Raw genomic sequence first — 57528 nt, 5'->3', positions numbered from 1 at the left:
ATTCCGGGGATCGCCATCAGCCCGTCCATGATCCGCATCAACAGCGCGTCCAGGCCGCGGAAATAACCGGCGATCAGCCCCAGCGGCAGGCCGATAAGGATGCTCAGCACGGTGACGCCGACGCCCACGGTGAGCGAGATGCGCGCGCCATAGACGATGCGCGAAAACAGATCGCGGCCATAGGCGTCGGTACCCAGCCAGAACTCGGCACTGGGCGGCTTGAGGCGCATGGCCGGCGCCAAGGCGATGGGGTCGTGGTTGGCGATCCAGGGCGCAAAGACCGCCATGGCGATGATCAGCACCAGCACCACCAAGGCCAGCGCAGAAGTCCACGGCATGCGCGGCAAGGTGATCAGGCGACGCCTGGGTGCTGGCAGGCTCAGGGAAACGGGTTTGCTCATGACCTTGTCCTCAGTAACGGATGCGCGGATCGCTGACCGCGTACGACAGGTCGATCAGCAGATTGATGACGACATACACACCGCTGGTCAGCAGGATCATGCCTTGAATCACGGGATAGTCGCGGGCCAGCACGGCGTCGACGATCAGCCGGCCCAAGCCTGGAATGTTGAACACGCTTTCGGTGACCACCACCCCGGAAATCATCAGCGCAAAGCCGGTGCCGATGACCGTGAGGATCGGGATCATCGCGTTGCGCAGCGCGTGGCGAAACAACACGTGCACCTCGCTCAGGCCCTTGGCGCGGGCGGTGCGGATGTAATCTTCACCGAGCACTTCGAGCATGCTCGCGCGGGTCATGCGCGCCACCAGCGCCACGTAGACCGAGGACAGCGTCAGGGCCGGCAACACGATCCGTTGCGCGAACGGCCCCAGGCCATCGCCCAGGCTGCGAAAGCCTTGTACCGGCAACCACTTGAGGTCCAGGGCGAACACTGTGATCAGCCCGTAGCCGATCACGAACACCGGAATCGAAAAGCCCAGCACCGAGGTCGACATCACCAGGTTGTCGATCCAGCTGCCGTGTTTCCACGCCGCCAGCACGCCCAGCGGCACCGAAATGAGAATGGTGAACAGGATCGACACCAACGCCAGGCTCAGCGTCGGCTCCAGGCGCTGACCGATCATGTTCAGCACTGGTGTATGGGCCATCAGCGAGGTGCTGAAATCACCGTGCAGTAGCTGCCAGATCCACACGAAAAACTGCCGGTACAGCGGCTGGTCGAGGCCGAGGTTCTGGCGGATGGCCGCCAGTTGCTCGGGGCTGGCCATGTCACCGGCGATGATCGCCGCAGGATCACCGGGCGACAGGCGCAGCAGCAGGAACACGAACAGTGCGACCACCAGCATCACCGGGACTGCCGCCAGCACACGTCGCAAAAAATAACCCAGCATCGAAGCCTCCGAACGCAACAAGCGTGATGCAGCAATCAGTCGGTTTTCTCGACGTTCCAGAACACCGTGGACGGCCCCGCCACCCATTGGCTGACGTGGTTGTTCCAGGCGGCGACATCGTTGTACTGACCCAGCGGGATATAGCTCACCTGATCCATGGCGCGCTGCTGGATTTCGACGGCGATGGCCTTCTGTTTGGCCGGGTCGGTAGCGGTCACGAAATCGACCCGCAGCTGGTTCATCTGCGCATCGGTCGGCCAGCCGAACCACGCGCCCTTCTGCCCGCCACCGTCGAGCATTGGATTGACCACCGGGTTCCAGATGGTCTCGGCGTTCCAATAGGTGAAGAACAGGTTCCAGCCACCCTGGGCGGGCGGATTCTGGTTGGCGCGACGCGAGATCAACGTCTGCCAGTCCATGGGTTGCAGATCGACCACGAAGCCGGCCTTGCGCAACGCCTGGGCCGCGACCACCGGTTGTGGCGCCTGGCTCGGCACATCGGTGGGCTGCATGATCACCACGGGAGTGCCGTCGTAGCCGGCCTTTTTCAGCAGTGCGCGGGCCGCCTCAAGGTTGCCGCCGCTGGTCAGCGATTCGCCGCCCACCTGGGTTTCCAGCGGGGTGCCGCAACCGAACACCGACGCGCACTGGCGGTAATACTCGGGGTTGCCGACCAGCGCATCGAGGACGTCCTTCTGGTTCAGCGCCAGCAAGGCCGCGCGCCGAATATCGGGGTTGTTGAACGGTGGATACAGGAAGTTCATCCGCCCGCCGGTCATGTTGCCCAACTTGCTCAGTACGCCGGTCTTGAGGTTCGGATCGGCCTGCACCATCGGCAGCAGATCGATGGGCAGCTGCTCGATGAAATCCACATCGCCGGACGACAGCGCGTTGATCGCGGTCATGCGGTCGGGCATGTTGATCCACTCGACGCGATCGACCTTGACCACCTTGCCGCCCGCCGTACCGCTGGCCGGTTCCTTGCGCGGCACGTACTGCTTGAATTTTTCGTAGACGACGCGGTTGCCGGGGTCGAACTCCTTGGCCACGAACTTATAGGGACCCGAGCCGGTGTAGTCGGTGATGGTCTGGCCATCCGGGATGTTGGCGACGCGCTCGGGCATCATGAACGCCGCCACGGACGATGGTTTGGCGAGCAACTGCAAGACATAACCGAAGGGTTTGGCGAGGGTCAGCGTAATGGTCTTGTCGTTGGTGGCGACGATGCTTGAGGTGTACTTCATCATCAATTGACCACCGACATCGAAGTGCGCCCAGCGCTTGAGCGAGGCCACGCAATCAGTGGCGGTCACCGCTTTGCCGTCGTGCCACAGCAGACCGTCGCGCAGTGTGAAGGTGTACGTCAGGCCATCCGCCGAGACAGTCCAGTCGGCCATCTGCGGCTGCGGGGTGAAATGCTCGTCCATGCCGATCAAGGTGTCGTAGATCATGTAGGCGTGGTTGCGGGTGATCTGCGCCGTGGTGGCGATGGGATCGAGTACGCGCAAGGAGGAGGACATCACCACGTGCAGGGTTTTTTCTGCGGCCAGGGCGAACGGCGCAGTGAGGGCGGCGGCCAGGCCGAGGGGTAACAACAGCTTGGCGATCAGGGGACGGGATTGACGTGCTTGCATGCTCAACATTCCTTGCAAAGGGCTAGGGTCGGTGTCGGCAGTCTTGCTGTGTGATGTACAAATCGCTGTTAAGGCCCGGCGTCTCTGTGCACGCCTGGGCGGTGGCGAACGATGATCAGGCGATCACCGCAAGCGCATGGTCGATGTACAGCTGGCGCAGGCGTTGCGTGAGCACGCCGGGTTTGCCATCGCCCACGGCGTGACCGTCGATGGTGACCACTGGGTAGACGAATGACGTGCTCGAGGTGATGAACGCCTCGGCGGCGTTTTGCGCCTCTTCAAGGGTGTAGGCGCGCTCTTCAAGGCGCAAATCGTGCTCCTTGACCAGCGCAATCAGCGCGCCACGGGTGATGCCGGGCAACAAGGCGTTGGACAGCTCGCGCGTCACGACCCCGCCGTCGTGAGTAATGATAAAGGCGTTGTTGGAAGTGCCCTCCGTGACGAAGCCGTCTTTCACCAACCATGCATCGTCCGCGCCCTGGGCCTTGGCCTGCTCCTTGGCCATGCAGGCGTAGAGCAACTGCGTGGTCTTGATATCGCTGCGGCCCCAGCGCAAGTCAGGCAGGCCGATGATGTTCATGCCACGTTTGGCCAAAGGGCTTTCGAGCACTACTTTGGCCTGGGTATAGAGCACCACCGTCGGCGGGCTACCGGCCGGCGGATAAAGAAAGTTGCGGTCTTCGGTGCCACGGCTGACCTGCAGGTACACCAGGCCTTCGTGCAGGGCGTTGCGTTCGATCAGCTCGCGATGAATCGCCAGCAACTGCGCATTGTCGAGCGGCAACACCAGCGCCATCTCTGCCAGTGACCGCGCCAGGCGCGCCAGATGCAGATCGAAGTCCACCAGCTTGCCGTGCAGCACTGCGGTCACTTCATAGATCGCATCGGCGAACATGAAGCCGCGGTCGAAGACCGAAATCTTCGCTTCGTCTTCGGGGACGAACGCCCCATTCAAGTACAGGCTGCGCATAGCGGGGATTCTCCGGTTCAGGGGCGTTGCACGCCCGTCTGACGGGTAATGATGCCGTAGTGTTCGATGCGACGGTGGCGGGCGAAATCGAAGATCGTGGTTTTGCCGAAGTTGCACAGGTCCATGTCACAGGCATGCACGATCAGTTCATCGCCCTGCCCTTGCGCTCTGGCCACCACGAAACCATTGGGGTCGACAATCACGCTGCCGCCCATCAACGGAAAACCGTCCTCGACCCCGGCCTTGGCCACGCCGACCACCCAGGTCGCATTCTGATAAGCCCCGGCCTGCATGCACAGCTCGGAATGGAACAGCCGGTGCTCTTCACCTTCGCCACGCTTTTGCGAATTGATCGACGGCGTGTTGTAGCCCAAAGTGATCAGCTCGACGCCTTGCAGGCCCATGACCCGATAGGTCTCCGGCCAGCGGCGGTCGTTGCAGATGCACATGCCCATCACGGCGCCTTGGCTTTCCCAGGTCGGGAAGCCCAGGTCGCCGGGCAGAAAATAGCGTTTTTCCAGATGCTGAAAATCCCGCGTGGTGTCGAATTCGACATGCCCAGGCAGGTGCACCTTGCGGTATTTGCCGACGATGTTGCCTTGCCGGTCGGTGATGATGGAGGTGTTGAAGTGCTGCCCTTCGGGGGTCAGCTCGGCATAGCCGAAGGAGATGGCGATGCCATGCTCACGGGAAAAATCGAACAGCGGGCGAGTCGTGTCGCTGGGCATCTGGGCTTCGAACCAGGTGTCGACTTGCGCCTGATCAGGCATGAACCAGCGCGGGAAAAACGTCGTCAGCGCCAGCTCCGGAAACACCACCAGTTCGCAGCCTTGTTGGCGCGCCTGCTCCAGCAGCACCAGCATACGCTGGACCACTGAGGCCCTGGAATCGGCCTTCTGGATGGCGCCCAGTTGAGCGCCGCCGATGATGATTTCGCGCATGTGGTGTTTCCTCCCCCAAGACCGGCGCGGTGCCGGCGAACCGTGTTGCGATACGAGGGGCCCAGTGTGGGAGGATCGGTGCACGCTGTCGCATGCCAATACGTAGGCCGTGATTAACCTGTTGTTAATCACTGTTGTTAATAGCGGAGCTTCGCCGCCGACCCCGCAAGCCCGGGAGTCTGTGCCTGGGCTCAAAACAGTTCGAACCCGCTGTCGCTCAGGGTGCCGCGCAGCTGCTCCACGAAGGTCTGGGCCAGCTGCGCGAGGGGTTCGCGACGCAGATGCACCAGGCTGACCGTCAAGCGCTCGTCGATCAAAATGGGCAGCACGGCCATGCGCTCGGTGCCCGAGGCGCGCCAGGAAATCTCGTCGACCACCGCGAAACCGGCGCCGTTCTTGACCAGTGCGCAGGCGTGATGCGGGGAGTCGACATCGATGTCCGGTCGGTAAGCCAGGCCCACACGCTCGAACGCCGGCTTGACGAAACTGAAGAATGGCGTGTCCGATGGATAGCCGACAAAGGGCGCGGCGGCCAGGGCCTGGGGCAGTTCGTCGGCCGGCACACGCGTCAGCTCATGGCCCGCCGGACAGACCATCAGCACGCGAATATCGCTCAGCGGCACAGCACGCAGATTCGGATGATCGATGGGGAATAACGAGATGCCCAGGTCGGCCTGCTGATCGAGCAAGCGATCGCGCAGCAGCACGTGGCGCAGGCATTCGAGGCTGACGCGGATATCGGTAGTGCACCGGCGGAAGGCGGCGATGGCATCCGGGACCATTTGATGCCCCAGGCTGGGGCTGCTGGCGATACGCAGTACGCCATGGCGTTGCTGGACCAGATCATGCAGCGTGGTGTTGACCCGCTGGATGTCGCGGTACACCGATTCGACGTCGGTGAACAACCGCCGCGCCTCGGGCGATGGGTACAGCCGCCCCTTGACCCGCTCGAACAACTGAAAGCCGATGCGCGCCTCGGTGTGCGAGAGCATGCGGCTGACCGCAGGTTGCGAGACCAGCAATAATTGCGCGGCGCCGTTGATGGAACCGGTGATCATCACCGCGCGGAACACTTCGATCTGGCGCAGGTTGAGCGACTGCATTGACCTCCCTCGATGACCTGACTGGCGCCTGGGGAATGGCTGACGCTTAACAGCAGGTTATGGGGTGGTTAGCAATTAGCAGGCCAGTGGACAGATCGGCATGATTCGCGGTCTTGCTGACGCTGCAGATGATCTCGCGGACGCTCGGCCTGATGGCCTGGTCGCTACGTATGCGTTGAGGGTCGATACGCGGCTGCTAGCGCGCTGGCGCTGCGGTCGCCCGCGTAAAGAACAAACTGATCTGCCCCACCTCCACCCCGAACTTCGACATATACGAACGGTTGACCAGTGTGTTGTCATCCATCAAGAACATCCAGTCATCCAGCTGCACTGGGTGCCGGGTGCCGTCGACTTCCAGGTCCAGGGTGTACTTCCAATGCAGGGTATTGCCGGACACCTGCCCTTCGGCGACACCGATCACATCGCCCGCTGTGCCCGGCCAGTGGCCATTACCGGTAGGCACCAGGGTCCAGGTGCGTTGCTGTCTGGTGCCGTCGCTGTAGACGAAGCGCTCGTCGAGGATCAGGTTGAGGCCTTGCATGTGGCCGTTGATATCGACCCTGAAGCGCTTGGCCACCTCGCCGGAGCGTTTCTGGAAGATCCCGCTGGCTTGCACCTGGCCGGTGAAGAAGTGCGGTAGGTCGAGGCGTGGGGTTTCGTCGCGGTAGTGCTCAACCGGGACGTTGCCGCATGCGGATAACAGCAAAACGACGACTGAAAGCAGTAATGGGCGCATGGAAGGTAGTCTCGGCATCGCGCCGCGGCGGCGCTGTTCGGGTTGGGTAGCGGGAATCGGCACAGAGTCGTGGGAGCACGGGGGTTGTACGTCGGCTTACGCAAATCGGATGACAGACGGGAGGCCCTCTCATCTGAAAGCTGATAAAAGCCCCCCGACAGTGATTCTAAAACGCTATCATCGCAACCCCACAGGACCTTCGCGAACGTACCTTTCAATGAACACATACGACCAAAAGCATTTGGAACTGCTAGAGCTGATCCATTCTGGTCAATGGCAGAACATTCCCGACAAGGACGCGAACGAACTGCAGGTCCTGGTCGCGTGCAAATACGTGATCATCAACAGCAGCGCCCCCGGGCTGGCCCAGCTCACCCTCAACCCTGAGGGCCAGCGGTACCTGGAGCGTCTGAGCGGGATCAAGGCAATGAAGTTCCAATCCTCCAGGCCGGCCGAAGCGGTAGCGCACGTCAGGGCCTGAGAGCGACGATCCGCTCGGCCACCAGCGGCGTGCTGATTTGCGCCGCCGCGCCGATACGATAGGCCGCTTGCAGCGCTAGCGTGGCCCGCTCCACGGCGTCCGCTGTTTGTCCGTGGACCCAGCCCAGCGGCTGAGTGTCATCGACCTGTTCACCGATAAAACGCAGCTCGCTGAAACCCACCGCAGGGTCGACCTGGTCCTGCGGGCGACGCCGTCCGCCACCCAGTTCGACCACCGCCATGCCGACCGCGCGAGTATCGACAGCGCTCACCGTGCCGCTGTGCTCGGCCCACACCGGCCTGCTGAAGGCCGCCGCTGGCAGGTAGTGCTGGGGTGAGTGGATGAAGTCCTGCGGCCCGCCCAGTGCCGCGATCATTTGCCCAAAGCGCTGCAGCGCCGCGCCGCTGCGCCACACCTCTAGCAACTGTGCCCGCGCCTGCGCCTCGGTGGCCGCCAGCCCGGCCAGCATCAATGCCTGCTCGGCCAGGCTGAGGGTCAGCTCCCACAGCCGCGGGCTGCGCACCTCCCCTTGCAGCAACGCCACCGCCTCGGCGACTTCCAGGCCGTTACCGGCACTGCGCGCCAGCGGTTGGTTCATGTCGGTCACCAGCGCCGTGGTGCGCACGCCCGCGCCATTGGCCACGTCGGCAATGCTGCGAGCCAGCTCGGCAGCTTCCTCGGCCTGGGCCATGAACGCGCCGTTGCCGGTCTTGACGTCCATCACCAGCACGTCGAGGCCGGCGGCGAGTTTTTTCGAGAGGATCGACGCGGTGATCAAGTCCAGCGACTCGACCGTGCCGGTCATGTCGCGAATGGCGTACAGGCGCTTGTCGGCCGGTGCCAGGTCGGCGGTCTGGCCGATGATCGCGCAGCCCACCTCGGCAACGATCTGGCGAAAGCGCTCCAGGCTCGGCTGGCAGTCGTAACCGGGAATGCTCTCCAGTTTGTCGAGGGTGCCGCCGGTGTGCCCAAGCCCGCGTCCGGAAATCATCGGCACAAAACAGCCGCAGGCCGCCAGCAATGGCGCGAGCGGCAAGCTGATCATGTCGCCCACGCCGCCGGTGGAATGCTTGTCCACCACCGGCCCTGGCAGGTCCCAGTGCAGCACCTGGCCGGAGTCGCGCATTGCCGCGGTCAGGGCGATGCGCTCTTCGATGTTCATGCCTTTGAGCAGTACCGCCATGGCGAACGCAGCGACCTGGCCTTCGCTGAGGCTCGAGTCGCTGATGCCGGCGACGAAACGACGGATATCGTCGGCGTCGAGCACGCCCCCATCACGTTTGCGGCGAATCACTTCCTGAGCAAGCCACATGGCTGTCGACCTCCTGTCTTACAACGAAATGAAAAAGCCGACGATGGCCGCGCTCATCAAATTCGACAAGGTACCGCCGATCATCGCCCGCAACCCCAGGCGTGCCAGCTCGTGACGGCGCTGCGGGGCGATACCACTGAGGCCGGCCAGTTGAATGGCGATCGACGACAGATTGGCAAACCCGCACAGGGCAAAGGTGACGATGACCTGGGTGTGTACCGACAACACCGAGACACCGGCAGCGCTGGCCTTTTCGGGGGTGAGGTAATTGGCCAGATCCGCGTAGGCGACGAATTCGTTGAGGGTCAGCTTCTCGCCGATGAATCCACCCGCCAGTACCGCTTCGTGCCAGGGCACACCGATCAGAAAAGCCACCGGCGCGAGCAGGTAGCCGAGGATCAACTGCAAGGTCAATTGCGGGTAGCCCAACCAGCCGCCGGCCCAGCCCAGCAAGCCGTTGAGCAATGCGATCAAGCCGATGAAGGCGATCAGCATCGCTCCCACCGCCATGGCCAGGCGCAAGCCGACCTGTGCCCCTTCGGCGGCGGCGTCGACGATGTTGGCCGGGCGGTTTTCCGGGTCCTTGAGCTCTTCGAGCATCATGTCGTCGTTGACCACTTCGGTCTCCGGCTCCATCAGCTTGGCCATCAGCAAGGCCCCCGGTGCGGACATGAAGCACGCGGCGATCAGGTATTTGAGTTCGACCCCCATGCCCGCATAGCCCAACAGCACGGAGCCGGCCACGGCAGCAAAACCACCGACCATCACCGCGAACAATTCGGAGCGCGTCATCCTCGCGATAAAGGGCCGTACCACCAGCGGTACTTCGGACTGGCCGACGAAAATCGCCGAGGTCACCACCATCGATTCAACGCGGCTGGTGCCCAGCAACCAGCGCAGCGCGCCACCCAACAGGCGGATTACCCAGCCCATCACGCCGATGTAGTACAGCACCGAGATGAAGCTGCCGAAGAACACCAGCATCGGCAGCACGCGGATGGCAAAGACGAAACCGCCGCTGCCGAACAGCTCGAACATGTGCGGCGAACCGAGGCCGCCGAACATGAAGGCGATGCCTTTGTCGGCGTACAGCTGCAAGGACGCCACCGCGCCCGACAACGAACCGAGCGCCTCTTGCCCCCAGGGCACGTACAGGGCAAAGGCGCCGATGAGTACCTGCAAGGCCAGGGCGACAGACACCGTGCGCCACTTGATGGCGCGACGCTGGGTGGACAACAGGATGGCGACGAGCACAAGGACCGCCATGCCGACAAGACTGATCATGCAGTTATCTCCGAACCCCCGAGGGGCGATTGCGTGGCGTGGCTCAGAAGGCGTCGAATGCGCCGGGCAGCAGTTGGTCGAGCGTCCAGACGCGGGTAGCCGCCGGATCACTGCCCGCGCAGATGATCACGGCGTCAGGCGCCATCAGCTCCAGCAACACCTGACGACAGGCACCGCAAGGGCTGATCAGCGCCACGTTGGGCGCATACACCGCCATCGCCTTGAAGCTGCGCGGCGGCAAACCATGGCTGATGGCCGCGAACAGCGCCGAGCGCTCGGCGCAGTTGGTCAGCCCGTAGGAGATGTTTTCGACGTTGCAGCCATGAATGATCGCGCCCTCGGCGGTCAGCAGCGCGGCGCCCACGGGGAACTTCGAATAGGGCGAATAGGTGTGTTGCGCGGCGGCCTTGGCCTCGGCCAACAGGTCGTCATGATCACAGGTTTCAGTCATCGGATTTATCATGTGCTCGTTAATAAGGGAGTGCTGCCAGTTCAGAACTGATAGCCAACGCCGAAATAGTAACCCCAACCGTTGGAACGTGCCTCAAACGGCCCATCACCAAAATCAAGTTGGCTGCCGTCTTTCCAGTTACCCCCATTATGGAAGTAGCGGCCAACTGCCATGAAGCGCAGATGGGTAAATGAATAAAGCAGAACGTTAGTGGCCACTGTTGCATTGGCGGTGCGCGGCGAACCGGGCTCGTCGTGCAGGTCCGAACCGAAATCGAAGTTGGTGAAGCCTACATAGGTGAGCGACGCGCCGTTGGAATATTTGCCCAGAGGCAATATGTATTTCAGTTGCGCCCGATAGCCATCCCAGGAGTTTTCGTTGGACGCACCGTAGTTCTCCCACTGACGACGGGCATAGAAGTTGGCCGACAGATTGACCGGGCTGTGGGTGTCGATATCGGTACCCAGGCCGGTATACAGGGTGTTTGCCCGCCCGGCCTTGTTGTGGCCCATGTCGTAGATCCAGTCGAAGGCGATGTAGAACTCCTTGAACAGGCCGAAACCGAGCTTGCGACCGACCAACTCGTCGATGGAAATACGCGGCTCGTGCTCCATGAAGATCGGCGAGCCCTTGTCCCAAGCGCCGCTGTCGTTGCTGTTGCCAATGCCGAGGATCTTTGGCGCGTCGATGTAGCCGTACAGTTCGAACGGGCCCTTGCGGCCGAAATACTCGTATTCAAGGTAGATGTCATCGGACGGTCGCGGGCCGAAACTGATGTCCTTGCTGCCGATCAGGGTGAAGTTCTGGTTATACCAAGGGGCTGCTTTCTGATTGGTATTGGCCGGCGCGACTTCATAACTCAAGTCTTCGCCCTGAGCACTGTCGACGCCCTTTGCCGGCGCCGTGGCGGCCCAGCAGGAAACGCTGCCGGTCAGGCCCAAGGCAGCGATACCGAGGGTATTCGACACTATTGTTCGCCGACGTGAAACTGCATGACGCACTGTTCTGGTATTCACTATGAAGCTCCTTGGCACGCACTTGCCCGACCGCCTGCAGCGCCCGGGCACAGTTGTACCCTGACCTGTCTGGCCCGTCGGCGGATTGATCTATCGATTGCTCATTGTTCGAAGAGCAGCAGGGAGATATTCGACGTTGCGTCGAACTAATACATTATTCGCGGCATCAATCCGATCCTTTTCAGAAACTTCCTACAGATATTCACTCATTGAATACCGGCCCATTTAGCGGATGTCTCTAAAGCAGAATGCATGCCATTCATGGCTTGCCCAGTATTTACGGGAGCTTGAGTGATCGGTCAGGTTTTTTCTGACCATTTGATCTACTTCGGAGCACCTGGTTTGTGCGGGGTGCGCGGTTTTGGCGCAATCGCAGGCATGGCACAATGCCGCTTCTGTAACCGGGTGTTGCAGATTCGCCAGCGTGGCCAATACTTGACGGCTCGGACAACTTGTTGGCCTGCATCCTGCTAAGTCCGTAAGCCCTGCTAGCGACTGCGCTTTGCCCTTGTGCAGTCAGCATGCAGGTCATCCCATCATCTGGCATGGAGCTTCTATGTTCGTTTGTTCTCGTCTCGCGGCCACTATCGGCCTCACCGTCGCCGCCCTCGGCGCCAGCACCGCCTGGGCCGCCACAGCGCCCGCAGCCCCGGTAACCCCGAAAGTCATGTTGATCACCATGTTCGCCCCCGAGGCACAGAACTGGATCGATCGCCTCAAACTCACTCAGGAGATCAAGGTGCCGGGCCTGTCGGCCGAATATCCGGCGGTGCGCTGCAACGCGCAACAGGTGTGCCTGATGGTCACCGGCATGGGTCAGACCAACGCTGCGGCCTCCACCTTGGCGCTCGGCCTGTCCAGCCAATTCGACCTGCGCAAGACCTACTTCGTGGTCGCCGGCATCGCTGGCATCAACCCGCACCACGGCACGATCGGTACTGCGGCCTGGGCGCACTATCTGGTGGAATTCGGCACGCAGTGGGAAATCGATTCACGCGACGCGCCCAAGAACTGGCCGACCGGCTATATCGGCATCAACACCAAAGGCCCCAACGAGAAACCGCCGCTGGACTACAAGACCGAAGTCTTCGAGCTCAACCCGGTGCTGCAGGCCAAGGCCCTGGCGCTGTCCAAGGACGTGGTGCTGAGCGAGAGCAAGGAATCCAGCGCCTGGCGCCAGCACTACCCCTATGCACCGGCCAATCAGGCACCCAAGGTCACTCAGTGCGACACCCTGGCGGGCAACACCTGGTTTTCAGGCACGCGGCTGAGCGAGCGGGCCGAGGTGTGGACCAAGTTGCTGACCGATAACAAGGGCACGTACTGCACCACCCAGCAGGAAGACAACTCCACCTACGAGGCCCTGCTGCGCGCCAGTAGCGCCGGCAAGGTCGACATCTCGCGCTTGGCGGTGGTGCGCGCGGGCTCGGATTTCGATCGGCCATATCCTGGGTACAGCGAAGTAGACAACCTGCTCAAGTACGCCGATCAGGGCGGCTTCGTGCCGGCGCTCGAGAACCTGTACCGCGCCGGCAATCCGCTGGTGCAGAACATCGTCGAGCACTGGGGCGAGTGGGAGAAAGGCGTGCCGGCCAGCTGAGTGCGACGCCGCAGCTTGTGATCGAGATCAACCGCTAAACCACCGTTGATCGACCATCCGGGCCCGATCAATCAGCAGACGCCGGGAGTGAAGCGTCTGCTGTTGGAGGGCGCGCTGTAGCGGTCATTTACGGGCGGCGCGGACAGCGTTGCGCTCCTGCTCCAGCGCATACCGACGGCAATGCTCTAGATAGCCCTTCTCGTGATCACCGACCAACTGCACCACGCTGGACCACAGCCATGAAGGTGCATCGAGTGTATGCGAACGGTTGAGCTGCAGGTCTTTTATCCATGACGAACGCGTGGCCAGGTCCATTTGCCGCGCGTGTGCCAGGCCGACCACGCGGGCGAGGTAGCCGGCAGCGGACATTGCCTCGCGCTGGCTCAGTTGATCGAGTTCAAGCTTCAAGTCCTGAGGCAACAATTCGCGAATGAAAAAGCCGTGGTCGAGCATGCGCGCGGCAATCATCCGGTCACCCAGCCCCGGCGATAAAGCGCGAGCGCCCTCCACCACCCGCTGACCATTGTCACGTGGCATTTTCGCCCTCGGCACCCGTGGCGCTGCAGCGCGCACAGCTTCCTTGATATCGACCAGGCAGTAATCCACGTCGTCCCCCTTGCCCACAGCGAGCAGCGCCGCATACCGGAGCAGCCCCAGTGAACTGCAACCTTTGACCCAATACGCAGCGTCGAGCAACTCGACGTCGTCATCCCGCGAGCGGCCCTTGAGGGCGGTCACCAGGCTGTGCATTTCAGACGTATCGCACAGCGTAGCCACGGCACTGCGCTCGGCCTTTGACAACGACCAGAAATGCTTGCCTAACGGAATCGTGGGCCGCGTGTCCTCGATACGTTCCTGGGCCAGGTGCTTCCAGGTCCGCGCCACTGCGCTACGCATGCCGGCCTTTACCTGGGCAGGTCTGGGCGGCTCGTCATCGCTATCGCCCTCGAAGGCCTGCTCGTAGCCGCGCATCATTTCTTCGAGCATCTGCGCGGTGGCGACGCCAGGGAGGTCCGATCCGCGGGCTGCGGTGGCGAGGGACAAGGCCAAGCGCACCAAGTCGTGGGCCGGGTTGCCGATGACCGTCTGATCGAGGTCGCGAATGTGAATGTCGGTTTTGCCTTTCAAGTCGCCGGTAGGGCCGAGGTTGCCGGCATGGCAGTCGCCACAGATCCACACGGCAGGGCCGCTGGGTAGACGACGCCCGACTTGAGTGTGCAGCCACTCGTAGAACTGCACGGTGCTGCCGCGCACGTACGCATGTGCGGAACGAGCCATTTTGAGGTTACGCAGATTGTTGAGTACATCGAGACGCGCGACGGGACGGGGCGTTTTCATTCAGGCAGTCTTAAAAGTGTGAGCGGTTGACCCACCGCCACGCGAATGTTTCAAAACATTTCAGATATCCTCAAATATCTGAAGGTGTAACCCCCATGAACGCCCCGAGGTTGCCCATTTGCGCGCGCGCCATCTGCGGGCCGGTCTGGATCAGCGCGCCACGTGCCTGCGCCTGCTGCAAGAATGGCGTGACGGCAGGTGAGGTCACCACATCGGCCACCAGGCACCCGGGCGTCAGCGTCTCGAGCATGGCGTCAGGCAGCGGCAGTTCGTCGGTGGCCCGCATGCCGAGCGGCGAGGCATTGGCGACCAGCGCAAAGCCTGCGAGCGAGCGGTATGCCAGGCCGATACGCACCGCCGGGAAGGCATTGTGCAGCACGTCGGCAAGGCCCCTGGCACGGCCGCTGTCGAGGTCGGTGAGCACCAATTCGCTGAGGCCTGCTTCGCAAAGGGAGCAAGCGATCGCGCTGCCCACCCCACCCGCGCCAAGTACCAGGGCTCGCTGACCGTGGGGCTCGAAGCCCTGTTGCCGCGCGGCAGTCAAAAACCCTTCGCCATCGACGTTGTCGCCCAGCAAGGTGCCGTCCGCCTCGCGCCTGATCACATTGACCGAGCGCAGCAGCGTGGCGCGGGCGCTGAGGTGATCCAGATACTGAGTCACCACCTGCTTGTACGGAACGGTGATCACGCAACCACGCATGTTTTGCCAGCCGCGCAGGCAGTCGAGGAATGCGCGGATGGCGTCGGCGCGCACATCGATGGGGATCATGGTCAGATCCAGGCCGTTATCCTGGAACCAGGTATTGAAATTGACCGGGGATTTGACCTGGGCAATGGGCGAACCGACGATCGCCACCAGCTGCGTTGCGCCACCGACCATGGGGGCCTCCGACGTTGTTATTGATGTTATCGGGGTGGAGCGCCAGCTTCGGCCATCAGCGTCGATGACGCCGACGCTCCTGGAGCTCTTGAGGAATGCGCCTGTGCTGCTCTTTCAGCTCACCGATGAGGTTAGCAATGGCGCGGCTCGATGCCAGCTTGTTCGCCGCTATTTCACCCACCGTCAGATCGATCTTGCCGTTCCTGGGGTTGATGAAATGCACGGTCATGGTGCCTTTGGAGTCTATTTCGCACCTGCATTTGCTGGGCAGAAAGGCTGATTCCAGCAGGTGTCGCAGCTGTAGATGAGAAAGCATGATGTACCCCGAACGTCATGTGATTATTGTTGTTGACCTTGGCAGCCGTCGTTGCAGCATAGCGTGGAGATAGGCACACGGTGGCTCAATAGAGCACCTTGCCAGCCTCACGCATGAAGATTTCCACCGTCTTGGGCCCAATGCCCTTGAACGCTTGCAGGCGCTGCTCGAACTCATGACGGTCGGTGCTTTGCGCGTGGAGGGTGGTGACCTTGCCGCCATACTCGTCATGGAGTTTGTTGGCGAGCAGCACCAGGCGTTCGGCGGTGGATTCGTCATAACGTGAATACCGCGCCTCACCCAGCATCGCTACCAGTTCGCGGTGGCTGCAATGGGCCAATTTGCGCGGCGTATCGCGCTGATGCTTGACTACGATCACCCGATAAGCCTCGGCGGCGATGCTGGCGCTGATGCGTTTGCCCATGAGGAAACTGGCGAGCAGCCATTTGAACAGCCCGGCTTCATCGCCGTGCTCGAGGGCAATATCGAGATCATGGGCAGTGATGGTTTTGCTCAAGGTGGTGCTCTCCCTGGGACCCAGGTCTGGTCAACATATGGAGACGAGCGCGAGCCCGAACGTTCAACAGAGGATGTTCGGGCCCCTTCCCTACCCCGAGACTGCCTCACCTATCGGCTGCGGCTTGTTGCGCCGTCCAGCGCAAATCCACCACAGCAGGCAGGTGAACAGCACCGAAGCGATCGCCGGTGCTCCGTATGGCGCGCCGATGCTCAACCAGCGATAAACAAAAGCGGCCGCTCCATCAGCCTTTCGTACCGAGCCCCAACGGCAAGCCCTTTAGGATGTCCTGCAACCACAACAAAAAAGGACATCCGCTATGCGCTTGGGTTGGTACTCGGCACTCACGCCGACGGAAAAACGCACCTACTGGGCGTGCTTCGGGGGCTTCACCCTCGATTCCATGGACTCGACCATCTACGCACTGATGATGCCAGTGTTGATGACCGTGCTTGCCCTGACCAAGTCGGATGCGGGATTGCTGGGATCGGTGTCGCTGATCGGCAGTGCCTTGGGCGGTTGGGGTGCAGGTTTGCTCGCCGACCGCTATGGGCGCATCAAGGTGATGCAGGGCACGGTGCTGTGGGTGGCGGCGTTTACCTGCCTGGCGGGCCTGTGCAGCAGCTTCTGGGAATTCCTGCCGGTGCGCTTCCTGCAGGGCATCGGTTACGGCGGTGAGGCCGTAGTCGGCGCGGTGCTGATCAGCGAAGCCATCACCCCGGCGCTGCGCGGTCGTGTGGCGGCATCGGTGCAGAGTGGTTATGCCGTCGGCTACGCGATTTCGCTCACATTGATGCCCGTGGTTTTCGCCTGGCTGCCCGAACACATCGCCTGGCGCGCGTTCTTCGCCATCGGCCTGCTACCGGCTTTCCTGATCTGGTTCATCCGTCGCCTGGTGCCAGAGTCCGCGGCCTTCACCCAAGCCGCCAGTCAGCCACGCAAGAAACTCGACATCAAGGAAATATTCGGCGCGCAACATCGGCGGGTCACGCTGATCAGTACGGTGCTGGCCAGCGGTATCTTCGGTGGCGCCTACATCATGATCACCTGGCTGCCCACCTATATGCGCATGGTGCTCAACCTTCCGGTGGCCTCGACCTCCGGTTATCTCGCGGTGAATATCATCGGCTCGCTGCTGGGGCCGTTCGTGTATGGGCGTATCAGTGACCATATCAGCCGCGGTAAGGCGTTCCTGCTGTTTCTGCTTTGCCAGGCCTGCGTGGTTTCGGTCTATACGTTTGCGCCGATCAACATGACCGTCACCCTAGGCCTGGGGCTGTTGCTCGGTGCGTTTCAGGGCGGCCTGGCGTCTGGGCTGCCGGTCGCCTTTGCCGAGCTCTACCCCACTCGCATCCGCGCCAATGGGGCAGGCTTTTGCACCAGCTTCGGCCGCGGTTTCGGCTCGATCATGCCGGCGGCGGTGGGCTTCGCTTCGACCGCAATGGGTTTGCCGACGGCCATGGGGGTGTTCGCGATCAGCTCCTATGCGATCGCATTCGTTGCGGCGCTGTGCCTGCCCGATGCGACCGGTGCGGATATGACTGAAGAGCATCCGCAGGGTGTCAGGCATGGCGGTGAGTCGGCAGATAGTTCGGCGGCAGGGCATGTTGGGCAAACGCCTTAGGATCGGGCCGGGTGCTGCGCGTGATGGTTCCTGCGGCAGGCTGGTGCAAATGGGACCGGCCTCTCGTATTTGGGTTTGGGCACGCTTCGGTGGGCTGGAGATTGGGGTGTGGTCCTTTGCTGCGGGCCTGTGCGGCTCGCCCTGCCCATTGGCCCTTCGCTTAGGCTCAGGGTTCCCGCGTTCCGGCACCTGAAGAGAGGGCACGGCGCAATGGGCCATCCTTGGCCCAACGCGCCTGACCCGGCATCCTGCCGGGATCTCCCTCTCTTCAGGCGCCTCCACGCGGCCTGCTGGAGGGGCGGCCGCACAGGCCCGCAGCAAAGGACCAGCCGAGATTTGAGCTATGTCATGAAAGAGCAGACACCACCAATATCACTGTTCTGCTTTCGAGCCGGCCTTGGGGTCGCGGCCCCCTTCCAGCAGGCCGCGTGGAGGTACGCTTGCGCAGGGATGGCCGGCATGGATGCCGGCCAAGCCCCGTTGGGCCATGGAAGGCCCATCGGGGCGTGCCCTGCGCAAGCGTGCCGGAGCGCGGGAACCCCGAGCGTCAGCGAGGGGCCAATGGCGGGGGCAGCGACCCCAAGGCCGGCTCGAAAGCAGAACCACCGCAATCCAATAGCCTCAAACTGACCACCCAATCACTGCGCATGCTTGCGATCAAACTCCCAAACCGCCGGAAACCCCATCAACTCGCACATCTTCTCGAACGAATAAAGCTCATCCAGATGCCCCACCGTCCCCTTGCGCGCACGCAATTCGCCATAGACTTCATGCAGCGCCTTCGCCACCGCCAGGAACCCCGACGCCGGATAAATGGCCAGCGAGAAACCCAGACGTTGCAGCTCGGCCGGCGGCAGTTGCGGTGTACGCCCGCCTTCCACCACATTGACCAGCAACGGCACATCGAAGCGTTTACCAATGGCTTCGAGCTCTTGCTCGGACTCCGGCGACTCGAGAAACAGCACATCGGCGCCTGCCTCCAAATACGCATCGCAGCGGCGCATCGCTTCGTCCAGGCCCAATGAAGTGCGCGCATCGGTACGCGCGACGATCAACATGTCCGGGTCTTGCCGCGCTTCGACCGCAACGCGAATCTTCTGCACCATATCGCTCTGGGCGATCACTCGGCGCCCCGGCGTATGGCCGCATTTTTTCGGAAATTCCTGGTCCTCGAGCTGGATACCCGCCGCCCCTGCCCGCTCATAGCCGCGTACGGTATGAGCGACGTTCAACAGCCCGCCATAACCGGTATCGGCATCGCAGATGATCGGCGTACGGCTGGCCGCGCAGAACGCCGTCACCCGGTTGAGCATGTCGGTGTAAGTGGCGAGGCCCGCATCGGCTTCGCCCAGATAGGACGCCACCGTGCCGAAGCCGGTCATGTACAGGCAGTCGAAGCCAAGGCTGTCGGCCATACGCACCGAAATCAGATCGAACACGCCCGGTGCGACTACCAGCTCGTCGCCGGCCAGCTTGGCTTTCAATTGCTTTCTCAAGGATGAACTCATGACAGATCTCACTCAGTGATGAAGGTCTTTGGTGACGCCCAGTGCGCGCTCGACGCGAGTCCGCTCAGGCACCTGGACCGCAATGTCTTCAAGGGATCGACGATTGGTTTCAACGCCGAAGAAAAACAGCACCACGGCCATGACCAGCAAGGCACTGATGATCACCAGCAGCACGTTTTCGATATTGCCCAGCGCATACACGGCAACGACGATCTGCGGCGCCACGATGCCGGCAATACGCCCCGCCGCGCCGGCCACACCACTGCCGCGCATCCGATTTTCGGTGGCGAACAATTCCGGAATATAGGTGGCGATGCCCAACGCAACCAGCAGATAGGTCAAGGTGAACAGCACGAAGCCCAGACTCACGGCCATGCTGATACTGGTGGACTGGCCGTAGAACCAGCCCACCACCGCAGCCGCGATGGAGATGACGATGATGCCGTTCTTGCGCCCGATGCGATCGGCCAACAGCGCACCGACCAAGGCGCCTGCCGGCCCACCCAAAGACATCAGCGCGGTGTAGCCCAGCGAGGCCTTGAGGTCGATACCCTGGTGCAGCAGGAAGGTCGGCACCCAGACGATAAAGCCATAGATGACGATATTGATCGCCACCTGGATGCAGATGGCGATCCAGGTCCGGCGCCGCAACGCCCGCCCGAACAATTCGCTCATCCGCGTCTTGCGCACTGGCGCGGCATAGTTCTCGGTGATCGGCGGCAAGGCGCGACCCTGGGCCGTCTCGGCTTCTATCTCTTCGAGGATCGCGTTGGCCTCACTCAAGCGCCCCTTGGACTCCAGCCAGCGCGGCGACTCGGGCATCTTTTTGCGCAGCACCCAGATCACCAGCGCGCCGATCCCGACGATAGCGAACATCGCGCGCCAACCGAGGGTCGGGATCAGCAGGAAACCAATGAAGGTCGAAAAGAACAGGCCCGCGTTAGTGATCAGCGACAGATACGCCGACCATTTACCCCGCACCGCCGGCGGAATGAACTCGCCGATCGAGCCGTAGCCGACGACAATCTCAGCGCCCAGCCCGAGGCCCATGATGAAGCGGCACGCGATCAGCCACTCCATGTTCGGCGCGAAAGCACCGGCCAGGGACGCGAGGCCGAAAATCGCCAGGTTGAACTGATAGGTGAACTTGCGCCCTTTGGCGTCGCCCAGGATACCGGCGGCGATGGCACCGATCAGCATGCCGATGAAGGTCGACGACAGAAACGCCGCGTTGAGCAGCAACGACGACCACCCGCTGCGCGCTAGTTCGCCGAGCACCCCGCCCGCCAGATACAGATCGAAAGAGTCGAGGAACATGCCCCCACCGATCAACCAGAGAATGCGCCGATGGAAGCTCGACGTGGGTAGCCGATCCAGCCGCGCACCTGCATTTACCGTGCTTGTCATGATGCAGTCTCCTGCCGTTCTTATTGTTGTTGTGTCCCACTGAGGGGCAGCCGATGCCGGTCCTTTTCGGCGCAGTACTGATAGGCGATACAACCGCGCGCCCGCACGTTTTTAGTCAGGGGTCTGATCGATCAACGCGTGGTCGAGTCTGGCCAACAGCGAGGTCTGCGCCGCGAGAATGTGACAGCGCATCGCCGCCTCGGCCCAGGCCGGATTTCTCGCCCTCACCGCCTGCACGATCTCGATGTGCTGCCCCGCACTGCGCTCGCGGTCTGTATCGCGGTAGCTGGCGTAGGTCCACTTGATCAGCGGCACCTCCTTCATCGATTGCAGCGACTGCGCCAAGCGGCTGTTGCCCGCGGCGGCGGTGAGGATGTCGTGAAAGCGCTTGTTGGTGTCGAACCAGCTGTCGGTGGGCTCGGCATCCAGGCCCCGGCTGGCGATCACGCGGGTGCGCTCGGCCAGCTCATCGAGTTCGGTGATCTGCTCCGGCGTGACACGCAATGCGGCCTGGCCGACCAGATAGGGTTCGATCAACAGGCGGGCTTCGAAAATTTCCTCGACATCGCGGGTCGACCACCGCCTGACCCTCGCGCCGCGGTTGGGCAAGACTTCAAGCCAGCCTTCGGCTTCGAGGCGGCGGATGGCTTCGCGCACCGGGGTGCGGCTGACGCCCAAGTCTTCGGCGATGCGCGATTCGCGGAGGAATTCGCCGGGCACATAACGGGCGTCGCTGATGGCTTGCTTGATCAGAGAATAGGGATCATCGCTGGGAACGAGGGTAAGGTGCGAAGCAGACATCGTATACAACCTTCCGGTTAAATCCGGTTTTTATTGGTTTAGACGTGAATCAAACCATAGGTTGTATGCAACTTAAGGTCAAGGCAGCGAAATCGTTTCACCGCCCTGCGGATAAAAAACAGTGAGCACGATCAATGGAAATGCTCATTCACGCCACGTCGCCAACCCCGTGCGTCACCCCCAACAACTGCAACGGCTCGACCTGCGCCGCCTCAGCAAAGACAAAATTATCCGCCGTCAGATGCGCCTTCAAATCTCCCGCCAACCGCACCTCGAACAAGCGCCCCTGCGCATCCCCGTCCAGATCGCGCAAAAACGTCCGGCCAGAGTCCTGCACCAATTTCAACGTCTCCCCATGCCCATCCCCCAGCCCGGTATAGCCCAAGGCCGAGAAATCCAGCCGGTCGTTGTAAGCCGAGAAGCCGTTGATGGTGTCGGCGAACACCGAGCTGCCCTGGCGAAAGCTGTCGCTGACTTTCGTATAGGCAAAGGTATCGTTGCCCGTGTCGCCGTTCATCACATCCGCGCCGCCACCGCCGACCAACGTATCGTCGCCGACGCCGCCGCTGAGCCGGTCATTGCCATCACCGCCGCGGATCCAGTTGTCGGTCGAATCGCCAATCAGGGTATCGGCGCCGCCAGTGCCGTAAACGTTGTGATCGAGCCAGCTCGGCAGCACGCTGGGGGTGTTGCCCAAGGGCTGGGCGAAGAGAATGCTGTCCTGGGACAGCTCGAACTGATGATCCCCCGCCAGCAGTATCTCGAAATGCTCACCCTGGGCATTTTGCTCCAGCGACTTGAGCACTGTCTGCTCGCCATCGGCACTGACGCTGACCTTGAGCGTATGCCCATGACCGTCGCCAAGACCGGTGAAGCCCAGCGCTGAAACGTCGAGCTGATCGCCCAGGCTGGCGTCAAAGTCCATCACCATGTCCCGCCCCGCAGTACCGCCGGCTGCGTTCGATCGCAGGCTGTCGCTCAACTCGCGATAGACAAAAGTATCGGCCCCCGCGCCACCCTCCAGGCGGTCGCCACCGCCGTCGCCGAATAACCGGTCGTCGCCGCCCAGGCCGTGCAGAGTGTCGCGTGCATCGCCGCCGTAGAGGGAGTCGGCGAGCGCCGAGCCGCTCAGCGAATCGGCTGCCGCCGTGCCTTCAGCGAGCTGCTGCAGATTGGCCACGGTAAAGTCGCGGTGGTCGCCGAGCAGCACCGCCTCGAAACGATTGCCCGCCGCGTCCGCATCCAGATGCTTGAGGTAGGTACGATCCAGCGCCGCGTTGTAACTCAGCAGCAGCGTGTCGCCATGGCCGTTGCCCAACGTGCTGAAACCCAAGGCGCAGAGGTCCAGGCGATCGCTGGTGGCGTCAAAGTCAGTGATGCGGTCGGCGTAGCTATGGGCCGCATCGCGGTAGCTGTCGGCCAGGGTGTCGAAGCGCACCACATCGGCGCCAGCACCGGTGGTCAGCAAATCCACGCCGCCGCCGCCATCGAGCACATCGGCGCCCGCGCCGGCATTGAGCGTATCGTTGCCATCACCGGCGACGAGTTGGTCGCGTGCCACACCACCGTTCATGACGTCGGCGTGATCGGTGCCATACAGGCGCACGAACGCGACATTGTTGCTTTTGACGCTGTGCTCGCCGACCACCACGATCGGCAGGACCGTCTGGCTGACGATGTTGTCGGCGACGGTGTTGTAGTCGCCCGTGTCGATCCCCACGGTGATGCCGTAATAGCTGTTGTGCCCGCCCGTCACCACATTGTGGGTCGCCGACACGTTGTTCGCCGTGGTGGCGGGGCTGCCGGTCCAGCCGCTGATGTCGATTTCGGAATACGAAAACTCGTCGTAGTCGTTGCCGAACACGTGGTTCTGAGTGATGACCCCGTCGCTGCTGGCATCGCTGAGGATGCCGTTGTAGAGGTTGCCGTGCAGGTCCATCGCGCTGATCTGAAAACCATGGACCAGCACCGCGTCGACACCGTTACTGTTGTTGCCCACGGCGCTGCCGCCATCGATCACGATACGGCTGGTGCCGGCACTGCTGCTCTCGCCTTCGCGCAGCACGAAGCCGTCGTTGCCATTGGTGAGGGCGTCGCTGTCGAGTACCGTCAGTTCGCCGCCGAGGTCGAAGCCTGCGTCCCCGTTGCTCTGGGCCAGCGAATCATGGATGTAGCTATTGGCCTGGCCGTCGGCGTGGAACCCGGCGATACCATTGAACCGCGCAACGCTGTCGCTCACGCTGAATTGATGACCCACACTGCGCAGGTCGAAACCATCGCCACTGGCGTTGACCACTTCTACGGCGCTCAGGGTGACGTCGTCGCTGGTGCCACTGACCCACCCCTGCACCGTACCGCTGTTGCCGGCCCGATTGCCGTCGATGGTCAAGCTGCTCGCGCCAATGGAATCACCGTCACCGTGCACCACCGAGGTCGCCCCGGTCGAGCCGTCGGCCAGCTTGAGCACCGTCTGGCCCATGCCGTCGCCGGTCAGCGAGGTGAAGTCCTTGAGCTGCAAGGCACTGCCTGCGGCGGTGGAACTGAGCGTGTAGGTGCCGCTGGACAGATACACCTGCCCACCACCGTCTGCCGCCGCTGCATCGATGGCCGCCTGGATGGCCGCCGTGTCGTCGGTGCTGCCGTCGCCTTTGGCGCCGTAGTTTTTTACGTTGTAGATAGCCATGCGGGTCTCCTTCCCGCACGGTGTTCTGATGGGGGGGGAGGCGAACGGCGGGCGGGTGATTCAGGCTAGTTCAGTCTTGGGGTGTGCTGGGGATGGGGGCCCGCGATGTGATAGACGGTCTGCCCGACCTCACCCCACCGGCCCCATATTCGCCAAAATCAACAACGCCCCCATCACCGTGATCGCCCCCCCGATCCGCGTCGATATCTGCGCATACGGCAGCAGCTGCATCCGGTTCGCCGCCGTCAAAATCGCGATATCCCCCGTCCCGCCCAACCCGCTGTGGCAGCCATTCACAATCGCCGTATCGATCGGATACAGGTTCAACCGCCGCGCCACCACCAACCCCGTCAGCACCAAGGTCAACACCGTGCTCGCAATGGTCAGCACATTGCCGATATGCAGTGCGGCCGTCAGCTCGCTCCAGTGCGTTACGGCAATGGAGTTGGCGAACAGCAGCGGATAGGTCACGCACGTGGTGAAGAACTGAAACAACAACCGCGCACCGGTTTCCAGCCGTGCCGGAATCACGTTGGCCAGCTTCAGCAGCACCGCCAAAAACAACATGCACACCGGCCCCGGCAGGCCGAACAGCGCATGCAGCAGCACACCGGCCAGGTAGAGGGTGATGGCACACATGCCGGCGGCGATCACTTGGTTGATGGTCTGGCCGTCGAACTGGATTTTCACCGGTTGGTCGGCAACCGCGTCATCCGAGATCTCGGCCATCTGCAAGCGGCCGTTCCCGGTCAGCGAGGGATAGCGCTTGCCCAAAAGGTCCAGCGCACCGCAGGCGAGGATCGCACACAGGTTGCCGAGCAAAATGATCGGCAGCAACTGCGCGAGAATCTTGCCCGAGTCCATGCCGAGGATTTCGCCGTAGCCGACCGATAGCGGAATCGCGCCCTCGCCGAGCCCGCCACCCATGACCGGCACGATCACGAAAAACAATACCTGGCGCAACGGCAATCCACACAACAGCCCAACCGCGACACCGGCGATCAGGGCCAGCACCGAACCCAGCAGCAACGGCACGAAAATCTTCGCGAAGCCTTTGACGATGAGGTTGCGGTCCATGGTGAAAATGCTGCCCACCACCACCGCCGAGACGAACAGGTAGATGAAGTTGCTCTGTTTGGTAAAGGACGTCACCGGCGCGATGATCTCTTGCGGCACCCAGCCCAGGCTCACCAGGTACGAGGGCAGGAACGCCGAGACGATGGCCGCGCCGCCGATCTTGCCGATAAACGGCAGGCGCTTGCCGAGCTCGCCGCAGGTGGCGCCACCCAAGCCGATGATGGCGATCATGGTCGGCAGATCGGGCTTGAGTTCATGCTCGATCAGCAGACCGACCACCAGGGCGACTAGCACCAGGTAGACCGGCACCGGAATGAAGCTGATGCGGATATTCATCAGCCGCTCGAACAGCGACGCCTGCGGTGGCGCGGCGGCCAGGGTGTCGACGTTATGCATGGGAACCTCATCTTATTGTTGTAGAAGGTGTCGGCAGCGTTTCAGTGCGTCAGCAGCCCCGCCTGTCGCGCTTGGGCCAGGAGCATCTCGGCGCGGCGCACGAACGGCGCATCGACCATCTGGCCATCGACCTGGTAGGCCCCCACCCCCGCACGCGCAGCGTCACCCGCAGCGGCAACGATGCGCTGCGCCTTGGCGATTTCATCTCGATTGGGCACGAAGGCTTCATTGGCCAGGGCGATTTGTGAAGGATGAATGCACGACTTGCCGGCAAATCCCAGGCGTCGGGCGTAAACCGCTTCGTCGCGATAGCCCTCGGGGCGGTTGATGGCTGCATAGGCTGCGTCATAGGCAGCTACCCCGGCCTCACCGGCGGCCAGACGCACGCTGAGCTGGATCTGCTGAATGACGTTGACCGCATGCCGATCGATACCCAGCGGTTCCAGCAGATCAGCAAAGCCCAGTTGCAAGCCCATGACCCGCGGATGCGCGGCAGCGATGGCGGCGGCCTGGCGCAGGCCACGGGGCGATTCGATATTGGCCAGGATAGTCAGCGGCACCCGGCGCCCGGCGCGCTGTTCAAGCTGCTGCAAGGTGTCGGCCAGGCGCAGGATCTGCTCGGGGTCTTCGGCCTTGGGCAGATTGATGATCTGCACATGAGTGGCGACCAGCGCCTCGAGGTCGGCCAGGTAGTGGATCGAGTCTTGCGCGTTGATGCGTACCAGCAGTTGCTTGCTCGCACTCGGCGGCTGGCTCAGGTAGCTGGCCAGTTGCGCCCGAGCATCGGCCTTGGCACTTTCGGCCACGGCGTCTTCGAGATCGAAGCTGATGCCATCGGCGGCCGAGGCCATGGCCTTGGGGAACAGCTCGGGGCGTGAGCCCGGGACGAACAATTTACTGCGCATGGGGCACCTGTGTTTTCGACGGTGCGGGCTGAAGCCAGCGTGCACCGCGCCTGGCGATGGGCATTGCGCTCCCATACCCGGCATTGTTATTGGAAACCCCGGAGGTGGCTCCGGTGGCAGGGGCCATAGTGCAAAAGGTTAAAAGTTAGTTAAAGTGCTTATCTCTAGGTTCAGAATCCAGAATTTATTCACTATGGACACACGCTATCTCGACAGCTTCCTGCACGTAGCGCAGCTCGGCTCCACCGCTGCCGCCGCGCGCAAGCTAAACCTCACCCCCACCGCGGTGGCCCAGCGCGTCAAGGCGCTGGAGCACGAAGTCGGGCAGACCTTGCTCAGCCGCGCCGGACGCACCATGCAGCTCACCGCCGCCGGCGCCGCGCTGCTCGGTCCGGCCGCCGACCTGCTGCAGCGCACCCGCGACCTGCGCGCCATCGCCGCGTTGGACAGCGTGGTCGGCGAGCTGCGCATTGGCTGCATCAGTTCGGCCATGGCCTATGTGGTGCCCGGCGTGCTGGCGAATCTGATCGACAACTACGAGCACCTGCACCCGCATGTCGAGCCTGCGGTCTCGACCGAGCTGTACCGCAAGGTGGTGGCGGGCGACATCGATATCGCCCTCTTGGTGCTGCCGCAATTCGACCTGCCCAAGGAGTTCATCTGGCGGCCGCTGCGCAATGAACCGTTCGTGGTGCTGGCCCCGCAGGCACTGGCGCAACAGGCCGCCCATGAGGTGCTGCGCAGCGAGCCGTTCATTCGTTATCACCGCAGTTCCTGGGGCGGGGTGATGGCCGACCGTTACCTGTTGCAGAACGGCATCCAGCCCCGCGAACGCTTCGAGATCGACACACTGGACGCCATTGCTGCCATGGTCCGCGGGCAACTGGGCGTGTCGCTGGTGCCGCAGTGGCGGCCGCTGCATGGCCAGCTTGATGGTCTGGCACAGATCGCCCTGCCCGGCACTGGCCTGCATCGCCCGATCGGGCTGGTGTGGAAACGCAATTCAGCCAAGGAGCGCTTGATCGAGGTGTTCTGCGAGGTGCTGTTCGCCGAGTCAACGACAAGATGAGTCCATTTTTTATGGACTCTCAAACCACTAAAAAACGTTTTTAATTCCTTGTTGCCCCTCACAGAATGAACCGACGTAGCGCCGCGACCACCCGTTGAAGCGCGGATAACAAGATCGGAGAATCTCCATGCCTTCTGCTGTTCAACCCGCATCCGGCCCTCTGGCCGGCATCACCGTTCTTGACCTCAGCGCCTACATCGCCGGCCCCTATGGCTGCTCGCTGCTGGCCGACCAAGGCGCCCGGGTGATCAAGGTCGAGCCGCCCAGTGGCGACAATCTGCGTAAATACCCGTCGACCCTGAGCAGCGAAAGCCGTGCCTTTTTGGGCGTCAACCGCAGCAAGGACGGCGTCGCGCTTGACCTCAAGACCGCCGGCGGTCTGCAGGCGCTGCTGACCCTGGTGCGCGAAGCCGACGTGCTGGTGCACAATTTTCGCCCCGGCGTGCCCCAGCGGCTAGGCATGGGTTATGCCGAGTTGCAGACCCTCAACCCACGGCTGATCTATTGCGCGGTCACCGGCTATGGCGAAAAAGGCCCGCTCAAAGCCAAGGCCGGCTACGACCAGGTACTGCAGACCATGACCGGCATGTGCGTGGCCCAGGCCAAGCCTGGCGGCGCGCCCGAAGTGCTGTACGGCTCGGTGGTGGATTACTATGCGGCAGCGATGGTCGCCAGCGGCGTAGCCTCGGCCTTGTACGAGCGCGAGCGCACCGGGCTGGGCCAGGAAGTCGGCGTATCGTTACTGCGCAGTGCCTTGGCGATGCAATCGGCGCGGCTGGTGTGGGCCGACGACGAACCCCGCGAGCTCGACCGCGACATGCGCTCGGGTGGCATCACCGGTATTCATCCGACCCGCGAAGGCCACCTGTACCTGTCGGCCAACACGCCGCACTTCTGGAAGGCGCTGTGCGAGAAAACCGGCCTGGCGCACCTTGCGTCCGACGAGCGCTTCGACACGGTGCGCAAGCGTGCTGAACAGCATCAGGTGATCGTCCCGCAGTTGCACGAGGCTCTGCAGCAACACAGCGCCCTGGAATGGGAGCAGGTCTTCGGTGAGGCGGTACCCTGTGCCGCCGCGCGCCGGGTCGACGACATGTTCGACGATCCACAGTGCCTGGCCGAAGAGCTGATCGGCGAGTTCGAGCATCCGGTGGTGGGCCGTTATCGAGGCTTCACCCGGGCCATCGACTTCGGTCGCACCCCTGGGCCAAAGCCGTTTGCCGCGCCGGTGTTCGGCGCCGACTCGGATCGGGTGATGGCCGAATACGGCTTCAGTGCCGAACAGATCGACGTGCTGCGGGCTAACGGCGCGCTGCTCTGATTCACCCCTCGTCCGATCCAATGCTGTCACCGCCAGGGCGACCTGGCTTGCCCTCACAAACACAATAAAAGGGATAACCCTATGCACAGCACCGCCCCCTTGGGCCTCTCTGGAGGCCATCGAACCTTGCGCACACGCTTTACCGAAAGCACCATCGCGCTGTTCGAGCGGACCATCCCCGACCCCTTCGTGCTTGCCATGTTCATCACCTTCGTGGTCGCCGCCGTGGCCTGGATGGTAGCGCCTAACTTCAGCCTCGATGCCCTGCTCAGCGGCTGGTACAAGGGCTTCTTCAACATCTTCACCTTTGCCCTGCAGATCACCCTGGTGCTGGTACTGGGCAACGCCATGGCCCATGCGCCGGTGGTGCAGCGCTTCTTCACTCGGGTGATTGCGTTTGCACGCACACCAGCACAGGCAGGGGCGATGATCTTCCTCTGTGTGGCCATCACCTCGTTCTTCAACTGGGGCTTCGGTCTGGTGCTCAGCGCCCTGCTCGCCCGGGAAATCGCCAAGCGCATGCGCGTCGACTTCGCCTGGCTGGTGGCGGCCGGGTTCTCCGGCTGGGTGGTCTGGGCAGGCGGCCTGTCGAGCTCCATCGTGCTGGCGCAAACCAGCCCCGGCAACCCGATGAACGTCGTGGAGAAGGTCAGCGGCCAGGTGCTGAGCATCAACGAGATGGTATTCACCGCGTTCAACATGGTGCCGACCCTGGCGCTGCTGGTGATCATGCCCTTCGTGCTCGCCGCCCTGCGCCCGCGTGACGAAGACGCTGTGGTGCTAGACACCAGCCGCTATCCCGACCCTGTCCCTAGCGTCAAACCCCAAGGGCCGCGCAGCTTCGCGCAGTTCCTCGAATACTCGCCACTGGGCAGCCTGCTCATGGGCGCGCTGGGCATCGGCGTGATCGCCGCGTCGTGGTTCGGCCATGTGCAGCTGTCGGGCGTCAATGGCGTGATCACCGTGATGTTCACCGCTGGCGTGCTGCTGCATGGCTACCCGCTGGCCTATGCCGACGCGGTCAAGGGCGCGGCGCGGCAAAGCGGCTCGATGCTCCTGCAATACCCGCTGTACGGCGGCATCATGGGCATGATGGAAGCCACCGGGCTGCCGGGGGTGATCGCCAAAGGCTTCGTGGCGATCTCCACCGCGCACACCCTGCCGTTCTGGAGCTACGTGTGCTCGTTGCTGGTGACTTTCTTGATCCCCAGCGGTGGCGGGCACTGGGCCGTGCAAGGGCCGTTCGCGATCCCGGCGGCCATGACCCTGCACGCCTCGTTGCCAGCCACTACCATGGCCGTGGCCATGGGCGAGCAGGTGTCGAACATGATGCAGCCGTTCTGGGCCGCGCCGGTGGTCGCCATGGCCGGGGTCGGCGTGCAGCGGGTGCTGGGCTTCACCTTCGTGACTTTTCTGGTGGCGGCGTTTGCCTATGGTGCAGCGTTACTGCTGTTGGTGTAAGGCTTTCAAACGGGAACACAGTGATGACCACGATCCACTGGCCAATGCCGGCAAACGCCTGCGACGCGCATCTGCATATCAACGATCCACGCTTTGCCCCGTCACCGACGGGCAGTGGCGGCCGCACCCTGGATGACTATCGCCGGGTGCAGCAGCATCTGGGTCTGCAACGAGCGGTCATCGTGCAGTCGAAACTCTACGGCACTGATAACCGCTGCCTGCTCGATGCCCTCCATCAGTTGACCGGCCAGGGCCGGGGTATCGCGGTGGTCGCGCCTTCGATCAGTGACGATGAGCTGCAGAGCCTGCACGAAGGCGGCGTGCGCGGCCTGCGCTTCAGCCTGTGGAAGGCGGCCGACCAGGTGGTGCACGTCGAGGATATCGCCGCGCTGGCAGCGCGCGTCGCCCAATGGGGCTGGCACATACAGATCCACATGGCCGCCGAGCAAATCCTCGACCAGCAGGCGTTACTGGCGAATCTTCCGGTGCCGATCGTGTTCGATCACCTCGGCCGCCTGCCGCCGGGCAGCGCCGCCAGCCATCCGGCATTCAGATTCATCGCCGGTTTGATCGAGGCTGATCGGGCCTGGGTCAAGCTCAGTGGCGCCTACCTGAATACCGCGATCGGCGGCCCGGATTATCCCGACGCCTCGCTGATCGCCAAGGCCTTTGCGCAGTGCGCGCCCCAGCGGCTCGTATGGGGCAGCGACTGGCCGCACGTGACCGAAGCCCATGCGCCGGATGATGCGCGCTTGCTGGAATTACTCGGGGAATGGACGGGCAGTGAAGCCGCGCGCGACGCCGTGCTGGTCGACAATCCAGCGCGGCTGTATGGCTTCGACTGATTGATCCGTGGCTGCGACTGACTTCGCTACAGACCAAAATGACCAAAGCGCCCGGCGAAGCCTTTGGCCAGCGGATACGCCAGATCGCCATGTTTGCTGGTCCGCAACCCCAACTCGACCAACATCTCGGCCAATTTGACCGCAGCGGCCACGCCATCGATCACCGGTAATCCGACGCGCTCACTTACCCGCGCCGGCAGATCGGCCATGCCGCCGCAGCCCAGCACAATCGCCCCCGCCCCTTCTTGATCCCGCGCCAGCAGGGCCTGTTCGGCAATGCGCTCGACCAGTAGGTCCTCGCCCAACGCTTCCAGTTCCAGCACCGCGATATCGACACAGCGCACCGACGTGCAGTGCTCGGTCATGCCGTAATTGCGCAGCAGGTGCTCGGCGATGATCCGCGTGCGGGTCAGGGTCGTCACCACGGCAAAGCGCGTGCAGATCAGGCTGGCGACATGGAACGCCGCTTCGGCGATGCCGATCACCGGGCCGCGCGCCAGCTCTCTGGCAGCCAACAGGCCGGGGTCGCCGAAGCAGGCGATCACGTGGGCATCGACGCCCGCCGCCACACCTTTGCGCACCTCCTCCAGCACGCCGACCGCAGCGATGGCTTCGTCGAAATGCCCCTCGATGGAGGCCGGGCCGTCTTGCGGGCAGCACGCGATGATTTCAGTTTCAGGCCGCGCCACGGCCATGGCGGCGCGGCCGATGCTGGTGGTCATGCTGCGGCTGGTGTTGGGATTGATGACCTGAATTTTCATGGGCAGCCCGAGCGGTGAGTCAACGTTTGAAAAGGCTTTTGAAATCCGGCTCGGCCGGGGTTTTCGGGTCGATGTGCAAGCTGGCGCGGATGCTGGTCAGGTGCTCGCCCATCCACTGCGCCGCCGCGCTGGCGTCGCCGCGCTCCAGCAGCTCGACCAGTTCCAGATGATCGCCACAGTCGCACCCGACGCTGCGCCGCGAACCGTAGACGGCGATGATCAGGGACGAACGGGTGGTCAGGCTGGCGACCTGCTCGCTGAACACCTGATTGTCGGCCAGCGCCACCAGCTGCACATGAAAACGCGCCGACAACTGGATCGCCCGGCTTTGCAGCCCTTGGCGTTGCGCCTGGTGTTCTTCATCCACCAGCGCGCGCAGTTGCTTGAGTTGCGTGGCGTCGGCGTTGGCGACCACGGCGGGCATCACCGCCGGCTCGATCAGCTGGCGTGCGGCGAACACATCCTGAGCCTCCTTGGCGCTGGGCTGCGCCACTTCTGCACCGCGATGCAGGCGCAGCGTCACCATGCGCTCCAGCGCCAGGCGTTGCAGCACCTTGCGAATGCCCGTGCGGCTGACGTTGAAGGCCTCGGCAAGGGCGTCTTCCGGCAGCCGCACACCGGGCAACAGGCGATGCTCGACGATGGCGTCGAGGATCTCCTGGTAGATGTGCTCGTCGCGGCTCTGGCTGCCACGGCTTGGAGCGGGATCAATGGGAAACAGATGGGCGTTCATAGGTTCACTGAGGCGTGCTGTTGCGCTGATCGTATACAACTTCAATCCTATTTGCCATCACCAGAATCCAGTGCACCAGCGCTGCGCGTGGGCGCACTTATACGGGGCGAAACCCCGATTTCATGGAATAGCCAAGTGATATCAACCGACGAAAAAACCGTTCTGCATCAACCCTCGCCCCGGCTCGCCTAGAAATGGCACGCATCCTGCGTAACGCATCGTATACAACAAAGCCTCCATCCGTATGCAATGCGCGGGGCGGCATCCATCCAGGAGAGTGCGTACGATGAATCCACAGCTTCCCAAGGGCTACAGCCCGCGCTTGTACAACGAAGACCTCGGCCCGGTGCAGCAGGACTGGAACTGGTACAACATCTTCGCCTTCTGGATGAGTGACGTGCACAGCGTCGGCGGTTACGTATTCGCCGCCAGCCTGTTCGCCCTCGGCCTCGCCAGCTGGCAGGTACTGATCGCCCTGATCGCCGGCATCTGCATCATCCAGGTGGTCGCCAATCTGCTGGCCAAACCCAGCCAACAGGCTGCGGTGCCGTATCCGGTGATCTGCCGCCTGGCGTTCGGCGTGTTCGGCGCCAATATCCCTGCGGTGATTCGCGGGCTGATCGCCGTGGCCTGGTACGGTGTGCAAACGTACCTGGCGTCCAGCGCGCTGATCATCGTGGTGCTGCGCTTCTTCCCTTCGATGCAGCAGTACGCCGAGGTGTCCTTTGCCGGGCTGTCGTACCTGGGCTGGATGGGCTTTCTGGTGCTCTGGGTGGTGCAGGCAGCGGTGTTCTGGACTGGGATGAACTCGATCCGCCGCTTTATCGACTGGGCTGGCCCGGTGGTCTACGCGGTCATGTTTCTGCTGGCGGGCTGGATCGTCTGGAAGGCCGGCTGGAGCCACATCAGCTTCACCCTCTCGGAAAAATCCCTGGGTGGCTGGGAAGCCTTCGGCCAAGTCATCATGGCTACCGCCCTGGTGGTCTCCTACTTCTCGGGCCCGACCCTCAACTTCGGCGACTTCAGCCGCTATGCCCGCAGCATGGCCGACGTCAAGCGCGGCAACTTCTGGGGCTTGCCGGTGAACTTCCTGGCATTCTCCCTGGTGACCGTAGTGATCGTCTCGGGCACCCTGCCGGTGTTCGGCGAAATGCTCCACGACCCTATCGCCACCGTCGCCCGGATCGATAACAGCGTCGCGGTGCTGCTCGGCGCCTTTGCTTTCGTCACCGCCACCATTGGCATCAACATCGTCGCCAACTTCGTCTCCCCGGCCTTCGACTTCGCCAACTGCGCGCCGAGCAAGATCAGCTGGCGCGCCGGCGGGATGATCGCGGCGGTGGCCTCGATCTTCATCACGCCCTGGAATCTGTTCAACAACCCCGAGGTGATCCACTACACCCTGGACGTGCTGGCGGCGTTTATCGGCCCGCTGTTCGGGATTCTGCTGGTGGACTATTACGTGGTGAAAAAACAGCAGATCGATGTGGATGCGCTGTTCGATGATTCGCCGACCGGGCGGTATTGGTACACCCAGGGCTTCAACCCGACGGCGATCAAGGCGCTGATCGCGGCGACGGTGATCGGGATTGTGTTTACGTTTATTCCGTGGTTCAAGCCGGTTGCCAATTTTGCCTGGTTTACCGGGTGCTTTTTGGGTGGTGGCTTCTATTGGGTGCTGGCGCGGCGGGAGGTCAAGCAACTGGTCGCCCCGGCCATGGCCTGATACGCCGCGAGCGGCCCATGAGGTCAGAGCCGTTGACCTCATGGGCGACGCCTTTGGCCCGAGCCACTCAGGAAAGATTCAAGTAACGCCACAACGCGCTGCTCACCGGGCTAGTGCGCTTGTCCCCAAACAGCGTGCAGCCGATGCTCAACCCTAACTGACGGTAACTTTCGAACTGCGCCTCGTCGAAGAACTGATCGATGGTGCTCTGATTCGGAAAAGCTTCATTGACCAGCGCGTAGTTGACGACATCGGCGCTCAGCGCGCTGATCAGCCGCGGCTTCAGCACCAGGATGCGGCATCGTGGTGTTGGCGCATCGCCCTGATCGGCCGTGTCGAACACATCGAATAACAGCGCGCACTTTTTGCTACCGTTGACGAACGGTTGTTGGAAGTACTCGATACTGCCGAAGACCTCGCCGAGCACCGGATCATTCAGCACTGCGGCGTTTTGGCGGATCTCCAGGCGCTGATCGATCCTGGCCAGACGCACGAGATTGGCCAGGTCGTCGAATCGATATGTCGGATCGCAACCGCAGTCACACACCACGATCAACTCGATATCCCGTTCGCGCCGCAAGAGCTCATAGGTGGCCGTGTTTTCGAAGTGACCGCCATCCGACAAATACTGGAAGTCCCGGCGATGCCCGTGAAAGTGCGCAGTGAACTCGTAAAACAGGTACGACTGCGTGGGAAACCGTCGTGCCCAGGACCGATCCCGGCGCTGGTAGGGGCCGTCGTCACCCGGATCGAGAAACCGACTGGGCCACCAGACACCCAGGCGCACGTTGGCCAGACCCAGCGCCAGTGAAAACCCCAGGCTGGTCGCACGCCCAAGCCCGGTACTGAAGGCCGCGCCGGAGGTTCCTATCCACTGCCCCAAGGTGAGCGGCAGCATGATTTCGGAACGCTGGCCGGGGGCCAGGTCGCGCCGGTAACTGACGCCATCCAGAATGAAACTCGTCGAGCGTTTGCCAGGTGCGGTCCAGTCAAAGGGGGCCAGGCAAAGCGGTTTGCCCTTGCGGTCACGTTGCACCAACTGCTCACCAGGGTCGACGGTCAAGTTCATGGTCACATTGATCAGGTGCAACGGGCCGGCCGTCGGCGTGCCATAAAAGGTCTCGAGGTCGATATCATCGTCGGTCAAGGGTTCGGCAACGCACAGCTGCTTGGCTCTGCTTGCCCCGCCGAAGCGCCGGCCATTGGAGGCTCCCAGATAAGCCCGAACCAGACGCGACGCATAGAAGGTGTTCAGCGAGGAAGTATTGAGAAAACCGACGAACCGGCTCGCTACGACCGTTAATACCAAGGCGAGCAACCCGAGGACGTACAGGCGTGGATTGGCATCGGCGGTCAACGCCTGATTGGCGCCGTCGTTCGCGACCCACAGCACCCACAGCGCCCAGGTCAGGCATACCAGCATGCCCACCAAGGTTGCGCCGACCAGCGCCAGGGTATCGAGCGGCAGTTTCGCCAACCAGCCCGGCAAGGCCTTCTCGTCCCTGAGCAGGGCCAAGCGACGGACCAGCCACATCAACACCGGTACGATACCCACACCCGCCGCGCCGAACGGACTGAACAGGTAGCCGTAAGCCTGCTGTGCCAAGCCCGCCATACTGGCCAGCATCAACGTGCCGACCAGCAGGATGATGGCCCGACTCAGATAGCGGGTGACCTGGACTCGGTAATTGCGCACCGTGTTGCCGCCTTGATGCGTGCGGAGCTTGCTGACCACCCACGACGTCACGGTCAGCCCGCCGCCGGTCACCATCGCGCCATAGAGGCTGAGCCATGCTGCCCTTGGCGAGTAGCCTATGCGCAGGCAGACCACACCGAGCAACAGCAGCGTGGCTGCCACCGCGATCGCAGACCGAAAGGCCGGGTTGGCGCGATTCGGCGGTGTGCCCAGGCCCTGGTCAGGAACGATCAACCAATACGCCAGGGCGCACGGCAGCACGATGATCCCAAGCGCTACGACCGGCAGGATGAACAGGTTGATGGCGAAACCGATCTGCGCGAGAAACAACAGCGTCAAGCCCAGGACGACCGGCATACCGATCACCAGCTGCAGTGACAGCCAGTTGCGCCATGCCATCGCCAACGCATAAAACATGTCGCCACCGCCCGTGGGCGTCAGGTAGCGCCCATTTTCACGAAGCCAGGCACCGGGCCCTTTGCCGACATCTGTGCTGGCATAATCGACCCCCGTGCTCATCTTGCCGGGCGGTTCATACTCGAACACCTTGTAGGCATCGCGCGCCGCATCGGCAGGCGATTGCGAAGGCTGCCCGGTGGCTGTGCCGCGCAGCCGGTTGGGCAGGAACAGGCTTGAAAAAAAACTGCCGATATAACCACCGCCGCTGACGGTCGAGAGGTAATCGAAACGGGCGAGCACCGGTGGGTCGTCCGGTTGGTCGGTACGCCGGGCGCGGGCCAGCGCTTGCAATACCCCCAGGCAGAAGGTGGCGCTGCGAATGCCCCCACCGGATAACGCCAACCCCCAGGGCCGAGCAACCCCGGAGTCCGGGCTGTAAGCCGGCAGGGACAAATGCTCGCGTCGCGTCTTGACCCGCAGGCACTCCGCGTCATATTGCGCTTTTTGGTCTGCCTCTTTTTGCGCTGCCTTTTGCTGCTCCATCGCTGCCCTCTCCCTGTCAGCTCGCGCGGTCGCCGAGTGCGTTGAGAGTAATGCACCGACGAGGCGCCGCGCCAGAAACGACGTATCGATGAATCAAATCAGGTGCCACCGGTGGCTATAACCCAATTCCAATTTAATCTAGGCGTGCAAAAACCCATAGCTTTATGATCTAAGCAACACCTAGACGATCACTCCCGGGTGACCACCATTCGGATAAACGCCTGGCCGCGACGCCGCCTTTACCCACAGGCAGCCTTCCATGAAGCAATACCGCCATGAATACTGACCACCGCCCTGCCCATCCCTCGCGCCTGTATCCCGGTGAATGGCCGACCTGGATCGTCGTCATCGCCGTCTACAGCGGCTGGACTGGCATCCTCCTGGCCTACCGCGCGCAGCTGTTGAACCTGCCGATCACCACCGTGCTGCTGGCCGTCTGGGTGGCGTGGTTCATGTCCCTGCAGCACGAGTTGATTCACGGCCACCCCACTCGCCGCCCTTGGTTGAACGCGCTGTTCGGCTACGCGCCGCTGTCGGTGTGGTATCCGTACGCGCTGTACCGCGACTCACACCTGCTGCACCACACCGACAGCAGCCTGACCCTGCCGGATATCGATCCGGAGAGTACCTATATTTCCCAAGCTCATTGGGCCCAGGCCGGGCCGTTCAAGCGCCGCCTGCTGCGCATTCGCAAAACCTTCCTCGGCCGCCTGCTGCTTGGGCCGCCCTGGGGCGTGCTGGCGTTAGTGACCTGCGAATACACCACCATCGCCCGTGGCGACTGGCGCCGCGCGCCCATGTGGTTGGGCCACGGATTGCTCTGCGTGGCCATGCTTTATGCCATCCAACGCTTCGCCGGTATCCCGGCCTGGTACTACCTGCTGGCGGTGACCTGGCCCGCGCTGGCGCTGGCTTCGGTGCGCTCGTTCTACGAGCACCGAGCCCAACCCATGGTGCCCGAGCGCACGGTGATCAACGAGGGCGGCTGGTTCACCCGCCTGCTGTTCCTCAACAATAACTTGCATGCCGTGCACCACGCCCGCCCGGACGTGCCCTGGTATTCACTGCCGGCGTTTTATCGCGCGCAGCGCGCCACCTTCCTCAGCGCCAACGGCAACTTCCATGTGCCGGGCGGCTATCTGCAGTTGCTGCGCCAGTACGCGGTGCGTCCGGTGGATGACCCCGCGCACCCGGCGATGGAACAGCGCCCCGTAGAAGCAGCCGCCTGATGAGCAACTGGAAAGTTTCGCTGCCCATGTACAGGATCACGACGCCTTTGCACGAGGCAAACAGCGCCTTTCTCGAAGCTTTTTCAACGACACTCCAGGGACTGGGCTGGAACGAACCCATCACCCTCATCGAGCCCGATTTCAACCACATCGATGAGCATTGGCTGGATCCGCATCTGCTGTTGTCGCAAACCTGCGGCTATCCGCTGATGACACGCTTGCAGGGCAAGGTCAGCTTGCTGGCGCTGCCTTGCTACCGGGCCGAAGGCTTCAACGATGGCGAGTACAGCAGCCGGCTGATCGTCGCCGAACACAGCCCCTTCAAGACACTGGCCGACCTGCGTGGGAGCGTCGCGGTGATCAACGGCGAGGACTCCCACAGCGGCATGAACGCCTTGCGCCATGCCGTGGCGCCTTTGGCAGAAAACGGCGATTTCTTTCGGGAAATAGTGGTCTCAGGTGGGCACGTGAACAGCGTCGAGTTCGTGCGCGACGGCCGGGCCGATATCGCCGCGATAGACCCAGTGACCTGGGCGCATCTGGCTGACGAACATCCCGAGCGGCTCACACAGATCCGCACCCTCGGCTGGACGGCGTCGGCACCGGGATTGCCACTGATCGGCTCCCTCTCCTTGAGCACCGAACAGATCGTGCTGATCCGGGCGGCGCTGGCCACGACCCTGCAAAGCTCACCGCAGTTCTCCCACGTACTTCGCATCAAGGACTTCGCCGACGCGCAATGGCCGAGCTACCAGCGGATCATTGAGATGCAACGCCACGTCACTGGCCTGAGAGGCTGAAACGGTGCGAGGCAGGCGCCCGCAGCATCGCATAGCGTGCCCGCAACGCTATCGACTGGGCTGAGGCTTGGCGGGTACGCCTTGCTCCCACAGGTTGACGACTCAAGATCGGTCAACGCTGCGGGAGCCCAGCTTGCTCGCGAAGAGGCAGGTCCCGATGGCGCAAAACACTTGCAAATACTCCGCCCCATTCGAGGGCGCGACACCCTTTTTCGACAAGAACACCTGCTGTTCCTGCACCCTTCTGGCGCCAAAAAAAACAAATAACCACAAACCCAGCAAATCCAACAAAACCCACTTGACTCTTTTTTCTCCGCTGACTTTAATGCCTCGACGCCCAAGGATTCACTCGAGCATTCACCTAGCACTTGCGGAATAGCCAATGAATACGGATCAACACCCCTTATCCATGCCCAGCGTCATCGAAGCAGCCGCGCGCATTCGTGAGGGTCGGCTGACGCCCGTGCAGTTGGTCGAATCCAGTCTTCTGGCGATAGAAACCCACAATCCCACACTTAATGCCTTTGGCGACGTGTACGCCGACGCGGCCCTGGAGCAGGCCCGGGTCATGACCGCCGAAGCCCTTGCCGGCCATTCTCGCGGCCCGCTGCATGGCGTGCCCTTCGGCATCAAGGATCTGTTTTCCACCGCCGGATTGCGCACCACCAAGGGTTCGCTGACCGGCTTCGACAATGTGCCCGTGCAGGATGCGCCGATCATCCGGCGCCTCAAGGACGCCGGCGCGATCATCCTTGGCAAAACCGCCACTACCGAATTTGGCTGGACCGGCGCAAGCACCTCGCGGGTGTTCGGCAATGGTCGCAACCCGTGGGATCCACAACTCACCAGCGGCGGTTCAAGTTCCGGTTCGGCCATTGCCGTGACGGCGCGCATGGTGCCGGCGACACTGGGTTCGGATGGCGGCGGTTCGGTACGGATTCCTGGCGCCTTCTGCGGCGCCTTTGCACTAAAAGGCTCGTTGGGGCGGATTCCGACCTGGCCTTGGTCGGCCACCGAGATGCTCAGCCACGCGGGCCCCATCACCCGCACGGTGCGCGACAGCGCCTTGCTGTTCGATATTCTGTCCGGCCCCGACCCACTGGATCACCAGGCCCTGCCAGCCCCCACCGAATCCTATCTGGCGCGCTGCGAACAACCGTTACGGCCACTGCGCATCGCCTACTGCCCGACCTTGTTCGAGACGCCGGTCGACCCAGTGATCGCCTCGGCAGTCGAAGCCGCCGTGCGACAGATAGCGCAGGCGTTGCCCGTGACCATCACCACGCGCACCCTGGACTGGCAAGACCCGCTGGCCACCTTCGAAACCCTCTGGGTGGGCGGGCGTGGCATCGCCTATGGCAAAGCGCTGGTCAACCAGATGGATCAACTCGACCCAGGCTTCGCCGAGTTGATCAGACGCTCGGCCGATTACGACCTGGCCGGCTACCTCAACGCCGTGCAACAGCGCGCCGCCTTCGCCAATCAAGTCCACGCGCTGTTCAACACGTTCGACCTGCTGTTGCTGCCGACCCTGCCGATCCTGCCGTTCGCCGCCGATGACGTGGCCCCGGCGGGCCATGCCGGCCAGGACGGCGCGGTGCCATGGGCATGCTGGACGCCCTTTACCTACCCTTTCAACATCACCGGCAACCCGGCAGCCAGCGTGCCCTGCGGCTTCAGCCCGAGCGGCTTGCCCATCGGCCTGCAAGTGGTCGGCCGCCGTTTTGCCGATGCCGATGTGCTGCAATTTTGCGCCGCCTTTGAAGCCATTGCCCCCTGGGATCAGCATTTGCCTCCGGTGCTGACCCGGTAAGTTTCAAGACTCGGAGCGGACTCGAACGAAGCCCGCCCGATGGTTTACCCCTTTGCTCATGACTGCCCTTTCACCACGATTCGAGTGAGAGGTACCTGTGTCCCGGTCAAACATGGCGTCACCTTCCAGCACGCTCCCACGCTCGGCATCGGCCGAGCTGGCAGCTATGTGGGCGACGCTCCAGCGTTTACCGCGCCAAGCACGCACCCCGAGCCACAGCCGGCGCCGGTACACTGGCGGCTTCACTTTGCAGCGGAACCTTTGCCCCATGCTCAATCAGCCTCGCCTGGACGAAATCATGCGCCTGCTGGCGCAGCACCAACGCGTCAAAGCGTCGGACCTCGCTCAATCGATGTTCGTCTCCGAAGAGACCATCCGCCGGGACTTCAAGTATCTCGAGGAAGCCGGCAAGTTGCGGCGTATTCATGGCGGCGCCATCTTGCCGCGGCCCAATGAAGAACAGCCTCTGCAAGTACGCACCCGCATCAAGACCCAGGCCAAGGCCAAGCTGGCCACGCGCGCCGTACAACTGGTCAGCGAAGGCATGGCGATATTCCTCGACACCGGCACCTCGACCCTGGCCCTGGCGCAACAACTGACCCGCTTCAGCCAGTTGAAAATCATCACCAACTCGCTGGATATCGCCCAACTGATCACGCAGCACAGCGATAACGCGGTGCTGGTGGCCCCCGGGGATGTGCGTCGCAACGACAACGCCCTGATCGGCGCCCACACCCTGGAATTCGCCCGTCAGTTTCACTACGACATCGCCTTCATGGGAATTGGCGCGGTGGACCTGACACTCGGCTTCATGGATTACGAAGAGCCCGAAGCACTGCTGCGTCGCACCCTGGCCAAGCACTGCCTGCGCAGTGTGGTGCTGGCTGACGACGCCAAGTTCGGGCATCGGACCTTCATCAATACGCTGCCGTTTGCAGCGATTACGACCGTGGTCACCAATCGCCCGTTGTCGGACGATTTTGCGGCCCGCCTGGAGCAAGATAATGTCGAAATCCTTTACCCCTGAACCGCTGTTGCCGAGCGCAGCCGACCTCGCAGCATTCGAGGCGCTGTTTCGGCAGAGTTCAGCCATCGGCGCTACACCCGCCGGCGGCTTGCATCGACTCTCGGCCTCGGCCGAGGACGGTCAGGTACGTGACCTGTTCTGTGCCTGGTTGACCGCGCACGGTTTTGAAGTGCGCGTCGATGCAGTGGGTAATATTTTTGGCTTGATCATTTTCGACCCGGCGGCGCCTTTTATCCTCTGCGGCTCGCACCTGGACAGCCAGCCCAGTGCCGGACGTTTCGATGGCATCTACGGGGTGCTGGCCGGTGCAGTGGCCATCGCCAGCCTGGCGCGGCAGATGCGCGAACGCGGCGAGGCACCGGCCTGCAACCTGGCGGTGGTCAACTGGACCAATGAAGAAGGCGCTCGCTTCCAGCCCAGCCTGATCGGCAGCAGTGTGTTCACCGGCGCCATGGGCCTGGAACAAGCCTGGGCCTGCCGCGATGGTGACGGCGTGACACTGCAGGACGCCCTGCGCGCCATCGGCTATCTGGGCGACAACCTGGTCGACCTGCCCGTGGCCGGTTACGTCGAGATCCATGTCGAGCAAGGCCCCGAGCTTGAAAGCCAGGGCCTGGCTATCGGTGTGGTGCGCGAAACCTGGGCGGCATTGAAGAACCGCGTGCGCTTCGACGGCGAACAGAACCACACGGGCCCGACCCCGATGGCGGCCCGTCGCGATGCCCTGCTGGCCGCCGCCCACGCCATCACTGCCGTACGCGCCGAAGCCGAGCTGCATGGCCGGGCGATGCACAGCTCGGTCGGGCGCCTGGAAATCTATCCGAATTCGCCCAATGTGGTGCCCTCGAAGGTGTCGGCGCTGATCGAGTACCGCTCGCGGGACGTCGCCCTGCTGGCCGCTGCGGGTGAACGCCTGCAGGCTTTGCTGGAAGCCATCGCGCTCAAGACCAACACCGCCTTCGAAATCGAAAGCAGCGTGCTGCGTGAACCGGCACAACTGCACCCTGGCTTCGCCGAACTGGCCTATCGCGTCGGTCAGGAACTCGGCCTGCCGATCGGCAACAGCATCACCGTTTCCGGCCACGATGCCATCAGCCTGAACTGCAAATACCCCGCTTGCCTGGTGTTCATCCCCAGCAGCAACGGCGTGTCCCATAACGAAGCGGAGTACACCCGTGACGAGGATATGCGCAACGGCCTGCGTATGCTGACGGCGCTGCTGTACCGTGCCTGCTCTGCAACCGGATCATTCAGCTGAGGAGCGATCATGACCCATCAATCGTGCGAGTCGCGGCTGCTCGATGCACTGAGCGCAGCTGACTTTCCTGCCGATATCCAGATCGTCCCCGGTACGCCTGGGGTGGCTTCACCGATACGTCTGGCCACCGAATGGGCGGGTTTTCGGGTCAGCAGCGCCAAGGGCAACCACTACGCCAAGGTGCTGCACGCCGACATGGCCGAGCTGATCGATATCGAGCGCAGCGCCCAGGCCAGCCGATGCGCCGCCGAAAGTGGTGCAACGCCGGCGTTGATCCTCGTCGACGCGGCCAACGGCGTGTTGCTGTTCGACGCCTTGCCCGCGCCAGAGTGGCGCTGGGCACGCCTTGATGAACTGACCTCGGCGCCGCGGCTACAGGCGCTGTGGGCCCTGAAGAAACGCGTGCATGGCGGCCCGGTGCCGGACTTTGAGCGTTCGCCGATAGCCGAGTTGCAAAAACTGCGACAGTTTTGTGTGCGTGACGGCGTATCGCTGCCGCCGGACCTGACCTGGATCGACACATGCATCGACCTCGCGTGGCAGGCGCTGCAACGCCTGCCTGGGGCGCGCGTGCCGCTGCATGGCGACGGCGTGGCCTGTAACGTGATGATCGGCCCCGGTGGCGCGTTGCAGCTCGTCGACTTCGATCAGGGGGGTTGTTTCGATCCCTGGTACGACGTGGCGATCACCCTCAACGAGCTGTATCCGTTCGAAAGCCAATGGCGTACCGGGATCACCGCCTGGGCCGGCCAGTGCCTCGAGGTGGATTACGCCCGCTGCCGCCTGTATGCCTTGATCGATGATTGGTACTGGACGTTATGGGGCCTGTGGGCCGGCACGACGTCGAGCCGCGGCCTGGAGTTTTCCAAGGTCGGACAGTGGACCTTGTTGCGCTGCCGCCAAGCCATTCAGGACCCGCGCTTCGAAAGCTGGCTGCGCCACGTTCAGGGGGATCAAGCATGAAAACACTGGGTCAAGCGGCCAACGCCGCAGAGCGCCAACTGGAGGTCGCGGTGCGCAGCGTCGGCGCCTGGAGTGGTCGGCAGATCGCTTACCAGCCAGTTAGCGGCGGCATTTCCAATACCAACTGGCGCGTCGAGGTCCAAGGCGCCGACACCGCGTACTTTTTCAAGGTGCCGGGGGTCGGCACCGAGATGTTCATCGACCGCCGCACCGCCCACGACGCCAGCGTCAAGGCCGCCCAGACCGGCTACGGCGCTCCGGTGTTCGCCTTTCTGGAAGAATGCGGCGTCGAAGTCTTCGAGTTCATGGAAGGCTGGCGCGCGTCCTCCAACCACGACTTTTTGCAACGCGATGTGCGCCACAACGCGCTGCATGCGCTCAAGGCGTTCAACCAGCAACCCCTGCTGATCCAGACCAAGACCGCCTTCGATATGATCACCGAACACCAGGGCCAGGTCGCCGAACTCCACGGCTGCACGCCGCCGGACCACGCCTGGCTGTGCCGCCAGTTCGAGCGCGCCTGGCAGGCGCTGCAAGCCTCGGGCATCGACCTGGTGCCGTGCATGAACGACACCCTGGCCGGCAACTTCATGCTCAACGACGCCCGACAGATCCGCCTGGTGGACTTCGAATACGCCTCCAACAACGACCGGCACTACGAACTGGCGCTGTGGTTCGGCGAAATGTTCTTCACCGACGACATGGAGCTGGCGCTGATCGAAGACTACTTCGGCGAGGTCACGGCCCAGACGTTGGCGCGGATCAAATTGAACAAGGCGCTGGCGGACCTCAAATGGTCGACCTGGGCCATGGTTCAGCATGCGGTGTCGCAGCTCGACTTCGACTTCTACAAGTACGGCGTCTGGAAGCACATGCGTGCACGCAGCGTATTCAACGACTCGCAATGGGAAACCTGGCTCAGACAGGCTTGAGCGAGCGTCCAGGGCACTGATGCCCGCTTATCCAATAAAAAAATAGCGGCGTGTTCCGCAGTCTTTTTTCACTGCTTGAGTTTTATCCGATCGCACAGCAACCAGATCCAGAATTCAAGGAGCACAACGTTATGCAAAGCAATCCCTCTCTGGCGCCGCCAAGACGTTTTAAGGCCCTGGTCTTCGGCATCTACTTCCTCGTGTTATTGCTGATGGCGCTGTTTCCGCCGTTCTACCTGAGCATCAGCGGCAGCACGGTCATCGTGCTCGGCATTCCGCTGCCGATCTTCTACTGGATCGCCATCGCCACTCTGACCGGGCTCGGCTTGTGGGTGCTGTACATCGTCGAATCCGCGACGGGCGAGATACCTGAAGAGGGGGAACTGCAATGATCAGCACCGCCATCGGCTCCAACCTGTTCATCACCTTCGGCCTGATCGGCCTGTTTCTGGGCGGCATGATCGCGGTGCTGTACGCGACCAACCGCAAGAGCCACAGCTTCTCCGATTATGCCGTGGGCGGTCGCTCCTACGGGCCTTGGTACATCGCCATGTGCTACACCAACTCGTGGTGGCCGGGCGCAACCTTTACTGCGTTCTTCGCGCTGTCGGTGGGCGGTGCGCTGGGCTTCTACGGCATGGTCTACGCCACCCTCGGGGTCACGGCCATGTACCTGATGGCCAACCGCGCCTGGACCTGGGGCAAGCGCTTCAACCTGACCACCCAGCCGGACCTGCTGGGCATGCGTTTCGACAGCCCGGCGGTCAAGCGCATCGCCTCGATCATCGGCATCATCTCGGTGTTCCCGTGGGTCGTCATGGGCATCCAGGCGCTCGCCACGTTGTTCCAGTTCGCCAGTTTCGGGCGCTGGGGCGTGACCACCTGCCTGATGGTCGGTGTCGGCGTGGTGCTGGTGCGTCAGTACTGGACCGTGAGCATGGGCATGCGCGGGCTGATCATGACCGACATGTATCAGGGCCTGATCGCCTACGTGCTGTGCGCGGCCTTGTGCGTGTACCTGATGTTTGGCGGCTCCAGTGTTGGCGAGGCCGCGTCGTTTTCCCATCTTTCGCAATTGCCCGCCAGCATGCTGGTGATTCCCGGTGGCAGTGGCAGCACCTATGGACCGATGTACATGTTCAGCCTTATCTTCACCGGGGTCATCGGCTCGATGTGCTGGCCGATGAGCTTCCAGCGCATCTACACCGCCAGCGGCGTACGCGCCGTGAAAAAAGGCACGCTGGTCACCATCCTGCTGGTGGCGGGCTTCTACGGCATCCTCATGCTGTTCGCCGCCGCCATCAGCCAGGACCCTGCCGTGGCAGCGCACCCGCAGAATGGCTGGTTCCTGTCGTTGTTCGACATCGGCGGCCCCTGGTTGCTGGCGCTGGCTATCGTCATCGTGCTGGCGGCCAGCATCGGCCACGTCGATGGCTGCGTGCAGGTGTGCGGCACCCAGTTTGCCAACGACCTGGCGACCTGGAACACACCCCGCACTGACCGCGAGAAAACCGTGCTGGCCAAATCCGGGATGGTGGTGTTCATTGCCGCCGCTTCGCTGCTGGCTTACCTGACGTTCGACTACGCGCGGTTGCAGTTGCTGGCGCAGATCTCCTACCAAGGGATCATTCAGCTGGCGGTGCCGTTGTTTTTCGGAATCTTCAGTCGTCGCGGCAACAAGCAAGGGGCGATCGCCGGGATGCTGGTGGGTATCGTCATCGCCATCTTCCTGACCGTCATCTACCCGGATGACATCCCCGCCCTGGGCTCTTTGACCAGCGGCATCATCGGGGTGATCTTCAATGCCTTGGTGTTCGTCGCCTTCGCCTTCGCCATCAAGCCCAGCCAGGCCGAAATCGCTCGCGTGGACGATCTGTTCGCCAGCGTGTCGGCGCAGCGTGCTCCTCTCGGTGCAACGCCGATCATGAGCTGATCCATGGCGACCGCGCCGGCCTTGGGGCTGGTGCGGCGCCAGATCAGGTGCCTCATTCTCTAGCATTGAGAGCCTGCGAAAAATTATTCGATTTACGAATCACCCTTCCCGGCAAATACTCGTGGTATTCCACCGAGCGTCGAGTGATTCCATGCAAGAACTATCCTGGGCAACCCCCAGCGTTCGCCAGTCCTTGGCGGCACTTAAACAATCCCCTCCCTTCGTCTACGGCCTGACCAACTACATCGCCGCCAACCTCAGCGCCAACCTGCTGCTGGCGGTCGGCGCCGGGCCAGCCATCGGCTCGGCGATGGACTGGCCACAGCGCTTCGCCACTGGCGCCAATGCCATGTGGCTCAACACCGCCGCACTGATGAGCAGCGGCCCCGAGGCGCTGTGGACTGCGGCCGACTCCGCCGACAAGGCGGGTACGCCGTGGGTGCTGGACCCGGTGGCGATGGGTGCCGGCGCGCCGCAATATGACGCGGCGGTGCACAAACTGTTGGATTTCCACCCCACGGTGATCCGCGGCAACGCCAGCGAACTGATCGCCTTGGCGGGGGGCAGCGGTGGCGGCAAAGGGGTCGAGACCACCGCCAGCTCAGATGACGCGCTGGCCTTTATCAAGGACCTGGCGCAGCGCACCGGGGCCATTGTGGCGGTCAGCGGGCCGGTGGACTACATCACCAACGGCACCCAGGTGTACGCGGTCAAGGGCGGTGACATTCGCCTGACCCAGGTCACCGGCGCCGGGTGCAGCCTGGGGGCGCTGATCGCGGCGTTGCTGGCCAATACCGACGACGCCTTGCTGGCCACCGCCGCCGCCCACGCGCTGTACAGCGTCGCAGCCGAACGCGCATCCGCCGCAATCGGTACCGCATCGTTCGCCACAGCGTTCGTTGACCAGTTGTCGCTGCTCGACCCCGCGGAATAACGCGCCTGAGCAATCCAACAGCATGGCCAAGCCACGCATGCACTTCGCCGCCTCCATGAACGCCGGCGCGCGAGGCCCGTTATGCCAAGGCCGATGGCATAAGGTTTTGCCTAACCATTGCCTGACGCAAATGCTGGTTTCGTGAATCGCTCAGCAGTGTGAAGCTCCTCACTCCACTCATTGCGGTACGTGCCGTCAGAAGGGGTTCCATGGCCGAGATTACTTGCATCGAAGACCTGCGCCTGCTCGCGCGCAAGCGAGTGCCGCGCATGTTCTATGACTATGTCGATGGCGGGTCGTGGACCGAGTACACCTACCGCGCCAACGAAGCGGATTTTCAGCGCATCGAATTGCGCCAGCGCGTGGCCTTCGACATCACCCGGCGCAGCACCGCCACCACCATGGTCGGCGTGCCGGTGAGCATGCCGGTGGCCATCGCGCCCACCGGTTTGACCGGCATGCAGCACGCCGACGGTGAAATTCTCGCGGCCCGTGCGGCCCGCACATTCGGCATCCCCTTCACGCTCTCGACCATGAGCATCTGTTCGATCGAAGCGGTGGCCCAGGCGACTCAGCGTCATCCGTTCTGGTTTCAGGTCTACGTGACCCGCGACCGCAGTTTCGTCGAAGACCTGATCGAGCGCGCCCGCGCCGCCAACTGTTCGGCGCTGGTGGTGACTATGGATCTGCAGGTGTTCGGCCAGCGTCACAAGGACAAGCGTAACGGCCTGTCGATCCCGCCCAAACCGACCCTGCGCAATCTTGCCAACCTGGCCAGCAAACCGCGCTGGTGCCTGAACATGCTGCGCACGCGCAATCGCCAGTTCGGCAACATCGTCGGCCACGCCAAGGGCGTCGACAACATCGGCTCGCTGGTGGACTGGACCCGCGAGCAGTTCGACCCGCGCCTGTCGTGGCAGGACGTGGCGTGGATCAAGCAACGCTGGGGCGGCAAGCTGATCGTCAAGGGCATCCAGGACCCGGACGACGCGCGTCTGGCGGTAGAGCACGGCGCCGATGCGGTGATCGTTTCCAACCACGGCGGCCGCCAGCTCGATGGCGCCGGGTCCTCGATCTCGGCGTTGCCGGCGATCGTCGAGGCCATCGGCCAATACGCTGAAGTGCATCTGGATGGCGGGATTCGTTCGGGCCAGGATGTGCTCAAAGCGATCGCCCTGGGTGCCAAGGGTACCTACATCGGCCGCGCCATGCTTTATGGGCTGGGGGCGATGGGCGAGCGGGGGGTGAGTACGGCGTTGGAGGTGATCAGGAACGAGTTGGACTTGTCGATGGCGTTCTGTGGCCGCACGGATATTCGGGATGTGGATCGCGGGATTTTGCTGCCGCGCAGGGATTGAATGCAAGGGGCCGTTGATGGCCCCTTCGCGGGCAAGCCTTGCTCCCACAGAGCAGAACGGACTTGAATCATACACCTGTGGGAGCAAGGCTTGCCCCGCGAAAAGGCCGGCATGAATGGCGAAGATCCATTGCCGTACCCGCCAACAGCCTGGCGAATATCAATCAACTACAGACGGATCCGCCTCGATCATCAGCTCTTTCATCTCTTCAAAATGCCGCCGCGAGAAGTCAGTGATGCCTTCCCAGCCCTTGGCAGTCTTCTCGGCGACTTCGTCAGACAGCACCCGCAGCGGCTGGCCGGTGGACCACGCGGTCACCAGGATCTGGCAGGCGCGCTCCAGGGTCCAGATATCGTCGAACGCTTCGCCGATGTTCGGCGCGATCACCATCACTCCGTGGTTGCCCATCAACAGGCGAGTCTTGCCGTCCAACAGCCCAGCCAATCGTGCGCCTTCAGCCTCGGTTTCAGCCATGCCGCCGTACATCTCGTCCACTGCGATACGGTTGAAATATCGCGCGGTGTTCTGGTCGATCGGCAGCACCTGCGGCGTGGCCATGCAGGCGACGGCGGTGGTGTAGACCGGGTGCAGGTGCAGCACCGCGCGGGCTTGCGGCAAGCGCTGGTGAATCTGCCCGTGGATGGCCCAGGCCGTTGCGTCGACGTCCGGGTGCTGGGCGTTGTCAGCGTTGTCGGCGTCGAGCAGCAACAGATCGCTCGCACGGATGCGCGAGAAGTGCTTCCACTTCGGGTTGATCAGAAATTGCTTGCCATCCGGCGAGACGGCCGCGCTGAAGTGGTTGGCCACCGCTTCGTGCATCCCCAAGTGAGCGACGATACGAAAGGTCGCCGCCAGGTCGATGCGCGTTTGTTCTTCCAGGGTCAAAGCCATGGCTCGTTCTCCATGCAATGCGGCCGCCTTGAGGACGGCCGCATCATAGGTGGGTATCAGGGTTTAGGCATCAGCTCGGCGATGTCGGCGTCGGTCGGTGCGACGAAGCTGTATTTCTTCAGCAGTGCGGTGTATTCCGGGGTGGTGCGGTATTTGGCCAGCGCATCGACCAGGGCCTTCTTGACCTCGTCGTTGCCCTTCTTCACGCCCCAGCCGTTGAGCACCGGGTAGATCAGCGCATCGGAAGAAATCACCACGCGACCGCCCAGCTTGTCGACCACGCCATGGGCCACGGCGGCGTCGGTGATTTGCGCTTCGACCGCGTGTGCCAGCAGCGCCTGCGTGGTCTGCGGATCGGTGGCGTATTCGCTGATGGCGATCGGCGGCAAGTTGTTCTTCACGCAGTAGTCATCGGACAGCTTGTGCATCTGCGCCAGCCAGGAGGTGGCGGCCATGGAGCCGATCTTGTGGCCACAGAATTCTTCCGGCTTTTTGGGCTGAAACGCACCGCCCTTGAGCGCCAGGATCGATTCGCCGCTTTTCAGGTACGGGATCATGTCGATGACCTTGACCCGCTCGGCGGTGATGTACATCGACGAGTTGGTGACATCGAAGCGCCCGCCCTGCAGGCCGGTGATCAGGTTGGGGAAGCGCGTGTCGACGGTTTCGACCTTGCGCCCCATGACCTTGCCCAGGCCATCGAGGAACTCGATGTCGAAGCCTGCCGGCTTGTTGTTGTCCATGTACTCGTACGGGAAGAAGGTCACGTCGGAGCCGGCGACGATCTTGCCATCCTGTTGAAAGGCCGAGGCCGCCAACGAGGTCATTGCAACCGCTGCGCCAACCAGGCTCAGGGCGATAGGGCGAACAATCTTGTGCAACGCTGTCATGGTAGATCCCTGCAAGGTGTGAAGGAGGTTAGGCAGTGGCTTGGTCAAGACCGGCCTGTTGCACAAAGAAAGAGGCGCCACGGGGCTTCTGCGGCAAGCGCAACTGATTGGCCGTGGAGCGCACGAGGCCGCTTTCCTCACCGGCCACCATCTGGCCGGAATGCTGGCTGGGCAAAGGGTTTTCGCCGAATGGCAGCGCGTCTTCAGCGGCATAGACGCTGATGAACAGAGTGCGCGGCAGTTCGGTCTCGTTAGGGCTTGAAGCGTGCAGCAAACGGGTATGCATGAAACACACGGAACCGGCCGGGCCGAAGCAGGCGACCGGCGCCTGGCACTGCTCGGCCACCACCTCGTCGGCGACCGCGCCGGTGAAGCGCTGATCGTGCCAGTGCGACCACAGCGGGCCTTTGTGGCTGGCGGGGATGACATTGAGCGGGCCGTTTTCCGGGGTCACTTCGCTGATCATCAGCAATGCGGTGACGAGGTCGTCGTTGCTGTGCGGAGTAAACGGGAAATCCTGGTGCCATTTGACCTGGGTCGCGGTGTGCGGCAGCTTGGAGTTGATCTTGCTGTGATGAAAGCGCGTGCCCGTGCCGCCGATCAACTGGGCGGAGATCTGCGCCATGCGCGACTGCATCGCCACATGCAGGTAGGCCGGCGAAATCTCGGTGGGCGAGCTCACCCGACGCAGCGAAGGATGATCGGCGCGATGGTCGCCTTCAAGGTCGAAGCGCGCGCGTCCGTCGATCGTTTCACCCCAGCCCTCGGCGTGGCTGCGGCTTTCCTCGACCCACTGGTCGAAGTCGTGCTGCAACGCCGCGACCTCGTCAGCGCTCAAAACCCCTTCCACCACCAGAAAACCATCGCGGTGGAACTGTTCGACGTGCCATTGCTCGATCATTTTTATCCTTCCTGCGGTTGAACGTAAAAGCGCTTGAACGCTAAAGGGATCACGCCAGCGAAACATCCTTGAGGAACGCTTCGACGCGTGGGTTGTGGCCGCTGCGCAGCGCCTGGGGCTTGTCGTCGCAGACGATGCGGCCCTTTTCCATGAAGACGATGCGGTCGGACACCTTGAAGGCAAAATTCATTTCGTGCGTGACGATCACCATGGTGATGCCCTCTTTGGCCAGGGCTTCGATGACCTGCAGCACCTCGTTGACTTTTTCGGGGTCCAGGGCCGACGTCGGCTCGTCGAACAACATGATCTGCGGGCGCATCATCAAGGCCCGCGCAATCGCCACGCGCTGCTGCTGCCCCCCGGACAACTGGTGCGGGTACTTCCAGGCGTGATCGAGCATGCCGACCTTGTGCAGTAAGGCGTAAGCCTGTTGCTTGAGTTCAGTGGCAGCGTCGAGGCGGTGGTAACGCGGCGCCATCAACAGGTTGTCGAGCACGGTCAGGTGCGGGAACAGGTTGAAGCTCTGGAACACCATGCCGATGTTCAGGCGGTGCTCGGCATGCTCCACGTATTGCGGTTTCTGTGCGCCTTGCCTGTCGAGGTGGATAAACGGCTGGCCATTGATCTGGATGTCACCGTTGTCGATCTGCTCCAGGCCGTTGAGCAAGCGAATCAGGGTGGTCTTGCCCGAACCGGACGGGCCGATCACCGACACCACTTCACCGGGCTGGATCTGCAAGCTCACGGCGCCGAGCACTTCGACATCGTTGAAGGCCTTGTGCAAGCGCGTGGCCTGCAGCGCCGGGGTACCGGGAGCGGCATTGACAGCGCGCTGGACCACTGCGCTTTGCTGAGTGGCCAGCGCCAGCACTTCGGCGTCAGGCACACGGGAGACGTTGCGCAGGTTGACGTCGAGGAAGCGCTCGAGGCGCTTGAGCAGGAAGTCGAACACCGTGACGATCAGCACGTAATAGAACGCCACCGCCGCCATGGTTTCCATCACCAGAAAATTCTGCGAATACAGGCGCTGGCCGACCATGAGGATTTCGGTCAGCGAGATCACTGACACCAGCGAGCTGAGCTTGACGATGGAGATGTATTCGTTGGCCAGCGACGGCAAGGCCACCCGCAGCGCCTGGGGAATGATCACCCGCCATTGCGTGCCGAGAAACTTCAACCCCAGAGCCCGCGCCGCTTCGGCCTGGCCCTTGTGAATTGACATCAGGCCACCGCGATGGATCTCGGCGACATAGGCGGTTTCGCACAGCACCATGGCCAGCAGGCCGGCCCAGAACGGGTCGCCCAGCACCACCGACGCGGCGGGGAACGCTTGGGGGATGTTGTAGACGAAAATCAGCAGCACCAGCAGCGGCAGGCTGCGGAACAGCCAGATGTAGGCACGCGCCGGAGCGCTCAGCAGTGGCTGTTTGGACTGCTTGGCCAAGGCCACGAAAAAGCCCAGGGCGATACTGACGACCCAGGTCACGAAACTCAGCTTGATAACGGTCCAGGTCGCCCGCCAGAACTCGGCATCGAACAGCAAGCCAAACATGTAATTCCAGTCAAATGTCATCGTCGCTGCGCTCAACAAATAAATCAGAATGTGCAACCGGGCGCCTCGTTCGAACGCGCCTCAGGTATGCACCGATGAAACGAGATTCGTGGAGAGAGGCACGTGCGGTCAATTAGGATTAACCGGACCAGTGAGTAGGCAGATCCGATGCAGACCTTCAGCCACTCCATTGCGCTGCGGGAGCGCGCACCAAAATAAATCACGGCGGCGTGCAGGCTGGGTCTGACTGACCCCTGTTGGTGCGCTGCATTCAGGATCATCCCTGAGCTCATCCATTGCTTTACGCCTGCGGGCTGCGGCCCCTCGTATCGATTGGCGCCTGGTTTACTCCTGCGCCGGGAAAGTCCGAAGCAGCCGTCAAGGGCTCCATGGTCAAGAGTGGTGCAGCCGTCACTCGTTGGGCGCATCGAGCGCCCGCACGGCATGGGGATCGAAGAAGCTCGGCGCCGCCATGCCGGGGATGTACTGGTCGGAAACGAACATGCGGCAGCGCTCGGTGAACGCCGACACCACGCGGGACAATTGCGCGTTGGTGGCCGTGGCATAGCCCAGTTGCAACGGGTGCAAGCCGCCAGCCAGGCGAATACGGATCAGGCGCTTGCCGTCCTGGGACAAGTTGCCCTTGGGGCGGGCGTTGGCGATGGTGTAGCCGACGCCGTTGCCGACCATGGCCCGTACCGTCTCCAGATTGCTGGAGCGCATGACGATGTTCGGCGTGATGCCAGCCTGGATGAACAGGCTGAGGAAATACTCGCGGCTCCAGGGGATATCCAGCAGCACGAAGGGATAGGCCTCCAGGTCCTGAATGCTCACGGCGGGCAGGTGGGCCAAGGGGTGGTAATCGCCGACCATCACGTAAGGCGGCAGCTTGGCCAGGGGCTGGAAGTCGATGTCGGCGCTGCTGGCCAGGTCGTAGGTCAGGGCGATATCGATCTCGGCGCTGCGCAATTTTTCGAGCAACTGTTCGTGATCGCCTTCGACCTGGGTGATGCGCACACCGGGGAAGGCGCGCCCGAAGCCGAACACCAGCTCGGGGGTGATCATCGGCGCCAGCGAGTGCAGACAGCCCACGCGCAGCGGCCCGCGCACGGTGTTGAGCGACTCGGAGGCGATCGTGTACAGGTTGCTCATCTGCTCGAGAATCAGCTTGGCTTCCTGCATCACCTGGCGCCCGACGGCAGTCAACGATACTCCCTGGGCGTGATGACGAATGAACAGCTGAATCCCCAGCTCGGCCTCCATATGGGTGATCGCCGCCGAGATGGATGGCGATGACACGTGAATACGCTCCGAGGCAGCGCTGATACTGCCGGCCTCTCCGGAAGCGACAAAGTATTCCAGCTGGCGCTGAGTGATACGACTGAGCATTACGCCCTCCACAACTAAAACGAACGAGCGAGCTACCGCTGACCAAAACCAGCACAACCCTATGAATGGCGACGTTGCACGGTTCATGCCGAGACACACGCGAACCGCCGGGGGTGCGACAAGGCGCCATCATCCGCTGAGGCCCCTCATCGCGGGGTTCGGTTTTTCCTAAGCTCTACGTTCAAAAAGCAGAATTCCTATAAGACCGGCGCTTGATCACACTGGGGACGTGGATAAATGAAGTCTGCAAGGCGCCTGTGCCTTCCCGACGTGCTGGCGGTGCCTCGGCATCGATACAACCGATCAAGGTCGATTCTCTTTAGGTTCTCTTTCCAGGAAGCTCATATGTCAGTTGAAACAATCAACACCTTGGTGGTCGGCGCGGGCCAGGCGGGTGTCGCGATGAGCGAGCATCTTTCACTTATGGGTGTACCGCACATCGTGCTGGAGCGCAGCCGTATCGCCGAGCGCTGGCGCTCCGAACGCTGGGACTCGCTGGTCGCCAACGGCCCGGCCTGGCACGATCGCTTCCCGAGCCTGAAATTCAGCAATATCTCGCCCGAGGCCTTCCCGCCCAAAGAGCGCATGGCCGACTATTTCGAAGAATACGTCGCCATGCTCAAGGCACCGGTGCGCACCGGCGTCGAAGTGCTCAAGGTCGAACGCCATGTCGGCCGTCCGGGCTTCAAGGTGACCACCTCGGACGGCATCATCGAAGCCGCCAACGTGGTCGCCGCGACCGGGCCGTTCCAGCGCCCGGCGGTACCGAATATCGTTGCCGAACACGTCAAGGTCGAGCAGCTGCACTCCTCGACCTACAAGAACCCTGGCCAACTGGCCGAAGGCGCCGTGCTGGTCGTCGGCGCTGGCGCTTCGGGTTCGCAGATCGCCGAAGAGCTGCAAAAGGCCGGCAAGAAAGTCTACCTCTCGGTGGGTGAGCACTACCGCCCTCCCCGCGCCTACCGCGGCCGCGATTACTGCTGGTGGCTGGGTGCACTGGGCCTGTGGGACGAAGTGCGCATCACCCCGAAAAAGAAGCACGTGGCCTTTGCGGTCAGCGGCTATGAAGGCGGCAAGACCGTGGACTTCCGTCGGCTCGCCCACCAAGGCATCACCCTGGTGGGCCTGACCGAGTCCTGCACCGACGGCGTCATGACCTTCCAGCCGGGCCTGGCAGACAACATCGCCGAGGGCGACCGGGCCTACTTCGACGTGCTGCGTGATGCCGACGCCTATATCGAAGCGAACGGCCTGCCTTTCCCGGCCGAACCCGCAGCCTGGGAGCTATTGCCCGATCCAGAGTGCCTGAGCCAGCCGCTGCTGAGCCTGGATCTGGCAGAGGCCGGCATCACCACCATCCTGTGGGCGACCGGCTTCAAGTTCGACTTCAGCTGGCTGCAGGTCAATGCCTTCGATGACAAGGGCGAGCCCTTCCACAAGCGCGGGATCTGCGCGGAGAGCGGCATCTACTTCCTCGGGCTGCCGAATCTGGTCAACCGCGCCTCGTCGTTCATCTATGGCGTGTGGCACGACGCGAAGTACATCGCCGACCACATCACGCTGCAGAACGAGTACAAGGCGTACGAGCGGTCGTAACACCCTTTAGCGAGAGGGCTTGCCCCCGACCATCGAATTAGCGACCCTTCTTTGCCGATACTTCGAATCGGGGGCAAGCCCCCTCGCTACACCGCTACACCGCTACAGGTCCAGCACCAGCCGCCCACCGCAGGACCGCGACACGCACACCATCATGACTTTGTTCGACTCGCGCTGAGCCCTGCTCAATACGCTGTCATAGTGCTCGACTTCCCCTTCCAGCACCCGCGTCTCACAGGCGCCGCAGATCCCTTCGCAGCAGCTGTATTCAACCTCTACTCCGGCATCGAGCAGCGCATCCAGCAACGACTGTCCAGGGGGCACCAGCAGTGTCTGCGCCGATGCGCTCAGCACCACTTCGTAACCTTGCAGGGGCTTGGCTTCGGCAATCTCGGGGGCGGCGATCGCGGCAAACCGCTCGATGTGTACATGGCCATGCCCCAGAGCTTCAGTAGCCTGCTCGAAGGCCGTGAGCATAGGCGCCGGCCCACAGCAATAGAAATGCGCATCGGCCGGGCGACCGCGCAGCAACGCGAGCAAATCGGGCGCCGCACCCTGTTCGTCATCGAAGTGATACGTCGCCCTGAGGCCGAGTTGCGCCAAGGCATCGAGGAGCGCGGCCTCGTGACGCGAGCGTACGCAGTAGATCAGCTCAACCGACTTGCCCAGTGCCAGCAGCCTCAGGCACATGCTGTACAACGGCGTGATGCCGATACCGCCGGCCACCAGCACGCTGTGGGCAGCGCTTTCGTCGAGGGGAAAGTTATTGCGCGGCACTGAAATCGACAGCGGCGCAGCCACCTTCAACTGCTCGTGCAACCAGCGCGAGCCTCCGCGGCTATTGCGGTCGTTGAGCACTGCCACTACATAGCGGTTGCGTTCGCTTGAGCAATTCATCAGCGAATAGCTGCGCACCAGCCCGCCGGGCAAATGCAGATCAATGTGCGAGCCCGCGGTGAACGGCGCAAAGTCGGCGGCGTCAGCCGGCCACAATTCGACGCTGAGCACGCCTTCAGCTTCGTGGCGCAGGGTCTTGACGCGGGCAGATTGAGTAACGGACATGACGACTACCTTTTGACAGTGTTCAATCGAAACGGATGACGATACGGCCTTGGGCATGGCCTTCTTCCAGTGTGTGCAGGCCCTGCTCGAAATCTTCCAGCGCAATGCTGTGA

Annotated in this window: 51 protein-coding genes (2 of these 51 cut by a window edge); 20 read left to right on the top strand and 31 right to left on the bottom strand. The window is 62.6% G+C overall.

The features are described 5' to 3' along the window. From LIX93_RS00815 to LIX93_RS00785, 7 genes are all read right to left on the bottom strand, one after another. Nucleotides 1–401, bottom strand: the 5' portion of a protein-coding gene (locus LIX93_RS00815) for an ABC transporter permease (RefSeq protein WP_226502118.1). The gene continues 475 nt to the left of window position 1, outside the view; 401 of the gene's 876 nt are visible here — the first part of the coding sequence; it begins with the start codon at nt 399–401; its stop codon lies beyond the left edge, outside the window. A gap of 10 nt (nt 402–411) precedes the next feature. Then, nucleotides 412–1353, bottom strand: coding sequence for an ABC transporter permease (locus LIX93_RS00810; RefSeq protein ID WP_226502117.1), 942 nt, complete (start codon nt 1351–1353; stop codon nt 412–414). Nucleotides 1354–1388: 35 nt separating this feature from the next. Next, the gene (locus LIX93_RS00805; RefSeq protein ID WP_226502116.1) at nt 1389–2987 is read right to left on the bottom strand and encodes an ABC transporter substrate-binding protein; all 1599 of its coding nucleotides are present in this window, start codon (nt 2985–2987) and stop codon (nt 1389–1391) included. A 115-nt stretch (nt 2988–3102) separates the two neighbouring features. Then, nucleotides 3103–3957 (bottom strand): D-amino-acid transaminase, encoded by an 855-nt coding sequence (locus LIX93_RS00800; protein WP_226502115.1) that lies wholly within the window; start codon nt 3955–3957, stop codon nt 3103–3105. 17 nt (nt 3958–3974) lie between these two features. Further along, a complete protein-coding gene (locus LIX93_RS00795; RefSeq protein WP_226502114.1) occupies nt 3975–4898 on the bottom strand; it encodes an N-carbamoyl-D-amino-acid hydrolase in 924 nt (307 codons plus the stop codon). Between the two features lie 191 nt (nt 4899–5089). After that, nucleotides 5090–6001 (bottom strand): LysR substrate-binding domain-containing protein, encoded by a 912-nt coding sequence (locus LIX93_RS00790; protein ID WP_226502113.1) that lies wholly within the window; start codon nt 5999–6001, stop codon nt 5090–5092. Between the two features lie 196 nt (nt 6002–6197). Continuing rightward, nucleotides 6198–6737 (bottom strand): DUF3833 domain-containing protein, encoded by a 540-nt coding sequence (locus LIX93_RS00785; protein WP_226502112.1) that lies wholly within the window; start codon nt 6735–6737, stop codon nt 6198–6200. 217 nt (nt 6738–6954) lie between these two features. Here LIX93_RS00785 and LIX93_RS00780 point away from each other — a divergent pair, with 217 nt between their 5' ends. Continuing rightward, nucleotides 6955–7218, top strand: coding sequence for a hypothetical protein (locus tag LIX93_RS00780; RefSeq protein ID WP_226502111.1), 264 nt, complete (start codon nt 6955–6957; stop codon nt 7216–7218). Here LIX93_RS00780 and deoA read toward each other — a convergent pair. The 4 genes from deoA to LIX93_RS00760 are packed head-to-tail and all read right to left on the bottom strand — an operon-like array spanning nt 7208 to nt 11206. Next, nucleotides 7208–8530 (bottom strand): thymidine phosphorylase, encoded by a 1323-nt coding sequence (deoA, locus tag LIX93_RS00775; RefSeq protein ID WP_226502110.1) that lies wholly within the window; start codon nt 8528–8530, stop codon nt 7208–7210. The genes LIX93_RS00780 and deoA overlap by 11 nt on opposite strands. 18 nt (nt 8531–8548) lie before the next feature. Next, nucleotides 8549–9814, bottom strand: a complete 1266-nt coding sequence (locus LIX93_RS00770; RefSeq protein WP_226502109.1) for a NupC/NupG family nucleoside CNT transporter — start codon at nt 9812–9814, stop codon at nt 8549–8551. Nucleotides 9815–9857: 43 nt separating this feature from the next. Continuing rightward, nucleotides 9858–10265 carry a cytidine deaminase gene (locus LIX93_RS00765; protein WP_346015205.1) on the bottom strand — a complete coding sequence of 136 codons (408 nt, stop codon included), beginning with the start codon at nt 10263–10265 and terminating at the stop codon, nt 9858–9860. A gap of 41 nt (nt 10266–10306) precedes the next feature. Next, nucleotides 10307–11206: a nucleoside-specific channel-forming protein Tsx gene (locus LIX93_RS00760; RefSeq protein WP_226502818.1), complete on the bottom strand. Its 900-nt coding sequence runs from the start codon at nt 11204–11206 to the stop codon at nt 10307–10309. A 631-nt stretch (nt 11207–11837) separates the two neighbouring features. Here LIX93_RS00760 and LIX93_RS00755 point away from each other — a divergent pair. Then, nucleotides 11838–12881: a purine nucleoside permease gene (locus LIX93_RS00755; RefSeq protein ID WP_226502107.1), complete on the top strand. Its 1044-nt coding sequence runs from the start codon at nt 11838–11840 to the stop codon at nt 12879–12881. Between the two features lie 123 nt (nt 12882–13004). Here LIX93_RS00755 and LIX93_RS00750 read toward each other — a convergent pair whose 3' ends face one another. The 4 genes from LIX93_RS00750 to LIX93_RS00735 form a co-directional block, all read right to left on the bottom strand. Next, the gene (locus LIX93_RS00750; RefSeq protein ID WP_226502106.1) at nt 13005–14219 is read right to left on the bottom strand and encodes a DUF2252 family protein; all 1215 of its coding nucleotides are present in this window, start codon (nt 14217–14219) and stop codon (nt 13005–13007) included. A 70-nt stretch (nt 14220–14289) separates the two neighbouring features. After that, entirely contained in the window at nt 14290–15099 is an 810-nt protein-coding gene (locus tag LIX93_RS00745; protein ID WP_226502105.1) for a shikimate dehydrogenase, read from the bottom strand. A gap of 55 nt (nt 15100–15154) precedes the next feature. Next, the gene (locus LIX93_RS00740) at nt 15155–15415 is read right to left on the bottom strand and encodes a DUF1652 domain-containing protein (RefSeq protein WP_226502104.1); all 261 of its coding nucleotides are present in this window, start codon (nt 15413–15415) and stop codon (nt 15155–15157) included. A gap of 85 nt (nt 15416–15500) precedes the next feature. Continuing rightward, nucleotides 15501–15932 carry a DNA methylase gene (locus LIX93_RS00735; RefSeq protein WP_226502103.1) on the bottom strand — a complete coding sequence of 144 codons (432 nt, stop codon included), beginning with the start codon at nt 15930–15932 and terminating at the stop codon, nt 15501–15503. 319 nt (nt 15933–16251) lie between these two features. On the opposite strand from LIX93_RS00735, the gene LIX93_RS00730 reads away from it, so the two are divergent. Further along, the gene (locus LIX93_RS00730) at nt 16252–17556 is read left to right on the top strand and encodes an MFS transporter (RefSeq protein ID WP_226502102.1); all 1305 of its coding nucleotides are present in this window, start codon (nt 16252–16254) and stop codon (nt 17554–17556) included. A gap of 638 nt (nt 17557–18194) precedes the next feature. On the opposite strand, the gene LIX93_RS00725 is transcribed toward LIX93_RS00730, so the two are convergent. The 6 genes from LIX93_RS00725 to LIX93_RS00700 form a co-directional block, all read right to left on the bottom strand. Next, on the bottom strand, nt 18195–19064 hold the full coding sequence (locus tag LIX93_RS00725; protein WP_226502101.1) for an isocitrate lyase/PEP mutase family protein: 870 nt from the start codon (nt 19062–19064) through the stop codon (nt 18195–18197). A gap of 12 nt (nt 19065–19076) precedes the next feature. Beyond that, the gene (locus LIX93_RS00720) at nt 19077–20471 is read right to left on the bottom strand and encodes an MFS transporter (protein ID WP_226502100.1); all 1395 of its coding nucleotides are present in this window, start codon (nt 20469–20471) and stop codon (nt 19077–19079) included. Between the two features lie 111 nt (nt 20472–20582). Then, entirely contained in the window at nt 20583–21272 is a 690-nt protein-coding gene (locus LIX93_RS00715) for a GntR family transcriptional regulator (protein ID WP_226502099.1), read from the bottom strand. A 148-nt stretch (nt 21273–21420) separates the two neighbouring features. Further along, nucleotides 21421–23955, bottom strand: a complete 2535-nt coding sequence (locus LIX93_RS00710; protein ID WP_226502098.1) for a glycosyl hydrolase family 28-related protein — start codon at nt 23953–23955, stop codon at nt 21421–21423. A 129-nt stretch (nt 23956–24084) separates the two neighbouring features. Next, a complete protein-coding gene (locus tag LIX93_RS00705) occupies nt 24085–25428 on the bottom strand; it encodes a 2-hydroxycarboxylate transporter family protein (RefSeq protein ID WP_226502097.1) in 1344 nt (447 codons plus the stop codon). Nucleotides 25429–25469: 41 nt separating this feature from the next. Then, entirely contained in the window at nt 25470–26333 is an 864-nt protein-coding gene (locus LIX93_RS00700) for a CoA ester lyase (RefSeq protein ID WP_226502096.1), read from the bottom strand. Nucleotides 26334–26526: 193 nt separating this feature from the next. Between LIX93_RS00700 and LIX93_RS00695 the strand changes: the two genes are divergently transcribed. The 4 genes from LIX93_RS00695 (at nt 26527) to LIX93_RS00680 (ending at nt 31029) form a co-directional block, all read left to right on the top strand. Beyond that, entirely contained in the window at nt 26527–27402 is an 876-nt protein-coding gene (locus LIX93_RS00695; protein ID WP_226502095.1) for a LysR family transcriptional regulator, read from the top strand. A gap of 127 nt (nt 27403–27529) precedes the next feature. Further along, entirely contained in the window at nt 27530–28723 is a 1194-nt protein-coding gene (locus tag LIX93_RS00690) for a CoA transferase (protein WP_226502094.1), read from the top strand. 81 nt (nt 28724–28804) lie between these two features. Continuing rightward, nucleotides 28805–30184 (top strand): TIGR00366 family protein, encoded by a 1380-nt coding sequence (locus LIX93_RS00685; protein WP_226502093.1) that lies wholly within the window; start codon nt 28805–28807, stop codon nt 30182–30184. A gap of 23 nt (nt 30185–30207) precedes the next feature. Next, on the top strand, nt 30208–31029 hold the full coding sequence (locus LIX93_RS00680) for an amidohydrolase family protein (protein WP_226502092.1): 822 nt from the start codon (nt 30208–30210) through the stop codon (nt 31027–31029). 26 nt (nt 31030–31055) lie between these two features. Here the strand turns inward: LIX93_RS00680 and LIX93_RS00675 are convergent, their stop codons facing one another. Next, complete coding sequence (locus LIX93_RS00675) at nt 31056–31790, bottom strand: aspartate/glutamate racemase family protein (protein WP_226502091.1); 735 nt, start codon at nt 31788–31790, stop codon at nt 31056–31058. A gap of 19 nt (nt 31791–31809) precedes the next feature. Next, on the bottom strand, nt 31810–32523 hold the full coding sequence (locus LIX93_RS00670; RefSeq protein WP_226502090.1) for a GntR family transcriptional regulator: 714 nt from the start codon (nt 32521–32523) through the stop codon (nt 31810–31812). Nucleotides 32524–32809: 286 nt separating this feature from the next. On the opposite strand from LIX93_RS00670, the gene LIX93_RS00665 reads away from it, so the two are divergent. Further along, nucleotides 32810–34249 carry an NCS1 family nucleobase:cation symporter-1 gene (locus LIX93_RS00665; protein WP_226502089.1) on the top strand — a complete coding sequence of 480 codons (1440 nt, stop codon included), beginning with the start codon at nt 32810–32812 and terminating at the stop codon, nt 34247–34249. 67 nt (nt 34250–34316) lie between these two features. On the opposite strand, the gene LIX93_RS00660 is transcribed toward LIX93_RS00665, so the two are convergent. Continuing rightward, nucleotides 34317–36887, bottom strand: coding sequence for a hypothetical protein (locus LIX93_RS00660; protein WP_226502088.1), 2571 nt, complete (start codon nt 36885–36887; stop codon nt 34317–34319). A 275-nt stretch (nt 36888–37162) separates the two neighbouring features. Between LIX93_RS00660 and LIX93_RS00655 the strand changes: the two genes are divergently transcribed. The 11 genes from LIX93_RS00655 (at nt 37163) to LIX93_RS00605 (ending at nt 49134) form a co-directional block, all read left to right on the top strand. Beyond that, nucleotides 37163–38116, top strand: coding sequence for a fatty acid desaturase (locus LIX93_RS00655; protein WP_226502087.1), 954 nt, complete (start codon nt 37163–37165; stop codon nt 38114–38116). Then, nucleotides 38116–38916: a PhnD/SsuA/transferrin family substrate-binding protein gene (locus LIX93_RS00650; RefSeq protein WP_226502086.1), complete on the top strand. Its 801-nt coding sequence runs from the start codon at nt 38116–38118 to the stop codon at nt 38914–38916. The genes LIX93_RS00655 and LIX93_RS00650 overlap by 1 nt, the downstream gene beginning before the upstream one ends. Nucleotides 38917–39325: 409 nt before the next feature. Continuing rightward, on the top strand, nt 39326–40729 hold the full coding sequence (locus LIX93_RS00645) for an amidase family protein (protein WP_346015215.1): 1404 nt from the start codon (nt 39326–39328) through the stop codon (nt 40727–40729). 268 nt (nt 40730–40997) lie between these two features. Then, on the top strand, nt 40998–41756 hold the full coding sequence (locus tag LIX93_RS00640; protein WP_226502084.1) for a DeoR/GlpR family DNA-binding transcription regulator: 759 nt from the start codon (nt 40998–41000) through the stop codon (nt 41754–41756). Further along, nucleotides 41734–43014 carry a Zn-dependent hydrolase gene (locus LIX93_RS00635; protein ID WP_226502083.1) on the top strand — a complete coding sequence of 427 codons (1281 nt, stop codon included), beginning with the start codon at nt 41734–41736 and terminating at the stop codon, nt 43012–43014. The genes LIX93_RS00640 and LIX93_RS00635 overlap by 23 nt, the downstream gene beginning before the upstream one ends. Before the next feature lie 9 nt (nt 43015–43023). Then, complete coding sequence (locus LIX93_RS00630) at nt 43024–43977, top strand: aminoglycoside phosphotransferase family protein (RefSeq protein ID WP_226502082.1); 954 nt, start codon at nt 43024–43026, stop codon at nt 43975–43977. Further along, nucleotides 43974–44909, top strand: a complete 936-nt coding sequence (locus LIX93_RS00625) for a choline kinase family protein (RefSeq protein ID WP_226502081.1) — start codon at nt 43974–43976, stop codon at nt 44907–44909. Before LIX93_RS00630 ends, LIX93_RS00625 begins: the two co-directional genes overlap by 4 nt. 131 nt (nt 44910–45040) lie before the next feature. Next, nucleotides 45041–45301 carry a hypothetical protein gene (locus LIX93_RS00620; RefSeq protein WP_226502080.1) on the top strand — a complete coding sequence of 87 codons (261 nt, stop codon included), beginning with the start codon at nt 45041–45043 and terminating at the stop codon, nt 45299–45301. Further along, nucleotides 45298–46842 carry a sodium:solute symporter family protein gene (locus tag LIX93_RS00615; RefSeq protein WP_226502079.1) on the top strand — a complete coding sequence of 515 codons (1545 nt, stop codon included), beginning with the start codon at nt 45298–45300 and terminating at the stop codon, nt 46840–46842. Before LIX93_RS00620 ends, LIX93_RS00615 begins: the two co-directional genes overlap by 4 nt. 151 nt (nt 46843–46993) lie before the next feature. Then, a complete protein-coding gene (thiM, locus tag LIX93_RS00610) occupies nt 46994–47776 on the top strand; it encodes a hydroxyethylthiazole kinase (RefSeq protein ID WP_226502078.1) in 783 nt (260 codons plus the stop codon). 209 nt (nt 47777–47985) lie between these two features. After that, nucleotides 47986–49134 (top strand): alpha-hydroxy acid oxidase, encoded by a 1149-nt coding sequence (locus tag LIX93_RS00605; RefSeq protein WP_226502077.1) that lies wholly within the window; start codon nt 47986–47988, stop codon nt 49132–49134. 159 nt (nt 49135–49293) lie between these two features. Here LIX93_RS00605 and LIX93_RS00600 read toward each other — a convergent pair whose 3' ends face one another. The 5 genes from LIX93_RS00600 to LIX93_RS00580 form a co-directional block, all read right to left on the bottom strand. After that, complete coding sequence (locus LIX93_RS00600) at nt 49294–50025, bottom strand: class II aldolase and adducin N-terminal domain-containing protein (protein WP_226502076.1); 732 nt, start codon at nt 50023–50025, stop codon at nt 49294–49296. Between the two features lie 56 nt (nt 50026–50081). After that, nucleotides 50082–50915 (bottom strand): ABC transporter substrate-binding protein, encoded by an 834-nt coding sequence (locus tag LIX93_RS00595; protein WP_226502075.1) that lies wholly within the window; start codon nt 50913–50915, stop codon nt 50082–50084. A 28-nt stretch (nt 50916–50943) separates the two neighbouring features. After that, nucleotides 50944–51816: a phytanoyl-CoA dioxygenase family protein gene (locus tag LIX93_RS00590; protein ID WP_226502074.1), complete on the bottom strand. Its 873-nt coding sequence runs from the start codon at nt 51814–51816 to the stop codon at nt 50944–50946. Between the two features lie 49 nt (nt 51817–51865). Further along, entirely contained in the window at nt 51866–53389 is a 1524-nt protein-coding gene (locus LIX93_RS00585) for an amino acid ABC transporter permease/ATP-binding protein (protein WP_226502073.1), read from the bottom strand. A gap of 390 nt (nt 53390–53779) precedes the next feature. Further along, complete coding sequence (locus LIX93_RS00580) at nt 53780–54757, bottom strand: LysR family transcriptional regulator (protein ID WP_226502072.1); 978 nt, start codon at nt 54755–54757, stop codon at nt 53780–53782. A 345-nt stretch (nt 54758–55102) separates the two neighbouring features. Between LIX93_RS00580 and LIX93_RS00575 the strand changes: the two genes are divergently transcribed. Beyond that, nucleotides 55103–56353, top strand: coding sequence for an NAD(P)/FAD-dependent oxidoreductase (locus LIX93_RS00575; RefSeq protein WP_226502071.1), 1251 nt, complete (start codon nt 55103–55105; stop codon nt 56351–56353). A gap of 102 nt (nt 56354–56455) precedes the next feature. On the opposite strand, the gene LIX93_RS00570 is transcribed toward LIX93_RS00575, so the two are convergent. Together LIX93_RS00570 and LIX93_RS00565 are read right to left on the bottom strand one after the other, a co-directional pair. Then, nucleotides 56456–57415 (bottom strand): PDR/VanB family oxidoreductase, encoded by a 960-nt coding sequence (locus LIX93_RS00570; protein ID WP_226502070.1) that lies wholly within the window; start codon nt 57413–57415, stop codon nt 56456–56458. Nucleotides 57416–57437: 22 nt separating this feature from the next. Beyond that, on the bottom strand, nt 57438–57528 hold the 3' portion of the coding sequence (locus LIX93_RS00565; protein ID WP_226502069.1) for an alcohol dehydrogenase catalytic domain-containing protein. It continues 932 nt past the right edge of the window; 91 of the gene's 1023 nt are visible here — the last part of the coding sequence; its start codon lies beyond the right edge, outside the window; the stop codon is at nt 57438–57440.

Origin of the sequence: Pseudomonas sp. MWU16-30317 (genome assembly GCF_020515695.1) — a bacterium.
Classification (GTDB): Bacteria; Pseudomonadota; Gammaproteobacteria; order Pseudomonadales; family Pseudomonadaceae; genus Aquipseudomonas.
This window is presented reverse-complemented; position numbering and strand designations above follow the sequence as displayed.

What these genes read in the sequence shown, in the direction of transcription:
- LIX93_RS00680 (WP_226502092.1), top strand. Translation starts at nt 30,208, where the DNA reads ATGACCACGATCCACTGGCCAATGCCGGCAAACGCCTGCGACGCGCAT.
- LIX93_RS00605 (WP_226502077.1), top strand. Translation starts at nt 47,986, where the DNA reads ATGGCCGAGATTACTTGCATCGAAGACCTGCGCCTGCTCGCGCGCAAG.
- LIX93_RS00600 (WP_226502076.1), bottom strand. Translation starts at nt 50,025, where the DNA reads ATGGCTTTGACCCTGGAAGAACAAACGCGCATCGACCTGGCGGCGACC.
- deoA (WP_226502110.1), bottom strand. Translation starts at nt 8,530, where the DNA reads ATGTGGCTTGCTCAGGAAGTGATTCGCCGCAAACGTGATGGGGGCGTG.
- LIX93_RS00670 (WP_226502090.1), bottom strand. Translation starts at nt 32,523, where the DNA reads ATGAACGCCCATCTGTTTCCCATTGATCCCGCTCCAAGCCGTGGCAGC.
- LIX93_RS00580 (WP_226502072.1), bottom strand. Translation starts at nt 54,757, where the DNA reads ATGCTCAGTCGTATCACTCAGCGCCAGCTGGAATACTTTGTCGCTTCC.
- thiM (WP_226502078.1), top strand. Translation starts at nt 46,994, where the DNA reads ATGCAAGAACTATCCTGGGCAACCCCCAGCGTTCGCCAGTCCTTGGCG.
- LIX93_RS00625 (WP_226502081.1), top strand. Translation starts at nt 43,974, where the DNA reads ATGAAAACACTGGGTCAAGCGGCCAACGCCGCAGAGCGCCAACTGGAG.
- LIX93_RS00755 (WP_226502107.1), top strand. Translation starts at nt 11,838, where the DNA reads ATGTTCGTTTGTTCTCGTCTCGCGGCCACTATCGGCCTCACCGTCGCC.
- LIX93_RS00570 (WP_226502070.1), bottom strand. Translation starts at nt 57,415, where the DNA reads ATGTCCGTTACTCAATCTGCCCGCGTCAAGACCCTGCGCCACGAAGCT.
- LIX93_RS00615 (WP_226502079.1), top strand. Translation starts at nt 45,298, where the DNA reads ATGATCAGCACCGCCATCGGCTCCAACCTGTTCATCACCTTCGGCCTG.
- LIX93_RS00725 (WP_226502101.1), bottom strand. Translation starts at nt 19,064, where the DNA reads ATGAGTTCATCCTTGAGAAAGCAATTGAAAGCCAAGCTGGCCGGCGAC.
- LIX93_RS00720 (WP_226502100.1), bottom strand. Translation starts at nt 20,471, where the DNA reads ATGACAAGCACGGTAAATGCAGGTGCGCGGCTGGATCGGCTACCCACG.
- LIX93_RS00780 (WP_226502111.1), top strand. Translation starts at nt 6,955, where the DNA reads ATGAACACATACGACCAAAAGCATTTGGAACTGCTAGAGCTGATCCAT.
- LIX93_RS00650 (WP_226502086.1), top strand. Translation starts at nt 38,116, where the DNA reads ATGAGCAACTGGAAAGTTTCGCTGCCCATGTACAGGATCACGACGCCT.
- LIX93_RS00635 (WP_226502083.1), top strand. Translation starts at nt 41,734, where the DNA reads ATGTCGAAATCCTTTACCCCTGAACCGCTGTTGCCGAGCGCAGCCGAC.
- LIX93_RS00575 (WP_226502071.1), top strand. Translation starts at nt 55,103, where the DNA reads ATGTCAGTTGAAACAATCAACACCTTGGTGGTCGGCGCGGGCCAGGCG.
- LIX93_RS00620 (WP_226502080.1), top strand. Translation starts at nt 45,041, where the DNA reads ATGCAAAGCAATCCCTCTCTGGCGCCGCCAAGACGTTTTAAGGCCCTG.
- LIX93_RS00675 (WP_226502091.1), bottom strand. Translation starts at nt 31,790, where the DNA reads ATGAAAATTCAGGTCATCAATCCCAACACCAGCCGCAGCATGACCACC.
- LIX93_RS00790 (WP_226502113.1), bottom strand. Translation starts at nt 6,001, where the DNA reads ATGCAGTCGCTCAACCTGCGCCAGATCGAAGTGTTCCGCGCGGTGATG.
- LIX93_RS00800 (WP_226502115.1), bottom strand. Translation starts at nt 3,957, where the DNA reads ATGCGCAGCCTGTACTTGAATGGGGCGTTCGTCCCCGAAGACGAAGCG.
- LIX93_RS00750 (WP_226502106.1), bottom strand. Translation starts at nt 14,219, where the DNA reads ATGAAAACGCCCCGTCCCGTCGCGCGTCTCGATGTACTCAACAATCTG.
- LIX93_RS00660 (WP_226502088.1), bottom strand. Translation starts at nt 36,887, where the DNA reads ATGGAGCAGCAAAAGGCAGCGCAAAAAGAGGCAGACCAAAAAGCGCAA.
- LIX93_RS00665 (WP_226502089.1), top strand. Translation starts at nt 32,810, where the DNA reads ATGAATCCACAGCTTCCCAAGGGCTACAGCCCGCGCTTGTACAACGAA.
- LIX93_RS00630 (WP_226502082.1), top strand. Translation starts at nt 43,024, where the DNA reads ATGACCCATCAATCGTGCGAGTCGCGGCTGCTCGATGCACTGAGCGCA.
- LIX93_RS00715 (WP_226502099.1), bottom strand. Translation starts at nt 21,272, where the DNA reads ATGTCTGCTTCGCACCTTACCCTCGTTCCCAGCGATGATCCCTATTCT.
- LIX93_RS00765 (WP_346015205.1), bottom strand. Translation starts at nt 10,265, where the DNA reads ATGACTGAAACCTGTGATCATGACGACCTGTTGGCCGAGGCCAAGGCC.
- LIX93_RS00710 (WP_226502098.1), bottom strand. Translation starts at nt 23,955, where the DNA reads ATGGCTATCTACAACGTAAAAAACTACGGCGCCAAAGGCGACGGCAGC.
- LIX93_RS00590 (WP_226502074.1), bottom strand. Translation starts at nt 51,816, where the DNA reads ATGATCGAGCAATGGCACGTCGAACAGTTCCACCGCGATGGTTTTCTG.
- LIX93_RS00810 (WP_226502117.1), bottom strand. Translation starts at nt 1,353, where the DNA reads ATGCTGGGTTATTTTTTGCGACGTGTGCTGGCGGCAGTCCCGGTGATG.
- LIX93_RS00740 (WP_226502104.1), bottom strand. Translation starts at nt 15,415, where the DNA reads ATGCTTTCTCATCTACAGCTGCGACACCTGCTGGAATCAGCCTTTCTG.
- LIX93_RS00705 (WP_226502097.1), bottom strand. Translation starts at nt 25,428, where the DNA reads ATGCATAACGTCGACACCCTGGCCGCCGCGCCACCGCAGGCGTCGCTG.
- LIX93_RS00795 (WP_226502114.1), bottom strand. Translation starts at nt 4,898, where the DNA reads ATGCGCGAAATCATCATCGGCGGCGCTCAACTGGGCGCCATCCAGAAG.
- LIX93_RS00700 (WP_226502096.1), bottom strand. Translation starts at nt 26,333, where the DNA reads ATGCGCAGTAAATTGTTCGTCCCGGGCTCACGCCCCGAGCTGTTCCCC.
- LIX93_RS00745 (WP_226502105.1), bottom strand. Translation starts at nt 15,099, where the DNA reads ATGGTCGGTGGCGCAACGCAGCTGGTGGCGATCGTCGGTTCGCCCATT.
- LIX93_RS00655 (WP_226502087.1), top strand. Translation starts at nt 37,163, where the DNA reads ATGAATACTGACCACCGCCCTGCCCATCCCTCGCGCCTGTATCCCGGT.
- LIX93_RS00785 (WP_226502112.1), bottom strand. Translation starts at nt 6,737, where the DNA reads ATGCGCCCATTACTGCTTTCAGTCGTCGTTTTGCTGTTATCCGCATGC.
- LIX93_RS00730 (WP_226502102.1), top strand. Translation starts at nt 16,252, where the DNA reads ATGCGCTTGGGTTGGTACTCGGCACTCACGCCGACGGAAAAACGCACC.
- LIX93_RS00685 (WP_226502093.1), top strand. Translation starts at nt 28,805, where the DNA reads ATGCACAGCACCGCCCCCTTGGGCCTCTCTGGAGGCCATCGAACCTTG.
- LIX93_RS00595 (WP_226502075.1), bottom strand. Translation starts at nt 50,915, where the DNA reads ATGACAGCGTTGCACAAGATTGTTCGCCCTATCGCCCTGAGCCTGGTT.
- LIX93_RS00805 (WP_226502116.1), bottom strand. Translation starts at nt 2,987, where the DNA reads ATGCAAGCACGTCAATCCCGTCCCCTGATCGCCAAGCTGTTGTTACCC.
- LIX93_RS00640 (WP_226502084.1), top strand. Translation starts at nt 40,998, where the DNA reads ATGCTCAATCAGCCTCGCCTGGACGAAATCATGCGCCTGCTGGCGCAG.
- LIX93_RS00645 (WP_346015215.1), top strand. Translation starts at nt 39,326, where the DNA reads ATGCCCAGCGTCATCGAAGCAGCCGCGCGCATTCGTGAGGGTCGGCTG.
- LIX93_RS00585 (WP_226502073.1), bottom strand. Translation starts at nt 53,389, where the DNA reads ATGACATTTGACTGGAATTACATGTTTGGCTTGCTGTTCGATGCCGAG.
- LIX93_RS00695 (WP_226502095.1), top strand. Translation starts at nt 26,527, where the DNA reads ATGGACACACGCTATCTCGACAGCTTCCTGCACGTAGCGCAGCTCGGC.
- LIX93_RS00690 (WP_226502094.1), top strand. Translation starts at nt 27,530, where the DNA reads ATGCCTTCTGCTGTTCAACCCGCATCCGGCCCTCTGGCCGGCATCACC.
- LIX93_RS00770 (WP_226502109.1), bottom strand. Translation starts at nt 9,814, where the DNA reads ATGATCAGTCTTGTCGGCATGGCGGTCCTTGTGCTCGTCGCCATCCTG.